The organism is Limisphaerales bacterium (genome assembly GCA_014382585.1).
Lineage (GTDB): Bacteria > Verrucomicrobiota > Verrucomicrobiia > Limisphaerales > UBA1100 > JACNJL01.
Map to the genome: position 1 here is coordinate 1 of JACNJL010000060.1, position 56577 is coordinate 56577.

Here is a 56577-nt window from a genome sequence, read left to right on the forward strand (position 1 = left end):
GTGAGCCCGTGCAATTCCACGAGCGGTTTTTTCCAGTAACAAAAATCGGGGCACGCACTCCAGTCCCCATTGCGTACACTGGCGTTGTGTAGGGCCGGTTGCGAGGCTAGCTCGAGCAACAGCGCAAAGGTCATCTGTGCGACCGACTCGGTGCCGTAGCCGGGGATATTGGTCACCGGAATATTGCGGGCGGCCGCTGCGCTGGTGTCTACGACATTATAACCGGTGGCGAGCACGCCAATATAGCGCAACTCCGGCAGAGCCTCGATGGCGGCGGCGGGCACGAGCGATTTGTTTGTGAACACAATCTCTGCGCCGGCAGCCCGTTCGGCTACCTGCGTGGCCGGCGTGCGATCGTGTACGGTCAAGTCGCCCAGTGCGCTCAGGGCGTCCCAAGAGAGGTCGCCAGGGTTGAGGGTGTGTCCGTCGAGGATGATGATTTTGGGCACGGGCTATTCTTCAATTTTCACTAATCAATTTTCAAGGTTCAAATCCTTCTTGAAAATTCCTTGACCGTTGAGACATGAGAAATGATCATTTCCGGATGACAACCCAATCTGCACGCGCGATCAAATATGCCCAGCTCGAGTGGCGCAATGAACAGGGGGAATCCTATGAGCAATGGGAGGAGGGCTGCCGCGCTTTTCAAAAGGGTGGCGCCGGGCCATTCACCGGGCGTGCGGTGGATTTGTACGACAACGGCGCAGTGTCGCTGGAGGGCGAGTTTCGGGAAGGCTTGGCACACGGGGAGGAGATTTGGTTTTTTGAAAATGGCAATCGTAATTCGCTGGTGACCTACAATGACGGCCAGCGCAACGGGCCGCATCAGGTTTGGTATGAGACAGGTGAATTGCAGATTGATGTCCACTACACGCGCGGTCATCGCGACGGGGTGCACACGGTTTTTTATGAGAGCGGCCAGAAACGGTCCGAGGCGGATTTCCAAAACGATCAACTCAACGGTGCGTACACCACGTGGTTTGAGGATGGCAGCAAGCGTAGCGAACGCATCTTCGAAGCGGGCACTGAACTCAAGCGCCGCGAGTGGAACGCCAAAGGCGATCAGAAACCGCTCAAGACTTGGAATGCGGACGGTTCACCACGATAAATGTTTGGTCACACAACAATCACTTAGTTATTTTTGCTCATGAACATACCAATTATGAAAACCCTTCTGATTTCCACCTTGTTGATTTCCCTTAATGCTGGGGCTCAAAATAAACCGGCGCCACCCGCAAAGCCCGCACCGGTGAATCCTGCCATTGCGGCAGCCAAGGCGAAGTTCGAATCCGTCAAAGCCGCAGCCGCGCAGGGAGATGCCGCCACCTTGCACGAGCTGGGTGATCTTTATTATGCCGGCAAAGGAACAAGCCGAAATTACGCTGAGGCGTACAAGGCGTATTTGGCCGCGGCGGAAAAAGGCCATATCATTTCAGAATCCACCGTGGGGTGGATGTGCCGCAACGGGCAGGGCACCGCGCGCGATTATAAAAAGTCGATGGAGTGGTACACCAAAGCCGCCGAAAAAGGTCATGTGGAGTCCCAACTTGGTTTGGCCGAGCTGTATTACAATCAAGTAGGCCTCCCCGCGCGCGATTACCCTGCTGCCTATAAATGGTATCTCATCGCCGATGGTTTGGGCAGCAAAGTTGCCAAGGCATTCCTGCCACGCATGCAGCAAACGGTACTCAAAGAGCCCAAGGTAACCGCTGCGGAAAAAGCCAGTGCCGAAAAAGCTGCAGCCGATTGGCTGGTCGCTTATTCCAAAAAATAATCAGGACCCATTCAACCGTTTTCTTTGAAGCAGGGTTGCTCTCAATTGTGAATAACCTGTGAAGAGAGGAAAATAAGTTTTACTTCGCGTTTCAATCATTTGTGGTAGTTTCAATTTGTCGGCAGAATTTTCGGGGAAACTTGGAAAGGAAGCTGGCCGAGTCAGAGGTTCGGAAGGGCTATTTTTACGAGTGGGCCTTCAGCTGGGACAAATCTTTCGGGGTGAATTCCGGTGAGACTCAGGCTTGTCGCCTCCACCCGAGGCATCCTTGGCGAGACGGCTTCGGCTCCGGCTGATGTCGATTCAACAGGGCTTGACCGTCTGGGAAGTGAATTTCGGTTCACCGCTCGGGCGGTCTTTTTTCATTCCGGTCGGTCTTTTCTTCACAGTTCATTGAACAAAGATATTCAGGATGGACTGTTTTTTATCTTGAATATCCGTGATCAAATCTGGTTTCTGTGTTGGAGGCTAGTCTGCCGTGTGTTAATTTTGTTTAGCAGGAATCGATGACCCAACATGGTCGTTTTGGCGAACAACTCAAATGCTTCCGATGATTTCGAATCTGCCGCAGTCAAGGCAGTGGATGAATTGGTGGGGCGCGCGGAGCGGGCGGGGGCAAGCGATGTGCATTTGCAAATGTGTGGCTCGGGCGAATCGGGCGCGCAAGTGTCCTTCCGGCTCGATGGCTTGATGGCGCCGGTGGATGAGTTTTCAGCCGCCGTGGCGGGGCGCGTGTTTGGCCGCATCAAATATCTGGCGCGATTGAAAACCTATCAAGATTCCCTCCCGCAGGATGGTCGCATTGCGCGCGAAGAAATCAATGCCGCCCATGATGTTCGCGTGGCGACGTATCCCACCGTCACGGGCGAGAAAATTGTGCTGCGCTTTTTCCCGGAAGCCGCGCAGTCGCTTGATGAATTGGGTTATCAATCCGAGCTCCGCGCGGTGTTGGAAACTTTTTTGAAATCGCAATCCGGTTTGCTGCTCCTCACCGGCCCGGCAGGCAGCGGCAAGACCACCACCATTTATTCCTGCCTGCGTCACTTGGCCCAAAGTGGCGGCCGCCACATCATCACCGTGGAGGATCCCGTGGAGCAGGTGCTGCCGGGCATTATGCAAACCGAAGTGAACGAGGCGCGCGGCTTGACCTTCGCCACCGCTGCACGGCACTTGATGCGGCAGGATCCGCAAGTGCTGGCGATTGGCGAAATTCGCGATGAAGAAACCGCCCGCATCGCCGTGCGCGCGGCGCTCACCGGTCATCTTGTGATTTCCACGCTGCACGCAGGCTCGTGCTCCGGTGTGCTCGAGCGGTTGCTGGCGATGTGCCCGGATCGCTACGCCGTCGCAGCCGCATTGGCGTTGGTGTTTAATCAGCGGCTTGTCCGCCGTTTGTGCGCCGCGTGCGCGGGCGAAGGTTGCGGGGATTGTTTGGAGACGGGTTATAAAAACCGCTTGCCCGTTTCCGAGTGGGCGCGGATGGATGACGCATTGCGGGCGCAGGTGCGCGAGCACGGGGCATCCGTTTTTCAACCGGCCGAGCCATTAGCCGAAGCAGGAAAAGTTTTACTCAAAGAAAACCTCACCAACGCCGCAGAACTCGAGCGTGTTTTGGGTTCATAAAACCCTTTGTAAAATGCCAATCCAATCTGACGAACTCGCCTTTGCCAACGAACAACTGGCTGGGATGCTGAAGAGCGGTCTGCCGCTGGAGGGCAGCTTGCGCGAGCTGGCCGGTTCGATGGAGCGTGGCCCCTTGCGCGCGGAGTTGGTGGCGCTGGAAAAAGACCTCGCCGCCGGCACACCGCTGGCCGACGCGCTGGAACGCCGCGACCTGCCGCGCCTTTACAAAAAAATGCTGCACGTCGGCGCCGAGGCCAACAACCTCCCCTCCGTGCTGCAGTGGCTGGCCGATCACTACGCGCGCGCTCACACCACTTGGCTGCGGCTGAAGGGACTGATGGTGTATCCGATGCTGGTATTGCTCACCGCCACGGCGTTGTCGTTCGGCGTGGCTTGGAGTATGGCGGAAGTGTTGACGGTCGTGCCGCTGGGGGATTTTTATGGGAGAGGCGAAGAACCAGTGATGTACCGCTTTTATCAATGGGCACCGCCGGTGGCTTTGATGTCCTTGACTCTCATCGCAGTAGGATTGCTGGCATCGCCTGGGATGCGGCGGAATATGGTTTGGCGACTGCCGGCTTTTCGCGAAGCGAGCCTGGCGCGCGTGGCGGGTGCGATGGCGATGTTGCTGCGCAGCGGCTGTACGCTGGGCGAATCGCTGGCGTTGGTACGCGAATTGGAAGCAGACAACGCAGCGGGCGCGGAATTGGCCGAATGGAGCGAACGCCTCGAGCGCGGCGAAGGCAAGCCTGAGGAATTTGCTCAGCCCGGTAAGGTGTTTCCGCCACTCTTCACGTGGGTGCTGCGCAGCGGCGGTGAGGACTTGGCCGCCGGCTTCGAGCGTGCGGCGGATTTGTATCACGCCCGCCAGACGCATCGTACGGATGCCTTTTTGTTTGCCGCGCTCCCAATGGCTGTTCTCGCGTTGGGACTTTTAATTATGGTGCAGGTAATTCCAGTGATGATGGCCGTCACGGGAATGATGGATCGGCTTAGCGCTTAAAATTTTCGATTATGACGGATAACGATTTTATTCAGATCATCGTGATCGTCGGATTGGTGCTCTTGATGTTCCCAATGCTGCGGTTGGGTGGATTTGTGCTGGGATTGCCGTTGCGGCGGCGGGAAAATTCGAGGTTGTTTCTCAACCTGCTCGAGATGGGCCTGCGCGAAGGGCGGCGTGCGGAGGAAATCTTTCTGTCCTGCGCGCGCGCGGGCGATCGCTCGGTGGAATTCCTGACCACCCCGCGCACGCCGTTTGTGCTGGGGATGGTGCATATTTTGATGGGCGCGGTGAGCTTGATCATCACATTGATCTGTATGGTCACGTACCCGTCCAATCAACCTGTTGATGATTACGGGTTTATGCCTTTGTTCGGCTTGGTGATCATTTGGGATGGATTCATTATTTGGGCAGGCGTGCAATTGATTCGCTTTCGGGCGTGGGGGCGTAGGCTGGCCATCTGGTTGGCGTTGGTAAATATTTTACTGGCCAGTGCCAGCTCCGCCTCGCTGTTTTTTGGCGGGCAGTTTGCTGGAGGGTGTTTGGCCTTTGCCGGTTTTATAATTCCGGCCATGTTTATTTTTTTGCTTACCAAACCTGAAGTGGTGGCGGTGTGCGGGCGCAAGGGAAAACAGGAGCCGTTGCTGGTGACGCGCCTGCGCGAAATGGAATTAGTGGTGGCCTTGCGCCAAGCGCCCGGGCTGATTGAGCCGCGGATCGTTTCGCTGCTGGCGGTGGGGCGCGAGCTGGGCGACCTGCAAAAAGTGCTGCCCGCTTGCCGCGCGGTGTTGGGTGAAGCCACAGGAAAAGCCCGCACAGCGCAGAATCATTTCGTGCTGTTGTTGCTGGTCGTGATGCCGATGAGTTTGATCATATTGCCGATCTTGGGCGTTTTTATTTTCCCAAAATTCCAAGCCATCATTTCCGAGATGAGCGCGCCCGAAACGTCGGCGGTGCTCTTTGATTGGTTGATGGTCAACCTTGGGTGGGTGGTCGGCATTCACGCGCTGGTGTTGTTGGCTATTTGGGTTTTCGCGCTGGCGTTTTTGGCCGGACCGCGGTTGGAACAGTATGTTGCCCGCGTCGTGCCGGGGCTGAGCGCGCGGATGGCGCTCGCCTTACCGTGGCGCCGCAAGCGGGTGCAGCGCGATTTTTCTGTGTCGCTGGCGCTGTTGCTCGATGCCGGCTTGCCGGAAGCGCGCGCGTTGGAGTTGGCTGCCGAAAGCACGGGCAATCGGATTTATCAAAACCGCGCGGTGCAAGTGAGCGCGGATTTGGCAAACGGAATGCCCTTGCCCGAAGCCGTGGGTCGCATTGATGGCTCGGGTGAATTTCAATGGCGCCTCACCACTGCGGCGCGCGCGGGACAGGGGTTTCTGCCGGCCCTGCGCGCGTGGCACGAGATGCTCGATGCCCGCGCGTCACAGCAGGAACAATCCGCCGCGCAAATGGCGACCACCGGCTTGGTGTTTTATAATGGCGCCGTCGTGGGCCTCGTGATGTTGAGTGTGTTCCAATTTCTCATCAGCGCAATGGAGGCCGTCTCATTGTGGTAACGCCCCATCCATCAACAATTAAGAAACGCCAGCGCGGCTCGTTGACGGCGGAGGTGATGGCGGCCTTGGCTATCCTCACGGCGGTGATGATCCCGCTGGTGGCCTCGTCTTTGCACGATCAACAACACACCCGCGAACTGTACCTGCGCGCGGTGGCGATGGAAATTGTGGACGGCGAAATGGAAGTGCTCGCTGCCGGTGCGGGTAAGAACTTCGCGCCGGGGCAACACCCGTATTCCGTCAGCGCCCAAGCCGCCGCCAATTTGCCGGCCGGAAAATTTATTTTAACCCGCACTCAAGAAACCATTCGCCTCGAGTGGCAGCCGGACGATCCGGCCACACATCGGCACATCAGCGTGGCCCGGGAGGTGCGCCTGCAATGAACACGTCGAACATCATACCCCCAGCACATCGGCGCGGCGTTCTCATTGTGGAATTGTCGATGTACTTGGCGCTGTTGCTGATGTTCAGCACATTGGCCTTTCAAATTTTTCACCGCGCCAGACAACAGTCCGCGGATATTCAGCGGCAATCGCGCGAAATCTCGCTTGCCCTGCGCGCGGGCGAACGCTGGCGGGCGGATGTGCGCCAAGCCACCGTTGCGCCCGAGTGGATCCCCAGTGCGTGGCGCAAGGCAATCGTTTTGCGCCTGACCACGCCGACGGGCCACATCGATTATTTTTTTGAAGGCAGTCGTGTCTGGCGCAAGGTCGGCGAGGCGCCCAAGGAAAAGATTTTGTTCAATGTGAAATCCTCCAAAATGATCGATGACTCCCGTGACAGCGTGCCCGCAGTGCGCTGGGAATTGGAAATCAAAACTCAAGGCGGCCGCCGGGCACAAACGCAACCACTATTCACTTTTTTAGCCGTGCCAAACTCGCAATCGTTGCAATGAAACTCCGCAGCACAAACCGCCGTTCCCGAGCTCGCCAACGCGGCGGCGCGATGATCATCGTGATGTTGATGCTTGCCTTGCTCGCCCTATTCGCCTCGGCCAACAAACAAACAAACTATGGCCTGAACGACGAACTCAACCGCCTTGAGGCCGAGCAGATCGAACGGCTCAAGGCTAGCGGGGAATGACCCAGACCCCAGACCCAATGAGGATTCTTTGGGCCTTCATCCGCCTTTGACTTTCACCTTTTGCCTGATTACTTTCCTCCCGTGAATTCCCACGACGCCATTCTTAAGGCGAAGCTGAGGTTGATTGATGAGACGCACCGGTTTGTGCCGAAGCGGTCGGCGTTGTTGATCATCGATATGCAGCACGGGTTTGTGGATGAAGGGGCTTCGCTGGAGGTGGCAGCGGCACGTGATCTCATTCCCAACATGAAAAGCCTCATCGCTGCCTTTCGCGCGGCGAAGGCGCCGGTGGTGTTCACCGAATTTGTGTATGCAGACAACGTGCCGTGTCTTCGAGGTGATCCTTTCGGCATTGAACATCTGAAGGCCGAAGGCGCACCGGGATTTGGCAGCAAGTCCAGCAACTGTCTGGTCGGGCATAATGCCGGCACCGGCGTGGAATCGGCCGACACCATTCCGGCGCTACAACCGCGACCGGAGGAGTTGATCATCCGGGGGCATACTTACGATAAATTCTACGGCACCCCGTTGGACCTCGCCTTGCGCAGTCAGGATATTTCGCATCTCTTTCTCACCGGCATCACTACTGATGTGTGCGTGAACGCCACGCTCATCGCTGCCACCCAGCGCAACTACCGCGTCACCGCCATCACCGACGCCTGCGCCTCTCCTTGGCCGGAGCTGCATGAGGCGTGCTTTAAAATTTGGCAACCCAAGTTCGCCCGCCTGAAACCCACGGCGACTGTGCTCGACGAAATTTCTGTTCAATAACACATCCATCATGAAACGCATTCTGATCCCCCTGTGCGCGCTGGCTTGGGCGACATTGGCTGTCGCCGAGGTGCCGCGTGTTTTTCCTCAAGGACAACAGCCCGATGATATCCGCCTGAAACCGCTCAAGGATTTGAACGGCCATTTCCCCTTTGCCGTGCCCAAGACGCTGGAGGCGTGGAAGGCGCGCAAGGCGGCGCTGCAATTGCGGGTGGCGGTGGCCAATGGTCTGTACCCCATGCCGCCCAAGACGCCGCTGAACGCGGTGGTCCACGGCAAGGTGCATCGCAAGGGGTTTAGTGCGGAGAAAGTGTATTTCGAAAGTTTGCCGGGATTTTATGTCACCGGCATTTTGTTTCGGCCGACGGATAAGATCGAAGGCAAACGACCCGCAGTGTTATGTCCGCACGGCCATGGCGGGCGCCTGCAGATGCACAGTGAATCGGCGATTCTTAATGAGATTAAGATTGGCGCGGAGAAGCACAAGGAATCCGGTCGCATGCCCAAGGTGGCTCGCGCCGCCACGCTCGCGCGCCTCGGGAATGTGGTGCTGCTCTTCGACATGATCGGCTATGCGGACAGCACGCAGTTGTCCTACGAGCTGGCGCACCGTTTCCGCACGCAACGACCGGCGATGGAGGGCAAAACGAATTGGGGCCTCTACAGCGCTCAGGCCGAGCTACGGTTGCAATCGATCATGGGTCTGCAAACGTGGAACGGCATTCGTGCGCTGGATTTTTTGGCCAGCCTGCCGGAGGTGGATTCCAAACGCATCGCCGTGACTGGCGGCAGTGGCGGCGGCACGCAGACCATTTTGTTGGGGGCGTTGGATGACCGCCCGATCGCGGCGTTTCCCAACGGCATGGTAAGCACCTCCATGCAGGGCGGGTGCACCTGCGAGAGCTGTTGCTTACTTCGTGTGGGGACGGGCAATGTGGAGCTGGCCGCGCTCTTTGCGCCGCGGCCGCAGGGGATGACTGCTGCCAACGACTGGACCAAGGCAATGATGAGCGATGGTTATCCCGAGTTGCAAAAGTTGTACGCGCTCTACGGCAAACAGGAGAATGTGTTTTGTGTCGATCTCACGCACTTTCGGCATAACTACAATTACGTGTCACGAAGCCATATGTATCATTGGTTCAATCGCCATCTGAATTGGGGCCTGAAAGAACCGATCGTGGAGGCGGATTTCAAGCTGTTAAGTCCGGAAGAGCACGCGGTGTGGAACGATAAACATCCCCAACCGCCCGGCGGCGAGGCCTTCGAGCGCAAGCTGACCAAGTGGGTGGCCGCACGAGATGCCGGGCTTGTGGCGAAAATGTCCGCGGGCGAACTGCGCGAGGCTTGGGGCACATTGATTAGCCGCGAAGCCCCGGCCTACAAGGCGGTGGCTCGGGAGAAGGTGAAGAAAGTGAAACGCGACGGTCATCTGGAGTTTGCCGATATCCTCCGGCTGAAAGCGCATGGCGAATCGTTGCCGGTCGTGTCGTTGTATCCCGCCAAGGAATGGAACTGCAAGGCAGTGCTTATTTTGACCGGCAGAGGCAAGGCGGGCTTGTACGGGGCGGACGGCAAACCGACAGCGGCCGTGCGGAAACATTTGGCGGCCGGCACTTCAGTGGTGGGCGTGGATCTCTTTCAGCAAGGCGAGTTTCTCAAGGACGGCAAGCCGTTGGCGCAATCGCGTGTGGTGAAGAATCCACGGGAATTTGCCGGTTATAGTTTTGCCTATAATCACACGCTCTTTGCCCGGCGGGTGCATGATGTGTTGACCGTGCTGGCGTGGGTTCGTGGGTTCGAAAGTGAAACGCCCGAACACCTCCGCGTAGAGGCCGATGCCGCGATCACGCCGGTGGCACTGGCGGCCCTGGCCGTGGCCGGGTGGGGCGTGAACGAAGCGGCGTTGACGCCCAATGGCTTTGAGTTTGCGGATTTGAAATCTTATCGCGACCCGAATTTTCTTCCCGGCGCGGTGAAGTATGGCGGTATGAAAATCCTGCGCCGTTTGGCGTCGGATCACGGGATACAATTTATCAAGGCCGGGAAATGAAGCTCTGTCGATTCGAACACGCAGGGCGGACGCAGGTGGGCTTTTATGCCGAACAACAGGTCGTTCCGTTGATCGCAGTGGCGCAGGCGGCCGGCGTGGTGTTGACGGAGGGCGAGGATCTGTTGCCATTTTTACCCGGAGGCGCGGAACGCGAGGCGGCCCTGCGCGTGGACGCGTGGCGTGTGGATCATGCCACGGCGATCGAAGGGTTGGCCTTGAAGAATGTTCCGATTCTCACGCCCGTTCCTCGGCCCAACAAGCTCCTGCTGTTGGCGGGCAATTACGCCAAACACATCGAGGAAGGCGGTGAGATCGCGGTGGAGCGCGCGCGTACGTATCCGTATGTGTTCATGAAACCGGCCTCCACGACGCTCAATCGGCACGGTGGCGAGATTCCCATTCCGGCCGTGTCACCGAATCACATCGATTGGGAATGCGAATTGGGCGTTATCATTGGGCGCCGGGCCAAAGGCGTGACTGAGGCTGAAGCGCTCGATTACGTGGCGGGGTACACGGTGGTGAACGACATCTCCGATCGAGGTTTCCGGCCCAATCCGGATCGTTCAGAACGCGATCGGGACAAGTTTTTCGATTGGCAACATGGCAAATGGCATGACGGCAGTTGTCCGGTTGGGCCGTGTGTGGCTTGTCCTGAATCGATTCCGGATCCGCAGACCTTGCCATTGCGTCTTTCGGTAAACGGCGAAGTGCATCAGGACGCCAGCACCGCGATGCAGATTTTTCCCGTGGCGGCAGTAATTGAATTCATCTCCTCCTTCGTCACGTTGGAACCCGGCGACATCATCTCCACCGGCACCGCCGCCGGCGTCGGCCACGCCAAAGGGGTGCACCTAAAAGCCGGCGATCAGGTTGAGGCGAGTATCGAAGGAATCGGGACGCTGAAGAACACGATGGTGTCCGGCGATTAAAACAAAATCACCTGCCGAGCGACTTCACCTTTGTGCAGCCGATCAAAGCCCGTGTTGATGTCTTCCAATGCGATGGTGTCGGTGAGGAGCTGATCCACCGGCAGTTGGCCGGCGTGGAACATCTCAATGAAGCGCGGGATATCGCGGGTGGGCACGCAGCTTCCCTGATAGGAGCCCTTCACCGTTTTCTCCATGGCACTGAGCGTCACAGCCGGAATGCTGAATTGATGATCGGGATGCGGTAGACCGATAGCAACGGTGGTGCCGCCGCGCATTGTAGATTCGTAGGCCTGCGCCAGCACAGTGGCGTTGCCCACACTTTCAATGGCGATTTCCACACCGCCATGGGTGAGATCCTGAATGACTTCCACCGGATTGTTTTCCGCTGCGTTGATGGTGTGGGTGGCGCCGAGGTTGCGGGCCATCTGGAGTTTGGAATCGAGCAAATCGACTGCAATGATTTGGCCGGCGTTGCAGGCCTTGGCTCCAATCAATGCCGCGAGCCCCACGCCGCCCAATCCGAATACCGCGACACTCTGGCCGGGCCGGATATTGGCCGTGTTCATCGCCGCCCCCGTGCCGGTCATGACCGCGCAGCCAAACAACGTGGCGTGCTCAAAGGGCAGGGTGGAATCGATCTTCACCAGCGAGCCGGGCAGGGCGATGGTGTATTGCGAGTAGCCGCTCACGCCGCAGTGATGGAAATAGGATTGGCCATTGCTACTGAAGCGTTGGGCGCCGTTCATCAGCACGCCGGCATTGTTGGCCTTAGCACCGGGTTCGCATAGGGAGGGTTTGCCCACCGTGCAATACCGGCAATGACCGCAGCTGGGGATGAAGGTGAAAATCACATGATCATCGGCCTGCAGCCCGCGCACGCCGGGCCCCACTTCGCGAACGATGCCGCTGGCTTCGTGGCCGAGCACCATGGGCATTTGGCGTGCCCGCGAGCCATTGATCACAGAGAGATCCGAATGACACAAACCGGCGCCTTTCACCTCGACCAGAACCTCGCCTTCGCCGGGGCCATCAAGATCGATTTCCTCAATGACCATCGGCTGGGAGTCCGCATAAGGCAGCGGACGCCCCATCTCGTGCAACACAGCAGCGGCGGTTTTCATGCGGCGCAGCATTGGCGAATCGCTGCCGGATTGCAATCATGCAACCGATGTCGCAGGATGATGACGGTGCACCGAATGAGGCCAAGACAGGCATTTACCCTGATCGAATTGCTGGTGGTGATTGCGATCATCGGCATTTTGGCCGGCTTGCTTCTGCCTTCTCTGGCCCGTGGCAAGGCTAAGGCGAACCGGATTAAGTGTGTAAACAATTTGCGCCAACAACACGCGGGGTTTCTGGCTTTTTCCCATGCGCATGATGATCGTCTGCCATGGTTGCTGACGCCCCGGCAGGGTGAGGTTTTATGGCAGGAGTTGTACGGCAAGGAACACACCGGCGCGCATCATCTTTGGGACATCCGTTTTCTCTATTTACCGGCGCCGATTCGAAAGGAACTGGGGACGGCCCGGATACTGGCCTCACCCTGCGATCCAGTGGTGGTGCCTTATAATGAACTGGAGCGTGCCGAGGGGCGCTGGGACGGGTTTGGGCATGCCTTTGATGGGGTGCACATTCATATGGATCGCCGTGCGTTAAGTTATGGATTGCACCTTGGCGCAGATATGCTGCGGCCGTCTGGGGTGCTGGCGTTCACCCGAAACGTGGAAGGGGAGGATCCCTATGAATTTAACTATCCAGTCAAGCGCACCAAGCCGGAATTCTGGCCTTACCTCGGGGGCGCGTTGCGTGTCAGCAATGCGGGATCTAGTCGCCAAGGGTTTGTCGGGAACTCAGAGAGCGACACAATGCGGTTGAAGAAATACGCGATCAGCGGCTTGGGCAAGAGTCAGGGGCAATTGGTTCGTGTGGACGGGAGTGCCCGCATTTCCAATGACGCAGATCTTGCGGATGCGGTGCGGGCGAATGCCAGCACATCAGGCGGGAATTATCTTGGGGTGAATGAAAATTTCACGCGCCCGACTCAAGAGGAAATCCCTCCGGAAATTCTCCGGATCCAATAATCATTTCACCCACTCCGTGCGCTTGAGCCAGGCTTCCACTAGTTTGGGCCATTTGGAAACGGGATCGGCGGAGGGGCGCAGACCGTAGCCGTGGCCGCCATGCGGGAACACATGCAGCGCCGAATGCACGCCGGCACGGCGCATGGCCAGCCACATTTGCACGCTGCTGTCGGCGGTCACCCGGTCATCGCCGGCATGGATGAATATGGCGGGCGGCGTGTCTTTATCCACCGGCACCTCGGGGACGAGTTGGGTTTTTGTTTCGTTATCGACGAGATAGGCCGGGTACACGAGCACGCCGAAGTCCGGGCGGCAACTGACTTGGTCCGCGGCATCCTGAGCGGGGTAAGTGCGTTTGCGATAATTGGTCATAGCCGTCGCTGTTAAATGGCCGCCGGCGGAAAATCCCAGTATGCCGATGCGCTTGGGATTGATCCCCCACGCCTTGGCGTGTTGGCGGGTCAGGCCGAGCGCGCGTTGGGCGTCCTGCAACGGCGCGGCGTGTTTCTCGCGGTCTTTGCGGCGAGGCACGCGGTACTTCAACACAATCGCCGTCACGCCAATGCCGTTCAACCATTCGGCGACTTCCGTGCCTTCGAGGTCCCAAGCCAAGATGTTGTAGCCGCCGCCCGGGCAAATCACCACGGCCGTGCCATTGGGGTTCTTGGGTTTGAATACCGACAGCGTGGGGGCGCTGACATTGCCGATTCGGATGACCTGTTTTTGGCCAGGACGCGCCGGTTGTTCGGCTTCCGGCGGGAGTTCATACGTTTCCCCAGGAGCTTTGCCGGGCCAGAGATTCATGGATTTCCACGCCTCAATTGCGTGAGCCGGTGTGAGGAGCTGGAACAGGATGACTGTAAACAGTAGCAAGCGCATGCCGCGAGTGTGCGCGAAACCGGTTTGGGAGCAAGGCGAAATGAATTGGGGATTGAGGCGGCCGGGCACCATCGGCATCGAGCGCGGGCGCTCGCGGGCGTTTTACCTCCACCAGCACCTCGCACTCGCCGGGGCCTCTAAATTCCAATTCCTCGATGACCATCATTTGCGAGTCGGCGTACGGCAGGGGAAGTTCTGTTTTGGGTAGTGTCGCCGCTTTGGTTTTTATGCGCAGGAGCAATAGGGAAAGAGTGACGGATTGCAATTGCGCATCGTTTGGGGCACGGTGCGCAAATGCAGTTAACAGCAATTAAGCGAGCGTTCACGCTGGTGGAGTTGTTGGTGGTGATTGCCATCATCAGTGTGCTGGCTGGTTTGCTGCTGCCCACGCTGGCCAAAGGCAAGGCGAAGGCGAACCGGATTAAGTGCGTAAACAATCTTCGCCAAGTGAACGCGGCGCTGCGCGGGTTTTCCATGACACACGATTCGCGTTATCCGTGGTTGCTCACGCGGCAGCAAGGCGATGCGATGTTCAAGCAAATGTACGGGCAGGCGCATTCGGGTTGGGTTCATTTGTGGGACATTCGGTTTATGTTTTTGAGCGAACCGGCCCGGCGCGAGCTGGTGACCGCGCGTGTGTTGGCTTCGCCGTGCGATCCTTCGGTGACGGTTTATAATGAAGAGGAAGCCACCAATGGCAAATGGGAAGGCTTCGGCGCGGGTTTCGATGGTATTCATATTCACATGGATCGCCGCTCGATGAGCTATGGCGTGCACCTCGGCGCGGATGAGCAACGCCCCGCGAGCATTCTCGCCTTTACACGCAACCTCATTGGCACGCAGGCGTTTGAATTTGATTATCCCGCGGGGAAAGCGCTGCCGGACATCGCGGAGTTTCTCGGCGGTTCGTTGCAATCGGCCATACACAATTCTGCGCTGCAACAATTCATCGGCAACGACCACGCCGATTCTGTGATGCTTCAACGCCACGCGATGGCTGGATTAAGCGCGAGCCAAGGCCAAATCACCCTTGCCGATGGCAGCGTGCAGCAGACGACAGACGCGGGTCTCGCCAAAGCCATCAAGGGCCACGCGAGCAGCCACGGGGGTTCATACCTGGGGGTAAACGAAAATTTCACGCGCCCCACCCAGCGACCCGATCCCGACGGGGTGATGGAAATCCGCTAACCGTTGGCTTCTATTTCATAAGAAAAGGTTGAGCCTCTTCCCCATTCACACCACACTTTGCCCGTATGATACGCATGGGGCTCATCGGGTTGTCGCACGATCACGTGTGGGATTTACTGCCGGAGATGGCGGCCAACGAACACGTGGAATTGGTCGCCGCCGCCAGCACCAAGCCGCCGTTGCTCGAGCGCATCGGTAAGGAATTCGGCGTGGCCACTTACACCGATTCTGCCGAAATGGCCGCCAGCCAACAGCTCGATGCCGTTTGCCTCTTTGGCGATAACCGCGCCGGCTCGGAGGAAGGCGTGAAAGCCCTCGAACGGGGTTGGCATGTGCTCATCGAAAAACCCCTCGCCGCCGATCTCGCCGGGGCCGATCAACTTCTCCAAACCGCCGACACGACCGGCAAGCGGTTGATGGTCAACTGGCCCATCGCGTGGTGGTCCGGCGTGCAACACGCGCTCGCCCTCGCGCATTCCGGCGAAATCGGCGAGGTGTGGCAAGTGCGTTACCGCGCCGCACATCAGGGACCCAAAGAAATGGGCGCGAGTGAATATTTTTGCGATTGGCTCTATGACCCCAACCGCAACGGTGGCGGCGCGTTGATGGATTATTGCTGCTATGGCGCGGTGCTTTCGCGCGTGCTGCTCGGCCGCCCCCACAGTGTTACGGCCGTCACCGGCAATCTGGTGAAGACCGATCTCGACGCGGAAGACAACGCCGTGTTGCTGATGCAATACCCCAAAGCCATCAGCATCGCCGAAGCCAGCTGGACGCAAATCGACAATGTCACCCACTACCACACCCAAATCTACGGAACTGAAGGTACCCTGCTCGCCGCGCCTGATGAAGGCCCGTTGCTGCTCGCCACGCCAAAATATCCTGAAGGCAAACCAGTGGATGTGCCAAAGGCGCCTGCGCATTTACAAAACCCCATCGCCCATTTCTTGCATTGCCTCGATAACGACACCGCTTTCCAACCTCTCTGCCGCCCCGGCCACTGTCGCGACGCCCAGGAAATTCTCGAGGCGGGAATGCAATCCGCCACCGCTGGAACCAAGGTGGATCTTCCTCAACTCACGGGGATGGACTAATGCAGGCAGCGTACATTGAGCAAACCGGCGGTCCGGAGGTGATTCAATTCGGCGATTTGCCTGACCCCTTGCCCAAGTCCGGCGAAGTGCTGGTGCGCGTCGGCGCGGCTTCGGTGAATCCCATCGACACATATACGCGCGGCGGGATGATTGCGACCGAGTTGCCAATGCCGTTTGTGGTGGGCAGTGATTTGGCGGGCACGGTGGAGGCGGTTGGCGAGGGCGTTACGCAATGGGAAATTGGCAACCGCGTGTGGGGCGCAAACCAAGGCGGGAATGGACGGCAAGGCACCTCAGCGGAGTACGCGTGTGTGAATGCAGACTGGCTGCACGCAACGCCCGACGGTGTGAGCGATGAGCATGCAGCAGCGGTGGCACTGGTGGGCATCACCGCACACATCGGCTTGGTACTGCGCGCAAAAGTGGCAATGGGTGAGACTGTGTTTGTGAACGGGGGTGCGGGCGGAGTGGGTTCGATGGTGGTGCAGATTTCAAAAGCACTTGGCGCGCGCGTGATCGCCACCGCCGGTAGTGATGAACGTGTAGCCACGGCAAAGGCGCTGGGTGCGGATGAGGGCATCAATTATAAAACTGAAGACGTGGCCGAGCGCGTCAAGGAATTGGCACCGGACGGCGTGAACGTGCTGTGGGAAACAAGGCGCGATACGGATTTTGAAAGGACTATCGGCCTGCTCGCCCAGCGCGGGCGAATGGTGGTGATGGCCGGCCGCGATGCGCGCCCCGTGCTGCCGGTGGGACCGTTGTACGTGAAGGATTGCTCCGTGCACGGATTTGCGATGTTCAATTACACGGCGGAAGAGCAGCGCCCGTGCGGCGAACATCTCAACCGCTGGCTGTCCGAGGGCAAACTCAAGGCAAACATCGACCGCGTGTTGCCACTTTCCGAAGCCGCTGCGGCGCACCAGTTGCAGGAGGAAAACACCTTAAACCTCGCGGGCACTTTGGCGGGGAAGATTGTGCTGAAGCCTTAATGGTCGGCTTGCTGATTTCCCTCGCCCTCGGGTGCGGTGGTTTCTTCTTCGTCTTCGGCGGCGATGGTTTCAGGCTCGTCATCAGGTTCATTTGCGTGATCGCTGTATTGGGGGTCGGGGAGTTTGCCGGCGATAAACCAGCCAAGGGCGAAGACGAAAAATCCAATCGCAGCCGTGGTGTACGCTACGCGCATAGCGAATCCTTCCGGGCCGTGGAGGGACTCAGGGAAGATGCCCTGCCAGCGTTGATCGGTAACGGTAAAAACCAGAAAGGCAAAACTGGTGCCGATGAGGCGGCCGCCGATGTTGGCAGCGAAGCTTTCGCCCGTGCCGCGTAAGTGGACCGGGAAAAAGCGCGGCAGCATGTTACCCCAAAAAGTAAACTGCCCGATGACGAGCAGTCCGGCAATGAAGACGCCGATGTACGCGGTGGAAAGGCTGTTGGCGATGAGAAAGCCAAAGATGAGGGGCATTAAAAATATTCCAGGCAATTGGACAGCCCGCAGGACGGACCGGCACGGGGCGTCTTTTAGATAATTAGTGAGTTGGGTGGTCAGCCACCAAACGGGGATGCCGATAATGCCGCCAAATAAAATTCCTTTGCCGAGGCACATCAAGTGGGCGGTGAGCACACTTGTGTCAGGGTCGGCGAATTTCAGGCCAAAGCCCATCAGCGATTCGTAGATTAAAAACACCGTCAAAATCGACCACCCCACGAAGGGTAAAATATTGGCCGTGCCACGCGCTACGACGACCACCATCACCATCGCCATTAACGCCCGTCCGAAAAGCCCTCCGACTTCCTGCACTTTGGTGACGTGCGAGACGTGCACTCCCTCTGCGGCTTTGAACGCTGTTTTGCCGGCGATAGTAGTTTTCTTTTTGTCCAAATTTTTGGCTTGGGCAGCCGCCACGGCTTTGTCTTTGGCCGCGTTGGAATCAGCGGCCACTTCAGGTGCTTTGGGCAGGATGAGGCGCATATGTTGCAACGCGCCAAACGCCCCGCCATAGGCCAGGGCGAATAGCAGTGTGATGATGATGGTCACCCGTTTGAATTGCGGCGCGAACAGTTCGCCCAGGCTCGGGCGTTTGAGTTTGCCGGCATCTTTTTTCATTTGCCATTGGGGTGATTCCGGCAGGAAGGGGCGAATGATGATCAGCGGGATGGCGGGGATCAATCCGCTCATCAACGTGTATCGCCATACGGCGGTGTCGCTATCGCCGGAAATATTACCAAGCACGCCAGCAAACCAATCCGGCATCACCGGCAACCCGCCGCCGGTGCTGGCGATTTGCGAAAGGTAGCCATAAACAATCGCCACTGTGAGGCCGCCTACCGAGGAGAAGGCTTGGGTGTAGCCCAACACTTTTTCGCGTTGCACGCGGTCCGGAAACAACTCGGACAACCAAGCCACCGCCGCGACAAATTCCACGCACACGCCGATGAAAACGAGGCACCGAAAAAAGAGCAGTTGATACATCGTGGTGGAAAACCCCGCGCAAAATGCCGCCACCGCATAAAGCAAAATACTGTATGTCAGCACCCGCCGACGGCCAAACAGATCGGTCAAGTAACCGCCCAATAATCCAAAGATGCCGCCGCAAATGGCCGGCACAAAAAAGATGATTCGAAACCAATGCGTAAACTCCGGTGTGCCCGGCTTCACGCCCGCCAAATCCCCCAGCGCATCTTTGCCGATGAGCGGCAGCATTAGCAGTTCGTAAATATCGAAGAGGAACCCCAATGTGGCGATAAAACAAATCAGCCACTGGGTTGGGGTGAGTTTTAGTTTGGGTTCGGAACCAGAACCAGAGTCGGCGCTCATAGCCGCGACTTATGGCAATTCCAGTTGCTAAAAACAAGCTCAATTGTACGTGAGCGTACAGTCGTGTGCGAAAGGGTTGCGTTGCGTCCACGGGTTTGCTTTGCTCCCGCGCATGCAGCGTTACGCTACCATCACTGTCATTGGCCGGGACAAGACCGGTGTGATTGCGCGGGTCACGAATTTTCTTTTTGAACAAAAAGCAAATATCGAGGCGCTGGAAGAGGCGGTCACACGCGGCCAATTCAGCATGGCCATCCAGGCCTCGTGGCGTGATGGGCAGTTGAAACCCGCCATACTCAAGCGCGGCCTCAACACCTTGGGCAAAGAATTGGGAATGGAAATGCGCCTGCGCCTCACCGAACCGGGAGGCAAACAGCGGATGGCGCTGATGGTCACGCGCGAGTCGGGCTGTCCGGAAGCGTTGCTGGCGGCATTCCAAAAGAAGCAATTCAATCAAGCAGAGCCAGTGGTGATGCTCGGCAATCGTCCTGATCTCAAGGCGTTGGCGCAACAGCACAAGCTCCCCTTCGTACACATCCCGTGGGCTGATCGTGCGCGTGCCGAGAAAAAAGCGCTGCGTATTTTGGAAACGCACGAAGTGGATTTTGTGGTGCTCGCTCGGTTTATGAAAATTCTCTCGCCGGACTTTGTGTGGCGTTACAAAAATAAAATCATCAATATCCACCCCTCGCTGCTGCCGAGTTTTCCCGGACCACAAGCCTATCGGCAAGCGTACGAGCATGGCGTGAAAATCGCGGGCGTCACTGCACATTTCGTGAGCATGCAGCTTGATGAAGGCCCCGTCATTGCGCAGGAAAGTTTCCCTATTAAATCCGGAATGACCCTCAAGCAAATCGTTGCCGCCGGTCAACAATGCGAAGCCAAGACGTTGGTGAAAGCCGTGAAAATTTATCTCACCAAACGCCTCGACGTGCATTGGGGTGTGGTGAAAGAAGTGTAGTGAGAATCCTCTCCTGGAACGTCAACGGCCTGCGCGCCGCGCAGAAAAAAGGTTTCGCCGATTGGCTCGGCGAAGCGCAGCCGGATATTCTCTGCATTCAAGAAAGCCGCGCGCTGCCCGAACAAGTAACCCCCGATTGGCCAAAAACTTACGAGCCGCACTGGAATCCTGCCGAGAAAAAAGGCTACTCCGGAGTAATCACCTTCACCAAAACGCCGCCAATAAAAATCACGCGCGGCATCGGTATCGCCGAACACGACCACGAAGGCCGCGTGCTGACCACCGAACACGACGGTTTCTTTTTGGTAAATGTTTATGTGCCTAACGCGCAACGTACTCTCGCGCGGCTGCCGTATCGGCAGCAATGGGATCGCGACTTTCTCGCGTATCTGAAAAAACTCGAACGCCGAAAGCCGGTGATATTTTGTGGCGATCTCAATGTGTCACACAAAGAAATCGATTTAACCAATTTCAAGGCCAACAAAAATAACGCCGGTTTCACTTCCGAAGAACGTGCGGGCTTCGATGCCTTTGTGGCTGCGGGTTTCATTGACACTTTTCGCGAATTCGAATCCGCCGGCGGCCATTACACGTGGTGGAGCAATCGCCTTAACGCTCGCGGCCGAAACATCGGCTGGCGGATTGATTATTTTTTGGTTTCAAAAAGCCTGAAACCACGGTTGAAAAAGGCATTCATTTTGCCCGAGGTAATGGGTTCGGACCACTGCCCCGTAGGGGTTGAGATTGGGTAGGGCTACGCAAGCCTTTCCCTACCGGACCACCCGTTTCCAAATCGGTACTTTCCGTTTCATTTCATCAATCAAAAACTGGCAAGCCGCAAAGGCCTCGGCTCGGTGAGGGGCGGTGATTTCCACTCGCAGCGATGGGTCATTCACCATCACCTCGCCCACGCGATGGATCAAGTGGATGGATTCGACGGGCCATTGGTTTTCGATGGCTGCAAAAATTAATTCAAACTGATGGCGCACCATAGGTTCGTTCGCTTCGTAGTCGATGGCGCGGATGAGTTCACCGTCTTCCGTTCCGCGCACCACGCCATGGAACGTCACCACCGCGCCCATGCCTTCGGTCATTGCCGGTGTTGATTCGGGGATTGAGTTCGGAGTGAGGGTGAGTTGGGTTTTCATTGTTCACCTTGGTTGGGCAGGGCGGTTTCTTCGGAACCGCCTTGGCGCGCTCGGGGAGCACGCCCTACCTTTTGGTTCGCGCTGTAATATTTCATCCGCCTTGTACCGGAGGGAACAGCGAAACTTCGTCGCCATCGCTCAATACAAATTCATCCGTTTGGTAATCCACGCCCACGGCTTTGAGTGTGCTATTTTTCATTTCGGCAAGTATTGGGAATTGCGTCATTACTTTCGTGTGCAGGTCTCCCAGTGTTTCGCCTTCTTCAACTTCAATTGAAGTTTCATCGCGCTCCGTTAAGTCTCGAAAGTACGACCAGAATTTAACGGTAATTTTCACGGGTACACTTCCGGTTTCAAAACGCCAATAAACGGCAGATTGCGATACCGTTCGGCGTAGTCGAGGCCGTAGCCGATGACAAATAAGTTGGGCACTTCGAAGCCGATGTAATCAGCGGGGATGGTTTCGGTGCGCCGGGATTTTTTTTCGAGCAACACGCAGGTTTTGAGGCTGCGCGGTTGGAGGGCGTTGAGTTTGTCGATGACGGCGCGCAGGGTTTTTCCGGTGTCGAGGATGTCATCGACGAGTAGCACATCGCGGTCGCGCGCTTCGAGCCGGAGTTCTTTGGTGAAGACCAGCTCGCCCGGCGCGGTGCTGTTGCCGTAGCTGGAGACGCCCATAAAATCCAGCCGCATGGGCAGCGCGATGTGGCGGATGAGATCGGCGAGAAAGGGCACGGTGCCGGTGAGGAGCGCGACGACAAGTAGATCTTTGCCGGCAAAGTCGCGCTCAATGTCGGCGGCAAGTTCACGCACGCGCACGGCGATTTCGGCTTCGCCGATGAGCACGCTTTCCACTTCATCGCGCAAATGCTCCGGTGGCGGTGTGGCGGCCATATGAGTTAAGATTAAATGTGCTTTGAATCGTCGTGATCTTTTTCCGTGTAGCCACTGTCTTGGCGTTGGAAATTGACCTCGTTCTTTTTCAAGTACGCTTCGTAAACATCATCGGCGCTCATCCCGAGCACTTGGGCGAGGCTGATGAGAAAGTGAAACAGATCGACCACTTCCACGCGCGCGTTTTGTTCGTCGAGCTTTTGGTATTTGGCCCACCATTTCCACGGCACGCTGTCGGTGAGCTCGGCGAGTTCCTGGCTCATCGCGCGGCAATAGTTGAGGGTCCATTCGGTTTTCTGCTCATCGGTCATGCCATTGGTTTGTACGCCGATGCGTTCGTTGAGAGATTTCTGCATGCGAAACAGTTCGCGGAGTTGGTCAGGCTGGTCCATACGCGAGAATGGCGCGGAGCGGGCGGCGGCGGCAAGGCGAAGTTATTGGCGTGACCTCGGGAGGGGGGATGATTTACAAACAGTCATGTTTGCCGTGACGTTGCTGCAGGGGGGATCGATGGTTTGGGCGTTGCTGGCCGCCAGTGCGCTGGGCGTGGTGGTATTTGTGGAGCGCCGCCTGACGTACCATCGCGTGCAGATCAACACCACCGCCCTCCTCGGCGGCCTGAAAAATGTGCTGCGCCAGAAAAATCTGGTGGAAGCCATCGACATTTGCGATGCCACCCCAAGCCCCGCCGCGCGTTTGGTGAAGACCGTGCTCACCCAGCACAACCGCCCGCGCGAGGAGGTTAAGGAGGCGCTGCAACAATCCGGCAGCATGGAAACCGCGCGGCTCGAGCAACGCCTTGGCGTGCTGGCCACGCTCGGACAGGTGGCGCCGTTGCTCGGTTTGCTCGGCTCGGTGCTTGGTTTTATGAAAACCGGCGAGGCGGTCATCACCGATCATCACGCGCACTTCGCCCAATCACTGATGCCGCTGGCGCTCGGGTTGGCGGTGGGCGTGCCGTGTTATGTGGGCTACAATCACCTTGTCACCGTGGTGAGCGATATTGTTTTGGATATGGAAAAAACTTCGCTCGATGCTCTGCGGATGGTCAGCGAAATGGAAAAGCCAGGTCGTCGCAAAAAGAAAGCCGAAGAGACTCCTTCTACTGCATCAACTGAGGGCGCCGATTTATTTGATCAGCCGTGAAATTTCGTCGCCAACATCAACTCCGTTGTGAACTGCCCGGCGCGGTGCCGATTGCGGCGATGATGTTTTTGCTTCTGTTTTATCTCATCCAAAATAAGGCGCTGCTGCTCACGCCCGGCGTGTCGGTGGAGTTGCCCAAAGTGGCGGGCGCGCTGCCGGAAGGCTACTCTGGTGCGCTGGTGGTGGCGTTGGACCGAAAGGGCAATTTGTTTTTTCGCAACGTGACCGTGACATTGGGAGATTTGCCGGGCGAGTTGCAGCGGGCGGCGGCGGGTCGCACCAATTTATTACTCGTGGTACAGGCCGACCGCCGCGCCAGCCAGGAATCCATCACCCGCGTGGCCGCCATCGCCCGCGCGGCGGGCATTCACAAAACGTGGCTGGCCACGCAGCCGAGGTTAATTGTGAAACCCGATGAAACCCGCAAGGTCAACAAGGTAAAATCAAAATGACCACTCCCACCGGCAGCACGCTTTCTACAGGGCGGTTTCGTTGGGGCTGGTGGGTGGCGGTAGTTTTCGCGCTGCAAGGCACTGGCTTGTGGTGGCTATCGCGCAAGGCTAGCGCGCCCCAACCGTCGGCCCATCCCGCGCCTCTTTTGCTGGCGAACACCAACAGTGTCGGATTGCTCGAGGCAATGGCTCTGGAGGATCCAACTGCGTTTGCGCGGCCCAATCCGAGAGGGTTTTCCGGCCCATCACTGCGGCCGGGAATGATGCCGCATCAGCCGTATCGTTGGCAGCCGCCGGAGCTTGAAATTCCGTATCCCACCAATCTGCTCACCGGCCCGATCGACAGTATTCTGAAAACAAACCTCGGCGACAGCGCGAATGCGTTTATTAAACCGAACCCGGAAATAATGGTTTTGAATGTGCCGCCACTGGATTTACCAAAGGCAAGTCGGCTGGAAGTGGCAGGCGAATTGGCAGGACGCAAATTGGTCGCGCTGCTCAAATTGAAAACGTGGAATCACACATCGCTGCTGCGTCCCACGCGGGTGCAGGTGATGGTGAATCCAAGCGGACGGGTGTTCAGTGCGGTGCGTTTAGGCGGCTCGGGGCACGCGCCGGCTGATGCGCTGGCGTTGACGTTAGCGCGGCGATCGATTCAGTTTGTGAAAACGACGAATGCGCCCGCCGCGCCACTGGATCTATCCAGCTTTGCCACGGGCGATTTGATTTTTCATTGGCACACGAATCCATTGACGGTCACCAATCTCGTGCAGGCACCGCACCGCAAATGAGTGCATCCGATTCCATTTTTCTTTTCCTGTTTGTGCTGCTAGGCGGCTGGGCGGCGGTGGCGTTTTATGCCCGCCAGCGGGGATTGGATTTCGAGCCGGATCCGAATCGGGATAATGTGTTTAGCTGTGAAGAATGCGAGTACGTTTATACCGATGACGATGATGTGGAACGCTCGCGGTGCCCGGAGTGCGGCGTGATGAACGGGCCGGCGGTTTTTTAATGCCCAAGAACCAATGACCAAATTCCAAGGAAGCTCCAAATCCCAAATCCCAATTGGGCATTGGGGGTTTGGTCATTGGTCGTTTTCCCTCAGTTCCCCGCTTTCACTTCGATCACATCGTGTGGCTTGGACTCGTGTTGGCTGGCGGCGCTGATTCTTAGGTAGCGCGCTTTGTCCTGCAGCTCGGTAAGGTTGGCCGCGCCGAGGTAGCCGAGGCCGCTTTGGATTCCGCCGGTGATTTGGGTGAGCACTTGGTCGACTGAACCGGAAACTTCCTTTAACGCCTCCACGCCTTCGGCGGCGATTTTGCGGGTGGTGTCTTTGGTGCTGTGGCCGTAGCGGGCGGCACTGCCGGCTTTCATCGCGGCGAGGCTGCCCATCCCGCGATATTGTTTGTAGCGTTTACCGCTGATCTCCACGATGTCGCCGGGCGATTCCTGACAGCCCGCGAGCAACCCGCCACAAATTACCGCGTCCGATAGCGTGAGCGCTTTGACAATGTCACCGCTCTTGGTCACGCCGCCATCGGCGATGACGGTGACGCCCTTGGCCCTCGCGCCTTTGGCCGCCACGTACAGCGCGGTGAGTTGCGGGATGCCCACGCCGGCGACGATGCGCGTGGTGCAAATGGAGCCGGGCCCTTGGCCGACCTTGATAGAATTGGCGCCGCAGTCGGCAAGGTATTCCACGCCCGCCGCGCTGGTGACGTTACCGGCGATAATGGGCAATGCCGGAAACGCATCGCGAATGAGCTTCACCGAATCGCCGACCCCTTGCGTGTGGCCGTGCGCGGTGGAGACGGCGACCGCATCCACACCGCGTTCGAGCAATCCGCCCACGTGAACGGTGATGCGGTCGCGATCCAGTTCGCCCGCTTTGGTGCGCGTGGCGGAAACGGCTGCGCCGCAGAGCAAACGAAATTCCCCATCGCGCGCCGGTTTGAATTGGGCGCTTTTTTCCAGCGCGATGCGTTCCACATCACTGAGGGTGAAGAGCCCTTTCAAATGATCGTCATTATCCACCACCAATAATTTATTGATGCCCGGATGATCGGTAAAAAACTGGTCGGCCACATTGATGGGATCGGGCTCGAGTTCTTTTTGCGTGATGGCGTGCACACTGGCGCGTGGGATGGCCGCCTCGCCCACGCGGCGGTCGGCGTAGCGGGGCTTCACCACGCTGCCAGAAAGCAAGCCGGTGAGGTTGCCCGCGTCGTCCACCACCGGAAAGGTGCTGAACGTGTAACGCTGCTCCTCGATCAGCTCCAGCACATCGCCCACCGAAAGATCGGGCGTCACGGTGATCGGTTCCTGAATCAATCCGTGTACGTGATTCTTCACGCGACTCACTTCCTTGAGCTGCTGTTTCTCGGGCATATTATAATGCACAAGCCCCAGCCCGCCCTTGAGCGCCATCGCGATGGCCATCGCGTGCTCGGTCACCGTATCCATATCGGCCGAAATAATCGGCAAATGCAGTTCCAGATTTTCCGCCAATCGCGTGTCCAGAACCGTATCGCGCGGGAGGATTTGTGAAAACTGCGTGGCCAGCGTGACGTCGTCAAACGTAAGGCCCGTATTGGCGTGGCGCGGGAAGAAGGTATCCGCGTTTAAATAAAACTGCGAATCCGTGTCATCAGAATTGGACTTGGCTGCCATAGGCGACCTTGCCCGAGAGAGGCGGCACGTGGCAAGCCGGAAATAAAAATGGGCCCGCAACGGTGTGGAAGGTTAGGGAAGGTAGGGCGGTTTCTCCAAAACCGCCTTGGTCGTTGTAGCCCGGGCCGTTGGCCCGGGCTACATTGGCCCTTGGAGAACGCGCATGACTATCGTCCCGATTAAACCACCTCAACCGGTTCGGTGTTTTGCGGAGCCAATCGTTCGCACAAAGTTTCGATTTCTTTTTCGTGGGTGATGATGAGGCGATGGGCGAAGGATTGGAGGCGTTCGAGGTTCGCATCGCTGGCGTCGTCCATCGCTTCGGTTTCCTTGTCCAACGGAATTTGGAAGCGGATGAAGTTATCTCCCAACAGATGTTTCATTTGATAATTCACCGCATCGCTCACGCCATCGAACACGCAGTTGAGGATCGGCATTGCCCAGCCCAGCTTGCCCCAGTCTTTGGCTTCCTCGTACGGGATCGGTTGGGCGCACTCGCCGGTGCCGATGGAAACGACGAACAAATCCTCATCCGTGACTGGATCCTCCGCCTCGGCATTCAGGCGTTTGAGTTCCGCGTAGGCGGAGAGGGCGGGGTTATTGATGTAAATACCGCCATCGACCAGAGCAAGCATTTTGCCGTTGGCGGGGATGAGTGCCGGTTCAAAATAAGTGGGCGCCGCCGCCGTGGCCAGTGCGGCTTCGCGCATCATCACCGTCCGCCAATCATCACGCCAACTTTTGAAAAACACCGGCGCCCGGTTTTGGATATCATAGCTCGTCACCAAAACCGGCGTCAACGCGCTGCCGAGAGGTGCGTCCCCCAATTTTTCTTCCAGCACATCCATCAAACCCTGCGAAGAATACTTTTCCTCCGCCCAACCCTTCCCCGTGAACACACCGCGCCAGACGGATTTGGGGAAAATGCGTTTGCCTTCTTTGAGATAAATCTCCGAAAACGCTTCGGCGGAATACTTGGGGGATGTCCCATCCTCACCCGGCAAGGCCAACCCCAGCGAAAGAATGCCGCCGGTGGAAGTCCCCGCCATCAAGTCAAACAACTCGCACGTCGCCTTCCCCGTCCGCCGCTCCACCTCCGCCAACACCAACGCCGGAATCAAACCCAGAATCCCGCCGCCGTCGATGGAGAGGATAGTTTTCAAAATTCAACTGGTAATCGCAAATGGTTTCACAACGTCAACCCCCGCCCCTTCACTAGCCATCAAATACAATAGTTGAGTTGGCTGTGTCTCTAAAAGCTCTTCGCAAAGCCAACCATACTTTCCCTCTCTTAATTTATCGAATACATGGGGATGATAACGTGTTATCGATCCAAAGTAAAAAATGGAGGCATAAGCTGCCAATAAATGAGGCATGTATAATTTTTCAGATGCCCTTGAAAAATAATAAATATAACCGTTCTTAGTGAGAATGGGGTTGATGCACGCTTGCTTAGCGTCAAATGAGAGTTTTAACAATGCTTTATTTAATGAAGGTCCGTTATATTCATATTTTTTTGATTCAAACCATATCTCGTTTTGTTCGCTTGAAGCAACCTGCCTGAAAATGGACTTAAATCGTTTAAGCCTCTTCACCCCACGCAGAACATTTGCATCATTGCCCACAGTTTTTTTTATTACAGACCGCATCCAGAGTTTATTTTGAAACCTGAGCACATTAATTCTCTTTATCGGATAGAAAATATCAGCCTTTTCAGTGATTTTAGAATAAGTTCTGTGAATTGAGGGGATTTGCATTATTACGTCTAAGACCTTGATCTCACTATTCTTGGGAATGTGCCCCCCGACTGCATTGAATATTTCGGGAAATAACTGGGAGCAGTCTTTTGCCTTTTTCTCAATTTTTATACTCTGTCCTTCCAGTCTGAATTTTTGCTTGTTGTTTTTCTTTGGATTTGAAATGCCGTGCTTTGCAGCTGGTGGGATTTGTGCGCTTTTTAAGAGTAATAAAACTTTGGTCAAGTTTAAAAAAGAATAATAAAGAAGCAATGGCTTCGTGCTGGACTGGTGAAGCTCAGCAGCGGAATAAAAATCAAAGGCTTGCTGAACGAAAGCCAAAGCTCTTGTTTTATCAGGTTTTCCAATTTGAGAAATTGCGATCAAATGTTCAAAAAATGAGAATGGATCGGAAGCAATTATCCTTGGTTTAGCTTTGTCAAAAAATAATGGAAATCCAGAAATGTTCTGGTTGAACAGTTCAGCCTTCGCTTCTGGAGCTGGGAATGGTTGGGGCATTGGTCAATTTGAATTTATAACAAACAATTGCTTCAAAAGTTATTGCCGAGCTCTCAGGGGGGCATGGGTTTAGTGTGAGCTTCTAATTCCCATTCAGAACCTTTAGGATTTTGTGGCGTTCGTGTTCGGAAGCTAGTGAAATGGGGGTGGCATCGAATTTACCCTTCAAATTTTTGTTTGCCTTGAATTTCAGCAATAATTGGGTTGCCTCAAAATTGTCCCTGAAAACTGAAGTGCTTAACGGGAGGGGCTGATCTTGCTTGTTATAGTTCGGGTCAGCTCCGTTTTTGAGCAGCAATTCCAACATCTCGATGTCTCCATGTTCGATGGCCAAATTGCAGGGTGTGCCGATATCGCGATGGCACACGTTAGGATTGGCTCCTTTCTCAAGCAGTGCCTTGGCCATATCAATTCGCCCAAGTCTTGCGGCGGCTAATAAGGGAGTGTAACTGTAGAATCCCGACGGATTAGCCCCTTCTTCAACGGGCGACCCAATTTCGAGCAATCGGTTGAATTCTTTTATGTCATTCCTGTGAATGGCGATCATCATGGGGGATCGGTTGGCAAAGTGGACCTTGTGCCCGGCTGGGAGGTTATCCAGAAGCAGACGGATGGCGACATCATCCCTTAACATTATTGCATAACTGAGCGCGCTCCGCGATTCTTGACGAAAGTTAGCCGAGTTTACCGCGCGAATAGAAATGCTTTTATGGTCTCCCCTAAGCACCGCGTACAACAGTGGGTTGTCCACATTGCCAAGTCTTGCGCCGGAAGATATGAGCAGTTTGATCAATTCCCGATTCTTTTGGTGAACGGCTATTCCTAATGGATAAAAATGAAACCGTTCTAACATTTGGTTAACGTCAGCTCCGGATTGAATCAATTGCTTCACGATATCAATTCGCCCCTCATTGCAGGCCACCCCAAGCAAGGTCCATCCAGAATACCGCCCGCTACTTTCTGGCACCTTGGCATTGGGCGAAACGCTACCTTTTAAATGCCGGTTGAGTAAGCGCATGTCATTATCCTTGATTGCTTCCACAATACTAGGAGAATGACAGGAGCAGGTTATCACAATCATCGTAAGCAGCCCCAATCTGGCCATTGTTTTTTTAATTTTCATCAAAAAGACTCCGAGTACGTGTGCTTACCTTCTTTCTGGGTATGGTTCTTGGAACGGGCCAAACAAATAAGTGCTTCCAATGTGTCTCAAGGGAACGGCAACTCCTCCTGGGCGGACAAAAACCTGACGAGCACTGATATCCGCCGACACTTTGCCACATTCTTGGGTCGAAGCACTATATGTTATTATCTGTTGTGGTTCTATGTCATCATTGAATCCGTTTGGAATTCTTCTAGGATTAAATTTGATTTCGGAAACACCCGCAATTTTTCCTTCTGAACAAGGGATTTTTCCTAAGTCAATTGTGCCCCTGAGGGCTACCATTGCGGGGAATTTCAAATCACGTGGAGTAAGAACGGTCATTGTCGGCAAGTCATTTCCTGGCCCTTCGGTTACATCTATACCAAACCGTGACCCTAAACCCAAAAATGCATCATGCTGCCTAGGATTGAGAGTATGCGCATCATATTTGAATTGTAAGGCTACATTTCCTTCGCACTTTTTAAGAACAATTTTACAATCAGAAGTGTCTGTTCTTAAGGTTACTGCAATGTGGCCAGAGCTGAATTGCCCGCCGAAAATTCTTATTTCGGCGGGATCATCATTGCCGCGAGAATAGAAATTTGACCAGTCAAATATACCATCATCAACTGGATTGCCAAGTAAATCCTGTATGCCCCCAGCACCAACAAAAATTTCGCCTGCGAGAGTTGGGTCGAAAATGTCGGAGGAATACGGATCTTTAAGGGGGCCCGCATTGGGGCCGGGAGGCGATGATTGCGCATATTCAACTGGGTAGCCTTCATCTGTTGGAGGGGTTGAAGGAGCATAATCAATGTAAGGATCGTTTGTCCCCACATCGGCTGAAGCTGTGTTTAAGCATGCAAGCAGAGATGCGGTTATGATGAGTTTATTTTTAGTTTTCATTGTTTACTGGATTTTCTGGTTTCTAGTAAGTGGTTTATCGAGAAAATGTATTGGTTGATTCTTCCGTTCGCCTTTTTGTTACCCGGATTGATAATCGGCTTGAGTTGCTTGAGTAAGTTGAGGCGGTTTTCCATTACTGCCAAATCGACAGTAAACCTGTCCGTGCCTTCTGGCAGCAAAACAGCCCCGTTCAATGCCAAAATAACGTCTTTTTCAGTGTATTTATCGTTGCGGTATTGGGCGTCCTTGATTGCCTGTACCATGATATTGTTCGCGTGATTGTTGTAGCCTGTATATGGCAGGCTCATCTCCCTCAGGGTCCGCTTATCCCATTGGTTTTCCAGCCTCCCACCTGTATATAGACTGTGGAGGTGTTCCATGGCATCCGGCCCTGAACTGGCGATCAATAGCTTGACTGCGAATGGATTGAGCCTGCCGGATGAGTTGATGATGTTCTTCTTGGCAAAATTCACTTGGGTTTTGTCGTTGTATTTCACTAGCAAAGAGTACAGATAAAGTTTGGAGTTATGATCTATGTTGGTGGGGTCTGGAATTACGGGGTCATCAGCGAGGACTTCCTTCACAGCTTTCAGTACAAATCCACGATGATTGTGGCCATCCATCATCGATTCCAAATACGCATCCAGCAAAGCCACTTCAACGCCTCTAACTGTTTTCCCAAGAGCTTCCAAGAGGGCGTCTTCAGCGGACTTGCCGCCAATACGGTAAAGCACTTCAAACATCCCGAAGCGCATGCTATACGGCAATGTAAATTTCGGCATGATCAACCGTTTCAAATCAGGCAATGGTCTCAGACTTTTGAAAAAGCTAACCTGGCCGGGTTTGTCTTTGTCGCTGACGTCTGATCTGTTAACTCGTTGCTGAATCCGCGAGTCATCGGACAACAACAGACTGGCATTATTCCGCTCGAGATATTTGAGCATGAATTTTTCCTTCGTGAAATCCAAGTCAACGGATTCGTTGAGAAATGCTTGAATTGCAGGGATAGCTTCTTCATCCAAGTCAACCAAGCTTTCAAAGTAATGAATGATTCGGCGCTGAATATGCTTGGGACTGTCTATTTTAACGGTCTTAAGTTTTTCAATAATTTCCTCGGCCTCGATGCCCACTTCTAAAGAATCGAGGATTTGCAGCCCAGCACCGATGGCTTTCTGGTCGCGGTCTTCGCGTGTGCGTTTATTTGCATCAGAGCGCAATTGCTCCATCCGATCCTTGGCCGTGACGGGGCCCTCCCGGTCAGGAGTAGCCGGTTGATTGTGGGTCATCACCATTACGGATCCGAAGATTCCAATGAAGATTCCGGCGACGCAAAAGATGATGTAAATGGGGCGCATTATTGGGGGGTGGTTATTTGGATGGGAAAGTGATGGATGTAATTGGTGGGGAAGTGCCATTGGAATCAGCAAGTGAACAAGTGGCGGCATCCCAAATGCAGTATGAAGTGGAATCATCACGATTGATCCGATGCAGCCTCACACGATATTTTGACAGGTCAGTCATATTTAATATCCGAGCTTGTGACTATTTTCAAAGTGGCCCCAATTCCGGAAATTGTCAAGTGGTGAGCGGAACAAAGTGCGGAGTAAAAAACGTGAAAATAGATGAATCACTAAAATAGTGATACACAATAAAAAATGACAATAATCAACAAATACAGTGTTGAGAAAATTTTTGAAAAAATGACTGACTTCACTAAAATAGTTAGCTGCGGCTTGAGAAAAACCTGTGAATGACTTTTTGTATTTGGATTGAATGGAGGAGGGCGGTGTGGTGTGTGTTTCGCCCTTTCAGGGCTCTGTTATTTTGCCTTCGGTTCCCGGGGCGTTGCCCCTTCAGGGCAATTTTGTGGGTTGGGTTTTCGGCGGTTCAGGAGGTTGGAAGATTTGCGTTATTTTGGGGAATTGTAGCGGCAGTCTGTGACCGCCGCTACAGTGGTGGGGTTTTTTGCGGGGAATTAACCCTCCAAAATGCGTTTGGCGATTTCGGTGCTGGATTTGCCGGGGAGGTGACCGATGACGAGGATGTCACCGCCTTGGGCTCGGATGATGGCGAGTTCTTCGGCGGGGAGTTGGTCGATGGTGTAATCGCCACCTTTGATATAGACATCGGGGTGGGTGATTTGCAGGAAGTTTGTGGCGCGGAGGTCGTCGAAGATATAAACGGCGTCAACGGATTCGAGTGCGGCGATGACGGCGGCGCGGTCGGCCTCGGTGTGGATGGGGCGGTCGGGGCCTTTGAGCTCGGTGATGGAGCGATCGCTGTTGAGGCCCACGATGAGGGCATCGGCTTCGTTGCGGGCGGATTGAAGGTAGTTGACGTGGCCGGCGTGCAATATATCGAAGCAGCCGTTGGTGGCGGCAAGGGTGCGGCCCTCGGCACGGAGGGCACCGCGCCAGACGGGTAGCGTGTCGGCGGTCAGTATTTTTTCCCGAAAATCCAAGAGCCGAATCCTGCCGCAGACGGCAAGGGCTTGTCAATCGGCGGCGGCGGGCGTAGGTTGGGGCCGTGAACGCGGACGTCATTTTGGTACAGATTCGTGGGATTCTTCCCGCCAATAGCGGGGCTGCGATTTTTTTGGGGAATGAGGAGAAGGTTTTTATTATCCAAGTGGAAACCAATATGGCGGCGGTGATTGGGAATTTCCTGCGCGAGGCGCCAAAGGAACGGCCATTGACGCACGATTTGCTGAGCAACGTGTTTCAGGGGTTCGGCATTGCAGTGGAGCGGGTGGTGATCACGGAGCTGAAGCACTCGACGTATTACGCGCGGGCGATTTTGAAAATGGAAAATGAGCTGGGCTCCAAGATTGTGGAGCTGGACGCGCGCCCGAGCGATTGCCTGGCGATTGCGACGGCGCAGAAAATTCCGGTGTACGTGTCGGCCAGCCTGTTTGAAGAGGTGGAGGATATGAGCGAATTTCTTGAACAAATCAACGAAGGTGCCAGCGAAGAATCAGAAGACGAATAAGGCGCCCTCGCTTCCGGAGGTGCCGTTGGTGTTGGTGCACGGCGATGATGACTTCGCGGTGAGCCAGCGCGCGCGCCAGATTTTCCAAGGCTGGTGCGCGGATGTCGGCGGCGAGGATCACGAAATCGTCGAGGCCCACGCGGCCAGTGGCGGCGAGGCCTCCAAAATTCTGGGCCGCCTGCGGATGGCGTTGGATACGCTTCCGTTTTTTGGCGGCGAAAAAGTGGTGTGGTTCAAGGACTGCAATTTTCTGGGCGACGATCGCACGTCCAAAACCAAAGACGTCACCAGCGGCATTGCCGATCTCACGGCGTGGTTGAAGGCATTCGATTGGCAAGGCGTACGCCTCCTCATCAGCGCCAGCAAATGCGACAAGCGAAAAGTATTTTACAAAGCCATCGCCAAGCAGGGCCACGATGAGGAATTCAAGGCGCTCTCCACCGACGACCGCGAATGGCAAGCCAAAGCCGAGCAACTCGTCACCGCCAAGCTCCGCAAGCTCAGCGTGAAGGCGGACTACGGCGCGGCCACGGAGCTCGTGCAAATGGTTGGCCCGAACAGCCGCGCGTTAATGAGCGAATGCGAAAAAGTGGCGCTCTATGTGGGCGCGCGCGCGGAGGTAAACCGCGACGACGTGCGCGCCATCGTCACGCCCGGCAAACACGCGAAAGCCTTCGCGCTGGGTGACGCGTTGGGCGATCGCAATCTGCCACGCCTCTTAAAACGATTAGACGAGGATTTGTGGGCGGCAAAAACCGATCGCAAAAAATCCACCATCGGCCTTTGCTCCGGACTCATTAGTAAAGTGCGCTCGCTGCTCTTCGCGCGGGAATTGCTTGACGCGGATATGATTCGCCCCGCCAACGCGTACCCGCAATTCAAGTCACAGCTCGATACGCTGCCCACCGGCGAATTTCCTGATGATCGCCGGATCAGCCCACTGGGGCTTCATCCGTATGTATTATTTAACGCCACCCAACAGGCGCGCAATTACACCAGCGCCGAACTCGTTCGCGCGCTGGATCTGTTAATGCAAGCCAACCTCAAACTAGTTTCTAGTTCGCTGGACGACTCATTTATTTTGCAATCTACCCTCACCCAAATCGCCGCACGCCCCGCAGCGGCCGCCTGATGAGCGCCCGCCTCCAAGTCGCCGTCGCCAAAGGCATCGCCTGCATCAAGGTCGAAGGCCCCGCCAATTTCGCAGCCGGCGTGGATTTCAAAACCGTGGTCAATCAATCCTGCGAACAAGGCGGCCGCGTGTTGTTGCTCGATCTCACCGAGTGCGTGAATATGGACAGCACCTTCCTCGGTATCCTGATGAGTATGACTAATCGGCTCGACCGCATCGAACTGCTCAACCCCAGCGATCGAATCATCGATCTTCTCGACAGCCTCGGCGTGATGGAATTCCTCACCGTCGGCACCGGCAAAAACCCATTCGAGACCAGCGATGCGAAACTTGAAGAGGCCCAATCCTCCCACGCCGACAAACGCGCTCTCACCGAAGCCAGCCTCGAAGCGCATAAATTGCTAATGGAAATTAATCCCGACAACGTGCCAAAATTTAAGGACGTGGCGAAGTTTTTGGAGGAAGACCTTAATAAATGACCAAGGCCCAATGACCAAATTCCAAGGAATACCCAAGCCCCAATAAGGGCAAGTTAGGTTTATTGGGATTTGGTGATTGGGATTTGCTTGGGCATTGGAACTTGGTCATTGCTCATTTCCCCCCTGTGACTAACTTCCGATTGGCTTGGGCGACTCTCTTCGCTTAACTCCCTCCGCCCATGTCTAACCTTGCCGGACTTAATCCTGAACAGCGCAAAGCTGCCGCGACCCTTCGCGGGCCGGTGTTGATCTTGGCCGGTGCGGGTACGGGGAAGACGCGGACGCTCACCCATCGCGTGGCGCATATGGTGAGCAAAGGGATTTCGCCGGAGCATATTTTGGCCGTGACGTTTACGAATAAAGCGGCACGCGAAATGCAACAGCGGGTGACGAAGCAACTCAAGCGTTTGCCCAAATCGCGCACGCGCGCACGCGATGATGGCAAGCCGTTGAAGCCGACGATTTGTACGTTTCACTCGTTGTGCGTGCGCATTCTGCGGCGGCACATCGAGAAGCTTGGCTACAAACGCAACTTTGTGATTTACAGTGACAGCGAGCAACTCGGCGTGGTGAAAAAAGTGTTGAGCGCGATCGCCGGTAAAGATGTGAAAGCCGATGCGCGTGAGTTGCAGGGATTGCTGAGTCGGCTGAAAAACGCAGGACCGAATGGAACCATTCCCGGCAATGAAGATAGCCTCGCGATGGCGGGGCATATTCGGCGGCGTTACGACAGTGCCTTGCGCGCGGCCAATGCGGTGGATTTCGATGATTTGCTGGTGCTCACGCTGCGGATTTTTAATGAGTTCCCGGAGGCGTTGGAGGAATGCCGTGCGCGGTATCTATATGTGATGGTGGACGAATATCAGGACACCAACGCGGCGCAGTTCGAGCTGATGCATTTGTTGTCCAAAGAACATCGCAACGTGTGCGTGGTGGGCGATGATGATCAAAGCATCTACGGCTGGCGCGGCGCGGAGATTTCGAACATCCTCGATATGGAAAAACATTTCCCCGAGGTGAAGGTCATCAAGCTCGAGCAAAATTATCGATCCACCCGCGTGATCCTCGATGCCGCCAATGCGGTCATCAAAAATAATCCGCGCCGCCGCCCCAAACAATTATGGAGCGCCAAGGGCGAGGGCGAGTTAGTGCAATTGCAGGCGTTCGCCAATGAAGAGGAAGAGGCCACCACGATTGTGGACGAGATTGAGTTTCATCGGATGGCCAAGCGCATTCCGTGGAAGGATCACGCGATTTTGTTCCGCACCAACGTGCAGGCGCGTCCGCTGGAAACCGCCCTGCGCAAAGCGGAGGTGCGCTATCATTTGATCGGCGGTCAAAGCTTTTTTGATCGGCGCGAGATTCGGGATTTTCTCGCGTTTATGAAAACCTTCATCAACCCCAACGACGACGCCAGCCTGCTGCGCATCGCGAACATCCCCGCGCGCGGGTTGAGCGATGTGACGATGGAACGCCTGCTCGGCGCGAGCCAAGAGCGCAGTTGTTCCGTGTGGAAAGCGATGAAAAACGATCTTGTCATCCACGAATTTCAGCCGCGCACGCGGAAATCCATCGAGGCCTTTGTGGCGTTGGTTGAAGACTTCCGCGCGCCGCTTAATGAAACTGAATTGTCGCTCGCCAGTTGGGCGGATAAATTTCTTGATGAAATCAATTACATCGCCGAGCTGCGCAAAGGCGAAAAGGATCCGGAGAATGCCGAGAATCGAATGCGTAATTTGCGCGATATAATTTTCACAATGGATGACCGCGGCGAATCGCTGTTGCCCGCCAATCGCCTCGGTAAGTTTCTGGACGACATCACGCTGGACGCCGATCGCGAGGCGGACAAAGAAGACGCCGGCGACGCGGTCACCCTCATCACTACGCACAGCTGCAAAGGCTTGGAGTTTCCGCACGTATTTCTCGTGGGCGTGGAAGAAGGATTGCTGCCGCACTCGCGCTCCGCTGTGGAAGGCACGCTCGACGAAGAGCGCCGCCTCTTCTACGTCGCCATCACCCGCGCCATGAAAACGCTAACCATTTCCCATTGCCTCAACCGCAAAAAATACGGCCAAAATTTCCTGTGTCAGCCGAGTAGTTTTCTGAAAGAACTGCCCGAAGAACTCTGCGAGGATATGGATTCGAACAAAGAACCGGTGACGGTGGAAGATGGAAAAAGTATGTTCGCCGCGATGCGAGAGGGGTTGGGGTAATGACCAAGGCCCAAGGGCCTCGTTGAGGTGTAAGGTGTGTCTTCGGGTTCGAAACTGAATAATCTTTCAACTCATTTGAGCCCTGTTTTTGCGGAGTTTTAGGCTTTGACCTGAAAATAGTTGAAAATAAATGAAAGAAATTACATTTGTTCAGCGTATATATAAGTGGAGAGCGTTGTGTTGCCCTCCCTTAACCTAAATACAGAAGGACTGAACTATGAAGAAATCGTTACTGACATTGGTGGCCTTGATTGGCTTCACGTGGAATTTGAGCGCGCAGGAGTTGCCTGTTCCCAATGACACTTCTGGTGATAATTATTATGAAGATTTATCTACTGGTGAACTTGAGGTGTTAGCGGGAATGGGTTTCTTGCTCCCAAATGATGAGGGGGAATGGTTCATTGATTTTGGGTTTGGCAATATTGCCTTACAGGCACTCCCATTTTTTTGGGAGATGGTTAACGATCCCGTTTCAGTTTTCAAATTCATTATGGATTCAACAGGTGTTGAAGGAATTGGGCTTCAATTTGTGCCTTACAATTCAGTGTTTCACAATGGGTTGGGGTTTGTTCATGTCCGGCTGGGGGCGTTGGCTACCGATATTTTCATTGAAAAGGACAACAATCATCCGGATGGATTGATGATCGACATTTCACATGCGCCTGTAGGAATTATGCACCCTTACATTTTAATAATGGAATACTACTACCATTTGGAGATTACACATCAGAATGGAGGTGCTATATTTTCGACTGAGCCACTATTAGCAGAATATGAATGGACAAACTTCGGGCGTCTGGAAAATGGGCCATTTGTTCCTGATAAATTTCTTCATCTAAACCTTCCGGAAGCAACAGGGAAAATGGAAAATTATTTTTCATTCCATAAGGACGTACTAGATGTATTAACAAATATATATTACATTGACTTAGTGCTTCTCGCTTGGGAAGTTGATCCTAGATGCATTGGTGAATGAAGCGGGTTAAACACAAGAAGTGAAGGGTTAAAAATGATTATTGCCACAGTCTGCCTCATTGCTTTGCAAATCAATTTGTATTCTGAGTTCCAAGCTAAATCTGCAGAATTGCAAAAGGAGGCTGAAGTGCTTGCGAAAGCTGTTTCTGACCCATTCGTATTTCATTTTTCTGCGACGTTGGGGGTGAAGGAAAATGGTGTGCCATTGCGATATACATCGCTTCGCGACGCGCTTCCAGACAAGTTGCGGCAACCGGAAGATGCCGTCGCTTGGTATCATTTGATAACCAAAAAATTAGGCCCCATCAAAAAAACAAACCCGATCAAATATCGATTAGCCAAAAACCTAATTGCAGAGGAATTCAATCACGCTCTCATTCGCAGAGATGCGCTTATCCCGGGTGGGTGGGGGGATCCAATGCGAATCCAAAAACTTTGCGAAAAATTTCCAGTAAACCATGATATTGTTGGCCGATTTGCTGCACGACACCGGTTTTGCACCAAAGAACTCAGGCGGCCGGAAAACAGAGGGAAGCCCATTGACGAAGTTCCAATTCTAGATCCCTACGGCGAATTAAAAGAAAATGCAAAAAGAGCTGCAAAAAGATCTGCATTAAGGGGGGCAATTTTAAGAGGGCTTAAGAATGGGGAAAAGTTGAATAAAGTCCCCTGACTGATCTTTCATTGCGATTAAATTGAGCTCCAATGCCCCCCTTTGGGAATTGGTCATTGGGATTTCCTTGGGGGTTTGGGTATTGGGCCTTGGTAATTTCCCCCTCACTCCCTAACATCAAAAACAAACAAACTATCCTGATCGCGCAGGTATAATTTCCCATCGAGCACCACCGGATGCGCCCAGGCTTTGGCTCGGGTGCGTTCCGGTTGGTTGAAGCGGCTGACTTCTTCGTAGGCTTTGGGGGTGAGCTTCACGAGCGACACGGGGCCGCGTTCGGTGCGGAGGATGATTTTATTATCGGCCACCACGATCGCGCCTTTGCCGGCGCTGCGTTCGTTCCACATGACCTTGCCATCGGCGAGCCGGATGCAGGAGAGCGCATTGCCGTTGGAGCCGTATACGTAATCGCCCACGCGAATGACCCCACCGTGGTGGTTGGCCATGCCCACGCTGCCGACATGCTTGTAGGTTTCCTTGGTGCTGAACTTGCTGTTGTTATATTCCACCGTAAACCCGTTGCACCCCACGCCGTAGGCACTGGATACGAAGAGGTTGCCCTTGTGATAAACAGGCGTGGAAACCACGGCTGTCTTGCCGGGGCGATCGACGCGCCACAGCAGCTTGCCATTGCTGGCGTCAATGCCAGCCACGCTGTTGCCGGTGAGTTGGAGGTATTGTTTGATGCCGCCTATCTCGCGGATGATAAGTGAGGAGTAACCGGCCGAGTCCTGCCAATCTTCGCAGCGCCACGCTTGTTTGCCGGTTTTGGCGTTGAGGGCAATCACGGCGCCGTTGTTTCCGCCGGGGGTGACGATCACGTTGCCGTCATCCACCAAGGGCGATTCGCTCCAACGCCAGCCGCTCATCATTTTGCCGCCGAAATCATTTTGTAAATTTACGCGCCACGCTTCTTTGCCGGCAGCACTGATGCAAACCAGATCGCCGTGTTGGCCGAGACAATACACGAAGCCGTCGGCAACCGTGGGCGTGGAGCGCGGGCCGGGGTAACCGCGGTGGCCTTTGGGATCGCCCACGCGGGCTTTCCATTTTTGTTTGCCCTTGAGATCGAGCGCGAAGAGATAGCAGGCATCGGCCAAATCGCCGAGCGTGTACACGGTGCCATCGGCGATGACTACGCTGGAAAATCCAACGCCCACGCCGGTGGCTTTGTAGAGTAGTTTGGGGCCGGCCTCGGGCCATTGATTGGCGAGTCCTTTTTCGAGGTTCACACCATCGCGATTGGGGCCGCGCCATTGCGACCAGTTTGCAGCATTTGCAGCGAAGGTTTGGAGCGCGAGGCTCAGAAGAATGAGGGATGTGTGGATACGCATAGGATTAAGGGTGTGTTTAATTTTCAACTTTCAAAAGATCAATGGTTATTTATCAAAGCGCACTTGCTGAACCGTGCCGCCGGCGAGGTTGAACCAAACGGTTCCGTATTTTTTGCCTTGGCGATCGGTGATATTCAAGCCGGAATAGGCCTTCCACGTGCCTTGAGTTTTGGCGGGTTGGCCGAACACGGTGGTGACGACGGCCTGCGCTTTGCCTTGATAAATAGCATCAATGGATTTGGTGTCCACTCCGGCGGTCCACGCGATGGCTTTTCCGGGAGGGCCAGTGGGGGTAATCGCCGCGCCACCGCCGCCGGCACTGATGGTGTGGCAGTAAATGTGTTCTTGATCGCGCAGATACAGTTTGCCGTTGGCCACCACCGGATGACTCCAGATTTTGCCGCGGCTGCTGCGGATGCGCGATTGCGGCGCGAGGCGGAAGCGGCCGCTTTCGTTCCAACTCCTTGGATTGGCCGCCGCCAGCACGATGTCGCCGCGGCTTTCGTCCACGCAATACATCATCCCATCGGCGATGGTGAGGCAGCCTTTGCCGAGCGCGCGTTTTTCGCTCCACACTTCGCGGCCGCTGGCGAAATCCTGGCACACCCAGCCCGCGCCATCGCTGTAGCCGTATAAATGTTGGCCGTACATAATCACGCCGCCGTGATGGTTTTTCATCACCTTGTTTGACCACACATCACTGGCGCGATTGCCCGCGCCGACGTTGACTAATTTGCTGCCCGCGCCGTAGCCGCTGGCGATGTACACTTTGCCGTTGCTAAAAATCGGCGTGGGGATCACTGCCGTCTTGCCGCCCCATCCGGATTTCCAAAGGACATTGCCCGTGCGTGCGTCGAGGCCCACCAAACTTTGTTGCGTGAGCTGAATGTATTGGCGGGCGCCGTTGTGTGTCACCGGCACCACGGAAGCGTACTGCGCGCCGTCGGTAAATTGTTTGCTTTGCCAAACCACTTGGCCGGAAAGTTTGTTGAACGCCACCACCGCGCCCTGTCTTCCGCCCGGCGTGGCCAAAGCGAGGTTGCCGTCCACGGTGATGCTTTCGGTGTAGCCCCATACGGGCGTTTTGCCACCCAGCCGTGTCATACTCGCTTGCCATTGGATTTTGCCGGCGAGATCGGCGCAAACCAAATCGCCTTTACCGCTCATGGCGTAGACGCGATTGCCGTCCACCGTGGGCGTGCCGCGCGGACCGCCGCCCCAGCCGTTGGATAATTCCGGGCCAAGGTTGGCCGCCCATTGTTCGCGGCCGGTGTTGGCATCGAGGCAGATCAACTGCTCCGTACCGCGGCGCGAACCCATTGTATAAAGTTTGCCTTTGGCGATCGCGAAGCTCGAATAGCCGTTGCCCATTTGGCTGTTGATCCACAGGCGTTTCGGGCCGCCTTGGGGCCATTGTTTGAGGAGGCCCTTCTCGGCGCTGATGCCAGTGCGGTTTGGCCCGCGCCATTGCGGCCAATCGAGTGCGAGAGTGGACTGCCAGCCGATGGCCAGTGCGAGGAAAGCGAGGGTCGTGCGCATGGCTATTGGATACGGTGAATGGCCGCGGGATTCAACTTATTTGATGGGGGTTCAAAACCTAATCCAATTTTTTCAAGTAAACATTCCGGAACCACACATCCTGCCCGTGATCCTGAAAACCGATGTGGCCTTTGCGGGGGAGATCCTTGAGGGCGATCTTGAATTTGTTGCGGCTGCCGTCGGGATTTTTGTTGCCGGTTTTCCAGTCATCGAGATTAGCGTTGATGACTTGTTTGCCGTTGATGCTCACCGTGATCTTCGGGCCTTTGCAGGTGATGATGAAGCGATCCCATTCGCCGGCCGGTTTGGCGGGATTAGCGCTAGGGGCGAGGGCATCGTACAACGCGCCGTGATCGTGCTTGCCGAGCTTCGTTTTTCCCGTGGTATCGAACACCTGAATTTCAAACCCACCTTGCACCGCGTTCTTCGGATCCGTGCGAAAAAAGATACCGCTATTGCACCGACGCGAAACCTTCACCTCCACATCCAAAACAAAATCGCCAAAACTCTCCTTCGTCCAAATGTAACCGCTCCTCGGCTTACGCGTGAGCACGCCATCCACCACCGCCCATCCATTCGGCTTTGCATTCCAGCCATCGAGATTCTTGCCATTGAACAAAGCCACAAACCCCTTCGGCGGCCCCGCCTGCAAAGCGGCAAAAGTGGAAAGGCTAAACAACGTGACAAGAAAAACAAAGGAGTGCTTCATGCGCAAAAGAGTACGCGATGGGGCGGCGGTGTAAATGAGTTTTTGAATTGCGATTGAAGATTTACGATTGGTTGGGTTGTAGCCCGGACCGGTGGTTCGGGCCCCGGGCCACCGGCCCGGGCTACATTGGGGTGCGTTTTCATTTGGATTTGCGAATGGAAACCCAATCGTCAATCCCCTATCGTCATTCGTAAATTCAAAACCCCAATCGCACGGCGCGGTCGGTCAGCTGTTCCTGCCATTTTTGGAGGTAGCTGTATTGGTGGTAGAGGGGTTCGAGGGTTTCGGGGGTCCAGTTTTTGTTTAGGGAAAGGAGTTGGGTATCGTGGGTTTGGAGGGCTTGGGTGAGGGTGTTTTGGAGGGTAGTGACTTGGTCGAGCCAGTCGAGGGCTTGGGGGTAGGTTTGGGCTTTGAGGAGGGGGGAGGTTTCGGCTTCGCGTTGGGCAAGGAAGGGGTCGATGGCGCGCAGAAGTTGTCCGACTTGTTGGAAGAGCTCGGCGGTGGCGGGGAGGATGTCGTGGACTTCATCGGGCTTGCGGCCGCGTTCGAGGGTGAGGAGGTGTTGGAGGCGGCGCTTGGGGTTGCGCAGGGTTTCGTGCGCGGTGTTGAATTCGGCGAAGCGGGTTTGGGCGGCAGACTTTTCGGTAGGGTCGGCGAATTTATCCGGATGCGTGGCGGCGGAGCGGGTGAGGAATTTTTCTTTGAGCGCGGCGGGATCCAGCCACGGTTGGCGCGGTTCATCGAGCAGCGCGAAGGCGTCCATTGCTGTTAGGCGCTGAAACTTTCGCCGCAGGAACAGGTGGTTGCGGCGTTGGGGTTGTTGACTTTGAAACCGGAATCTTCGAGGCCGGTATTATAATCCAGCTCGCTGCCGGTGACGTACAGGGCGCTTTTGGGATCGACCACCACGCGGATGCCGCAGCTTTCCACGAGGATATCGCGATTGGCGGGGGTGTCCTGCAAATCCATTTTATACTGCAACCCGCTGCAGCCGCCGCCGGTGACGGCCACGCGCAACACGCCCTGCGGCCGACCCTGGCGTTGGAGGAGTCCGGAGACTTTCTCTGCGGCGGCGTCGGTGAGCTTCACCAGGCGTTCGTCGCCGGTGCGATAGTTGATTTCGCTTCCGGCGGTGGCCAATTCGGATTTACGTTTGCTCGCGAGCATTGCGGGGAGTGTATAACAAGGTGGCGCGCGAATAAAGCATTTCAATGGCGCGTCTTTTTTGAGAGGCTTTTTTCAGGATGAGGCGGCTATTTTCCATTTTATTGATGTTATGCGCGGGCGTTTTTGGCGTGGGCATTGCATCGGCGCAGGATTTTGATTTCGGCGCCAAAACCAAGGTCACCCTGCTGGTAAACCCCGCCGTGGCCAAAGCGGGCAGCACGATCGAGGTGGGAATGCGACTGGAGATGCCCGACGGTTGGCACACGTACTGGCGCAACGCCGGCGAGAATGGCACCCCCACGACGATCAAGTGGACACTCCCCAAAGGCATTACCGCCGGTGAAATTCGCTGGCCCGTGCCGGAGAAGGTCGAGTGGTTGGAAATGTTCACGTACGCGTATCACGGCGAAGTGTTGCTCATCGTGCCCCTCACGTTGGCGGCCGATCTTGCGCCGGGCGAGCATCTGCTAAAAGCAAAAGTCGAATGGCTGGAGTGCGAAGAAACGTGCATTCCCGGCGAAGCGGAAGTGAGCGCAAAACTCATTGTCGGCACAGAAGCCAAACCCGGCCCGAACACGAATTTATTTCAGCAAGCCCGCGCCCAATGGCCGGCTAAAAATGAATTACCCCAACTCCCCGCCCAATGGGCTGGAGCGGCGAATGCCGATGGCGAGCGTATCTTAAAACTAACCGTGCCGGTGGGCAGCAAAGAAACCACCGTGCATTTTTTGCCCTTCAGCACCGCGGGCAAGAAATGGGAAATCGCCCACGCCACCGTGCTGGCCAAGGGCAAAGAGGAATTCACGCTCACAAAAACCATCACCAGCAAAACCGGCCAATGGCCCGACGAAGTGCGCGGTGTGGTGCGCTACGAGGAAAGCGGTAAAGTCACTAGCCACGAAACGGCATTTCAAATTGGTGCAAAGGAAGAGGGGGAACCGTTTGGTTCGGACAGCTTTGGCGGCGGTTTGTTTGGTGACGCCCAGTGCCAAGTGAGTGCGCGGCTGGATCACCTTCAAGCCGTGCCCGGCGGTGAGGTGTTGGCGGGCGTGTCGTTCAGCATTCCGAAGCATTGGCATATTTTTTGGAAAGAACCCGGCGCGCCCGGCGAACCGCCGAAGTTTGAATGGACGTTGCCCGAGGGCATCACTGCGGGCGAAATTAAATGGCCGCAACACACGCAACTGGAATTATTTGGCGAAACGGCCAACGTGTACGAACACCAAGTGATGCTGCTTGCGCCACTCACCGTGGCGAAGGGTGCGGCAGCGGGCGATTATGAAATTGGCCTGAAAGTTTTGTGGCAGGAATGCGATGATAAAACGTGCGTGCCTCAGGAAAAAGAAATCCAACTCACGCTCAAGATCGGCGCGGAACCCAAGCTGGCGAAAGCCCCGAAAGAATTCAAAGCGTGGCTCGCCAAGGTGCCGGGAGAAAGTGGCGGAAACGGTGGAGTGGGCGGCGGCAATGTTGAAGGCGATGCCCCCAAATCCATTTGGTATATTTTGAGCTTCGCGTTTTTGGGGGGATTGATTCTCAATGTGATGCCGTGTGTGTTGCCGGTGATTTCGATGAAGATTCTGGGCTTCGTGCAGCAAAGCAGGGAGGCACCGGGGCGCTTGCGGAGTCTTGGGCTTACTTATGGGATGGGCGTGTTCTTTTCGTTTATGGTGCTGGCAGGAGTGATGATTGCCGCGAAGAAAACCACCGGAATGGCGTCGTGGGGGATGCAAATGCAAAGCCCGAATTTCAATTTAGTTTTGATGTTGGTGGTCACGCTCGTGGCGTTGAATTTATTCGGCGTGTTCGAAGTCTCGCTGGGCGGCGGCAGCACGATGACGAAGGCCAATGCGTTGGCGAGTCGCGAAGGGTATCTCGGCGCATTCTTTAATGGCATCCTCGCCACGGCACTGGCCACGCCTTGCACGGCGCCGTTTTTGGCGAGTGGAATGGGCGCGGCACTTTCGCAATCCAACGGCGTGATCATTGCGGCGATGGGCGCGGTGGCGGCGGGGTTGGCGTTTCCGTATATTTTGCTGAGCTTTAATCCGGCGTGGTTAAAATTTCTGCCGAAGCCGGGAAACTGGATGGTGCAGTTCAAACAAATGATGGGCTTCCCGATGTTGGCGGCGGCAGTGTGGGTGCTATCCTTCACCGGGCCGATGTTTGGCGAAAGTGGCGTGATGTGGCTGGGCGTGTTGCTGGTGTTTGTCGGCTTAACAGTCTGGGTGTTTGGCGAATTTATGCAGCGTACGGTGGCCAAAAATTCCAAGCCGTTAGTGGCCTGTGGATTGTTGTTGGCGGCGGGTTATGCCTTGGCGCTGGAATGGGGGCTGGACTGGCGACATCCGGAAAATCGGACGACCGTAAGCGGTGGCATCGAAGTGAAAGCCGACGGCGTGCAATGGCGGAAATGGAGCCCCGAAGCCGTGGCCGAAGCCCGCGCAGCGGGGCATCCGGTGCTCGTGGATTTCACGGCGGATTGGTGCATGACCTGCAAATACACAAAGGGCCGCGCGATTGAGGTGGATTCAGTGATCAAAAAATTGGCCGAGCTGGATGGCGTGGCTTTCATCGCGGATTGGACCAACAAAGATAAAGTCATCACCAAAGTGCTGCACCAACACAAACGCGCGGGCGTGCCATTGGTGTTGGTGTATCCGCCGAAGGGCGAGGCGATTGTTTTGCCGCCGGTGATGAACGGGCCGGGAAAGGTCTTGGATGCATTGGACAAAGCTGGTAACGCTTCGCCCTGAATTTGTCAGGGACGGCAAACTTATTTTGACCAATGAAAAATCTAAAAATCTTTTTTGCGGCAGCTGCATTATGTGTCGCCGTGGGTTGCCAAACAATTGGGCCGCGCACGCTGCAATCGACGCATCCGCAATATAACCACGCCATCTCGCGCACGTTGGATGAGCAGTTCTTGCTGAACCTTGTGCGGTTGAAATATCGTGACAACCCGTTTTTCCTCGAGGTGAGCAGCGTGACCACACAGCAATCGGTGGAGAGCGAAATGAGCGCGAGCATCAAGTTCCTGCGCGGCGGCGACACGCTCACGCCTTCGGCGGGGATGACGTATAAAGAAACCCCCACTATTTCATACGCGCCATTGCGCGGGGATCAGTTTTTGAAACAAATCCTTTCGCCGGTGCCATTGGAGGCGGTGCTGATTCTTACGCAGAGTGGTTGGAGCGTGGAGCGGGTGGTCAGCATTTGTGTGGAGCGCGTGAATGGATTGGACAACGCGAGCAACGCCTCGGGGCCCACGCCGGCGCGTGAGCCGCGGTTTGAGCAATTCCAGGAAATGGTGGGCATTCTTCGCGAGCTGCAGCTGGCCGACGCGCTGGATTTGGGCGCCGCGCCGGGCGTGCCGGATGCGGATGGAACAGTGCAGGTGGGGAATGGTTTGGTGCTGCGCGTACGTTCGGTGGCCGCGCTGGCTCCGCGCATTGTGCGGCTCAAGGAATTGCTGGGCGTGCCTAATGCAGGAAATGAATTGCGGTTGACGAATAATTTTTTGAATCGGCCGGAAAACGGATTGGCCGTGCGCACGCGGTCGATGATGGGAATTTTGTTTTACCTGTCGCACAACGCCGAAGTGCCCGCGGCCCATCGCGAGGCGGGGTTGGTGACGCGCACGGAGGCGGCGGACGGCACGGCGTTTGACTGGAACAAAGTGACCGGCGGTCTTTTCTGTGTGAAATCCGCCGCCACACGGCCGGCCAATGCATTCGTAAGCGTGGCTTATCGCGGTAAATGGTTTTACCTTGCGGACAACGATCTCGAAAGCAAAAGCACGTTTATGCTGCTCACGCAGTTGTTCAATTTGCAGGCGGGGCAAATTAAAACGATGGCGCCGGCATTGACCATTGGGGTCGGTGGATAAGTTGGGGGTTGAGGCTCGCGGATGAAGCGGGTAGGGTGCGCCGCTTTATGAGCGACACAAAACCATTGGTAGGAGTCATCATGGGCAGTCATTCCGACTGGGCGGTGATGGAGAACTGTGCAAAGCAACTCAAAGACCTCGGCGTACCTTACGAGGCCAAAGTCATTTCCGCCCATCGCACGCCGGAATTATTGCACCGTTGGGTGAACGCTTCCACGGAGAACGGGATGGAAGTCATCATCGCGGCAGCCGGAGGCGCGGCGCATTTGGCGGGGGTGACCGCGGCGATCACGTCGGTCCCGGTGCTGGGCGTGCCGATGAAGGCTTGGAGCACGGAGGGGATGGATTCGTTGCTCTCGATGGTACAGATGCCCGGCGGCGTGCCGGTGGGCACTTTAGCGGTCGGTAAGCCGGGGGCCAAGAACGCGGCGCTGTTGGCCACGGCTATTCTCGGGAATAAGTATCCGGAGTACAAAAAGGCGTACGAGGACTTCCGCTCACAACAAACGGCTGATGGCGAGGCGAAGCAGGATTTGCCCGCGGTTTGAGGTTGGGCGATTTTTTTTTCTGTCATCTTGTTTTTTTTCTCGCCGCGCGGGAGTGGGGTGGGTAGATACGGGCACATTCTTTTGGCAAAGCACGGTTCCTTATACATAATACAGTGAAAATTTTTTCCGGCAGATCCAATCGTCCCCTCGCCGAGGCCATCGCGGAAAGCATCAATATGCCGATCGGCAAGGCCATCATCCGCAATTTCCCCAATGGCGAAACGTTCGTGAAGATTGAGGAAAACGTGCGGGGTGAGGACGCGTATGTGATCCAAAGCACTTGCCCGCCGGCAAACCAAAATTTGATGGAGCTATTCATCATGATTGATGCGCTTCGTCGGGCGAGCGCCAATCGGATTACCGCTGTGTTGCCGTTTTATGGCTACGCGCGGCAGGATCGGAAGGATCAACCGCGCGTGCCCATTAGCGCAAAGTTGGTGGCGAACTTGTTGGTGGCTTCGGGCGTGAACCGCGTGCTCACGTGTGATTTGCACGCCCAACAGATTCAGGGATTTTTCGATATTCCAGTGGATCATTTGTACGCGGCACCGGTGATTTTTGAATACCTCAAAACCCTGGATTTGGGCGACGAACTGGCGGTGGTGAGTCCAGACACCGGCGGCATCAAAATGGCCCACGCGTACTCGCAGATGCTGCACGCGAGCCTCGCGATTGTAGCCAAACGGCGGGTTTCGGATACGGAAACCGAGACCGTTTCGGTCATCGGCAAAGTGCGTGGGAAGACCGTTTTACTGGTGGATGACCTCACGGAAACGGCTGGTACGCTGGTTTCGGCGGCGCGTTTGCTGCGGCGGCGCGGGGCGAAAAAGATTATTGCGGCGGTTTCCCACTGTGTTTTGAATGATTTGGGCGCAAAAAGAATGCGAAAATCAAACATTGACGAACTTATCTCGACTGATACTGTTCCCCGCCCCGAAATCAAGGGCTTAAAGCTGACCACTTTGTCGGTGGCCGGCTTGCTCGGCGAGGCGATTAAACGGATTCACACGAATTCATCGGTCACCTCGCTGTTTGAATTTGATGGAGTGAGGATAGGATAATTTAGACGATGAAAGCAATTGAACTAGCCGCCAATGCGCGCACCGCAAAGAAACGCAACCAAGTCAGAGCCCTCCGGCATACCGGCAGCCTGCCCGCCGTCATTTATGGCAGCGGCAGCGGTGCCGAACAGCTCGAAGTAGATAAAAAAACTTTCCAACGGATGATGGCTTCCACCTCCGCCACGGCGGTTTTGGTGGACCTCAACCTCGACGGCAACAGCCGTTTGGCATTGATTCAGGAAGTGCAGCACCACCCGCTGAGCCGCCAGCCATTGCACGTGGATTTCCGCGAAGTGCGCAGGGACCAGCAAGTGCACGTCACCGTGCCCATCGTGCCCATGGGAGAAGCAGTGGGCGTAAAAGTCGGCGGCGGCAACTTGGAACACGTGATGCGTCAGGTTCACGTGAGTGGAACCCCTGATGCGTTGCCGGAAATGATTGAGGTCGATATCACCGGGCTAGACATCGGCGACACCCTGCACATTAGCGATATTGCTGCGCCCGAGGGCGTTCAAATTTTGGATAACACCGGCAACCCGGTCTTCTCCGTATCGCGTCCGCGCGTGGAAGTGGAAGTCACTCCCGCAGAGGGCGAAGGCGAAGAAGGCGCCGAAGGCGAAGAGGGCGTAGCGGCCGAAGGCGAAGCCAAACCCGAGGAAGGCGGGGGCGACAAAAAGTAACCCGCCGCGAGCGGTGCGCCTACGCCAATGGAGGCAGCACACCTCATCGTGGGGCTCGGCAATCCGGGCGCGAAGTACGAACGCACGCGCCACAACGCCGGCTTCCAAGCGGTGGAACATTTGGCCGCCCAATGGGGTGCCGGATGGGCCGACGAAGAGAAAAAATTTTCCGCGCGGCTGGCCCGGGCGGAAGTGGCCGGTCGCACCGTGCTACTGTGCGAGCCGTTGACGTTTATGAACCTCAGCGGCGAGGCCGTGGGAGCGATTTGCGATTTTTATAAAATCGACGAAGCCATCCGCGTGCTGGTGATTGTGGATGATGCCAACATTGAGTTTGGCGAAATCCGGCTGCGCAAAGGCGGCAGCGCCGGAGGCCACAACGGGCTGCGCTCGATGGAGCAGCACTTGGCCACGCCGGACTATCCGCGCCTGCGCATCGGCGTAGGGCGGCCCGCCGATGACCGGCAGGAACTGGCCAGCCACGTGTTGGGCAAGTTTGGCGAAAGCGAAGCGGAAGCACTGAAACCGGTGCTGGAAAAAGTGGCCGCACAAGTGGATTGCTGGCTGGCCCACGGGCCGTCGCGGGCAATGAATGAATTTAACGGGAAGGTGTTTCCTCCCAAGGCAGACGTAAAAGACGACAACAACAGCGACCAGAAAGAAGAAACAGAATTGTGAAACGCTACGACGGATTATTTATTATCGACACCACCGGCCAGTCCGACAGTGTGGACGAGCACATCACCAAGCTCAACGGCCTCATCAGTGAAGCTGGCGGCAAGGTGACTAACGAACAAAAGATCGGCCGGCGCGGCTTTGTCCGCATCGCCAACAAACGCCATAAGGGCGGCTTTTATGTAAACCTCCAGTTCGAATTGGAAGGCGGCGCTCTGGAAGGACTTCGCAAGGAACTAGACAAACGCCCGGAATTCTTCCGCGCCCAAATCACTCGCTCCACCGGTGCCACACTCGAATTGGCCGCCAGTTAACCCCCGCAACACGCTCCCGCAATGCCAAACTACAACAAGGTCATCTTAATGGGAAACCTAACCCGCGATCCCGAGGTTAAATATACTTCCGGCGGCACGGCCATCGCCAAACTCGGCATGGCTATCAACCGCACGTGGACGAATAAAGAAGGCCAAAAGCAGGAGGAAACCACATTCGTGGAAGTGGATGCCTTCGGCCGCCAAGCCGAGGTCATCGGTCAGTATCTCAAAAAAGGTCGTCCGGTGATGGTTGAAGGCCGCCTAAAGCTTGATCAATGGGACGATAAACAAACCGGCCAAAAACGCAGCAAACTTGGGATCACTCTCGAAGGATTTCAATTTCTCGATTCAGGCGGTGGCGGCGGTGGCGGTGGCGGTGGCGGTGGCGGTCACTCCAGCCAACCCAGCGCTCCGGCAGCATCCGGTGCTTCCAGTGCGCCTTCATCGTCCAATATCCCGGACTTGGACGACGTGCCGTTTTAATATTTAACCCTTTTTAAACCGAAAAGATTATGTCCAAAAAAGAAATCGAAATCATCCTCACCGAAAACGTGGTGAGTCTGCGTGCCGCCGAGGGCGATGTGGTGAAGGTGAAGCCCGGCTACGCGCGTAATTTTCTGTTGCCGCACGGAAAGGCGATCCCCGCTTCTGCCGGCAATCAGCGGTACATCGAATCGCTGCAATCCCGCCGTGCCGAGCGCGAGGCCACCGAGCGCCAGCATATGGAGGAACTCCTCGACAGCCTCAAGAGCCTGCGTCTGCACGTTAAAGTAAAGACTGGCGAAGGCGGCAAAATGTTTGGCTCCGTTACCGCCGGCACTATTTGTGATGAATTGCACAACCAGTTTGATCTCGAATTGGACCGTAAAAAAGTGGCGCTCGCCAAACCCCTGCGCGAGCTGGGCGAGTTTGATGTGAAGCTCAAGCTGCACACCGATTTGGAAGGCGAACTGAAAGTGTTCGTGGAAAGCGAAAACCCGCTGCCCACCCCGCAGTCCGTGGCTGATGAAGAAGCCGCCAAGAAAGCGGCTGCGGAAAAAATCGACGAATAATCGGATGTTTTTCATCGCCGCTCCGGATTTAACCGGGGCGGCTTTTTTATGCCCAGCCCGCTGTGAACAAGCGGGGGGGGACGCCAGCAACTTCGCGTTGCCATTGCAGGGAGCAATCGTGTTCCCTTGGCGCGTATGATTGACACGCCCGAAGGGCCCATTCCGGAACCGCCGATGGAGGATTTGGTGAACGCGCCGCGCCGCGCCCCCAATTCTCCTGAAGCCAAATCCACGCCCGCGGGCCGAACGCCACCCCATTCCATTGAAGCTGAGCAGGGGATTCTCGGTTGCCTGATGCTCGATGCCGCGTCCGGATTAGACTTCTGCCTCGAACGCATTCGCGAGCCGCGACAGCTCAGTGATCCTCCCTCCGATAAAGGCCCGCGCGGCAAGCGCCGGCCGCCGGGCGACACGTTTTTTTATGAGCTGAAGCATCAACTCCTCTTTGAGGCGATGATCGATATCGTGGAGTCGCGGCAGGCGGTGGACATTATCACGGTGAAGCAATTCCTCTCCGACCGCAAACAACTCGAAGCCGTCGGCGGTGTGGCGTACCTCAACACGCTGATGGACAGCGTGCCCTCGGCGGCCAATCTTGAATATTATTTCAACATTGTTTGGGATAAATATTTGCTGCGCAAAACCGTGCGCACCTGCACCGAGATTGTCACCCAAGCCTACGAGCACGAGGGTGAAGTGAATCGCCTGCTCGATGAGGTAGAAACCCGAATCCACGGCATCAACGACGAACGCGCCGGCGACGTCAGCACGGACATGAAAAAACTCGTGCACGCCGCCATCGATCGCATCGAAGAGTACCACGAACGAAAGGGAAAGATTTCAGGTGTGCCTTCCGGCTACAAAGTGCTCGATCGGCTGACCGATGGCATGCACGCAGGCGAGATGATCGTCATCGCCGCCCGTCCTTCGATGGGCAAAACCAGTTTGGCGATGAACATTGTGGAGAACATCACGCTGGACGAAAAAATTCCCGTGGGGGTGTTTAGTCTGGAAATGACCGCCGAGGCATTGGTCACCCGTATGATTTTCTCCAATGCCCGCCTTAATTCCAGCAAACTACGTGAAGGGAAAATGAATGATCGCGACTTTCCGCGCATCAACACCGCGGCCGGCAAACTCCACAACGCACCACTGTACATCGACGACACCCCCGGCCTCTCCATCCTGCAGCTGCGCGCCAAGGCCCGCCGCATGCACACGCAGCATGGCATAAAACTCATTGTCATTGACTATCTTCAGCTGCTTCACTCTACTTCGCGCCGGGCGATGGACAATCGGCAGCAGGAGGTTTCAGAAATCTCCAGCGGCATTAAGGCGTTGGCTAAAGAATTAAAAGTGCCGGTGATTGTGCTTTGCCAGTTGAACCGTGAAATGGAGCGGGATAAAAACCGCAAGCCGCGCTTGTCGGATCTCCGCGAATCCGGCGCGATCGAGCAGGACGCCGACTTGGTGGGACTGCTTTACAAAGTTGCGCAGGACGAGGACGCCGATGGTGCAGATGAAAGCGAAGGGTTGCCTGTAAATTTGTTAATCGCCAAGCAACGCAACGGGCCCACCGGGGACGTGCCCTTCACGTTCCTCAAGCCTTATACGCGCTTTGAGCCCGCCGCGGGAATTAATGACAACGATGTGCCGCATGAAGACTAACATTTTGAAGACCACCGTTTTGGCCCTGTTGTTGGCCGCGCCTTTGATCATCGCCCAGCCGGCTGCCGCTCCTCCCAAGGTGGGGGAAGTCAAAGTTACGCTAACCAGCTTCGGTAGCGGCGATCCGGATATCACCGAAGCATACGTGCGCAATCACATCCGAATTCGCCCCGGTGATGAATTTCGCCCCGGCATGACCAATCCGGGCGTGCATGCCCTGATGCAAACCGGTCGATTCCACAACGTGCGTGTAGACGCTTCAGAGGAAAACGGAAAAATCACACTGACCTTTGTTGTCGTGGCCTATCCTAAAGTGACCTCGGTGGATTTACTGTTGCGTCGACCCGATGGGACGACACTCACCGCTGCATCTTTACAGATTAAAGAAAAAGATTTGTTGAAGAAAATTACCCTGCGCAAAGGAAGCCGTTACAGCGACGCCCAACGACAAGCCGACGCCAAAGCTCTGCGGGAACATTATGAGGATAAGGGCTACTATCGGGTAAGCGTAACTAGCGAAGCTAAACGACAGGAAAACGGGAAGTTATCCGGTGCCGTGGAATATTACATCACCGAAGGTGAGCAATTTCAAATTGAAAACATGACCTTTGAAGGCAATGAAAATTTTGATTCCGATGACCTGATGGATTTTGTGAAAGCCCGCGAACGGCGTCGCTGGTTCAACCCCATCAGCTGGTTCACCAATGACGGACGCATTCGTCCGCTGGAATTACAGGCAGATATTGACCGGCTGGAAACCTACTACCGCAATCGCGGCTATTTGGATGCAAAAGTTCAAGTAGCCCACACCGCCGACGAAGTGCTTGCCGGTGAAACCTACCAACACCACATCAATACGCTAAATAAAGCGCGGGCAGATTTGGAATTATTGGAACTGAGCTTGGCTGATGAAGAGGGCAAAGGAGACGCCGCCGATGAAGATCGTTTGGATTTGCTGGAGGATAAAGTGGATGATCAGGAAGATGTGGTGGACGACGCGGAAGATGAACTGGAAGATTTTCTCGATGACGCCTCATATGTAGACCTCGTTTTCAAAATCACCGAAGGTCGGCGTTATCATGTCGGCACGGTCGATTTCGAATACTACTGGCAAAACGCGCGTGATGGCGAAACCACGCGACTGGACGCGGGGCCCGACGGTGCCGCCAAACCTGATTTCAAGCCGGTGATCCCCAAGCTCACACTCATATCACTCATTCGCATGCGCGAAGGCGAGGTGTACGCTCCCGAAAGTCTGCTTCGCAGCGGCCCAAAATCCGACCTGCGATCCATCAAAAACTATTACGGGCGTAAATCACACATTAACGCCCGCGTGCTGCGGGTGGTTCGGAAACCGGTGACTGGCACCGACAAAATAAATCTCGTCTTCAGAATCTTTGAAGGCAACCCGTTCAATCTCGAACTCGTGCAAATTGAAGGCAACGAGAAAACGAAAGACTTCGTCATCCGACGCGAACTTGCCGTCTCTGCCGGCGAACGCTTCGACTTGGGTCGGGTGGATCGCAGCCGACGCCGGATCGAAGGCATGCAAATTTTTGAAAGCGTGCGCACCTTCCCCCGCCGCGGCCCTGATGCTCGGCAGGATGCTAATCCGGGCGAGACACTCACCGACGATTTGGTCGTGGCCGTGCGCGAAAAGAATACCGGGACCTTTATGATTGGCGGCGGGTTCAGCACGGATTCCGGGGCATTTGCTAACATCATTACGGGGCAGGAAAATTTTGACATCAAACGCTGGCGTCGGCCCCACCTGCTGCAAGGCGCCGGGCAAAAAATTCGCCTCAAAGCCGTGGCCGGCGGCAGGTACAGCAACTACCGGCTGGACTTTGAGGAACCCTGGTTGCTCGACCGGAAACTCAAGTTTACGACTGCGCTGTATGTTGAAGAGATGTCTTATTACAGCTCCAAGTTTGATGTTGATCAAACCGGCTTCACCATGGGATTGGAACGAACTCTGTTGGGGAATGACTTTTTGCGCGGCAAACTTTATTTCACACTGGAAGAAGTCGGCCTCGTAAACTTGGAATCCACCACCTCCACCGAATTGAAAAACGAAGCCGGGCATGACTTCGTGGGATTGTTGGGCGGCCGTCTCGCCTACGATACCCGCGGTGGTGGCGACCTCCCAAGCAAAGGCCAACTCACCTCCTTCGACCTCATGGCTTCCCCCAGCATCATCGGCAGCGACAAACCATTCTACGGCTACCACCTCAAAAGCACTTGGTATTTCAAAGGCCTGCGCGAAGGCCACGTCCTCGAATTGCGCGCCCAAAACGCAGTGGTGGACAGTTTTGAAAGTGGCAAAAACGTGCCCTACCTCTATCGCCATCACCTCGGCGGCTCACGCAATCTGCGTGGCTTTGACTTTAACGAAGTGGGCCCGCGTGGCGACCAAAACGACTATCTCCGAGGCGAAACGATGGCTCACGCCTCAGTCGAGTACAGCATCCCCACGCCCTGGGAAATTCTCCGAATCGCAACGTTTTATGACATCGGTTCGGTCAACAAAGGAGCTTATGATTTTGACTTTGGAAATTACAACGATGACTGGGGCATTGGCCTCCGGCTTCAAATTCCGTTTCTCGGCCCTCTGCGTCTCGACTACGCGTTCCCCATCACCGACGACGGTTACAACGACAGCAGCGGCAACATCAATGTGAATTTTGGCTACACCACACGATTCTAATTTAAACATACTGAACATCATGAAAACCACACTCACAGCACTTTTACTCGCCACGGCAATCCTCCTCCCCATCAGCGCCTCTGCAGCCGGGGAGCAAAAAATAGCCATTGTTAATGTTGAGAAAGTTTTCAAAGGATATTGGCGTACGGATGTCGAAGATCAACGGCTGAAAAAAGAGGTGGAAAACGTAGAGAAACGCATCGCTGTCGAGGATAAAAAACAGGCGGAACGGTTGGCCGAACTGAAAAACATGAGCACGGTATTGCAGAACCCCAATTTGAACCAAGCTGCGCGCGCGCGCCACAAACAGCAATTTGATGTCAAACAACGGGCGTATCAGCAAAGTGGC

Annotated in this window: 60 protein-coding genes (1 of these 60 only partly in view); 40 read left to right on the forward strand and 20 right to left on the reverse strand. The window is 55.5% G+C overall.

Going from position 1 to position 56577, the window contains the following annotated elements; all coding sequences use genetic code 11:
• The coding region (locus tag H8E27_13880; GenBank protein ID MBC8326703.1) for a D-2-hydroxyacid dehydrogenase at positions 1-449 on the reverse strand (449 nt) is incomplete at its 3' end.
• Between the two features lie 95 nt (positions 450-544).
• Here H8E27_13880 and H8E27_13885 point away from each other — a divergent pair.
• The 11 genes from H8E27_13885 to H8E27_13935 all read left to right on the forward strand — a co-directional run bounded on the left by H8E27_13885 (position 545) and on the right by H8E27_13935 (position 10789).
• Positions 545-1108, forward strand: coding sequence for a toxin-antitoxin system YwqK family antitoxin (locus H8E27_13885; GenBank protein ID MBC8326704.1), 564 nt, complete (start codon positions 545-547; stop codon positions 1106-1108).
• A gap of 54 nt (positions 1109-1162) precedes the next feature.
• Positions 1163-1774 carry a sel1 repeat family protein gene (locus tag H8E27_13890; protein MBC8326705.1) on the forward strand — a complete coding sequence of 204 codons (612 nt, stop codon included), beginning with the start codon at positions 1163-1165 and terminating at the stop codon, positions 1772-1774.
• 516 nt (positions 1775-2290) lie between these two features.
• Positions 2291-3397 carry a Flp pilus assembly complex ATPase component TadA gene (gene tadA / locus H8E27_13895; GenBank protein MBC8326706.1) on the forward strand — a complete coding sequence of 369 codons (1107 nt, stop codon included), beginning with the start codon at positions 2291-2293 and terminating at the stop codon, positions 3395-3397.
• A 13-nt stretch (positions 3398-3410) separates the two neighbouring features.
• Positions 3411-4400: a type II secretion system F family protein gene (locus tag H8E27_13900; GenBank protein ID MBC8326707.1), complete on the forward strand. Its 990-nt coding sequence runs from the start codon at positions 3411-3413 to the stop codon at positions 4398-4400.
• A gap of 11 nt (positions 4401-4411) precedes the next feature.
• Positions 4412-5956, forward strand: a complete 1545-nt coding sequence (locus H8E27_13905; GenBank protein MBC8326708.1) for a type II secretion system F family protein — start codon at positions 4412-4414, stop codon at positions 5954-5956.
• Positions 5950-6339, forward strand: coding sequence for a hypothetical protein (locus H8E27_13910; GenBank protein MBC8326709.1), 390 nt, complete (start codon positions 5950-5952; stop codon positions 6337-6339). The genes H8E27_13905 and H8E27_13910 overlap by 7 nt, the downstream gene beginning before the upstream one ends.
• Positions 6336-6851, forward strand: coding sequence for a hypothetical protein (locus H8E27_13915; GenBank protein ID MBC8326710.1), 516 nt, complete (start codon positions 6336-6338; stop codon positions 6849-6851). The genes H8E27_13910 and H8E27_13915 overlap by 4 nt, the downstream gene beginning before the upstream one ends.
• Positions 6848-7039, forward strand: a complete 192-nt coding sequence (locus H8E27_13920) for a hypothetical protein (GenBank protein ID MBC8326711.1) — start codon at positions 6848-6850, stop codon at positions 7037-7039. Before H8E27_13915 ends, H8E27_13920 begins: the two co-directional genes overlap by 4 nt.
• A gap of 81 nt (positions 7040-7120) precedes the next feature.
• The gene (locus H8E27_13925) at positions 7121-7810 is read left to right on the forward strand and encodes a cysteine hydrolase (GenBank protein MBC8326712.1); all 690 of its coding nucleotides are present in this window, start codon (positions 7121-7123) and stop codon (positions 7808-7810) included.
• Between the two features lie 10 nt (positions 7811-7820).
• On the forward strand, positions 7821-9860 hold the full coding sequence (locus tag H8E27_13930; GenBank protein ID MBC8326713.1) for an acetylxylan esterase: 2040 nt from the start codon (positions 7821-7823) through the stop codon (positions 9858-9860).
• Positions 9857-10789, forward strand: a complete 933-nt coding sequence (locus H8E27_13935; GenBank protein ID MBC8326714.1) for a fumarylacetoacetate hydrolase family protein — start codon at positions 9857-9859, stop codon at positions 10787-10789. The genes H8E27_13930 and H8E27_13935 overlap by 4 nt, the downstream gene beginning before the upstream one ends.
• Here the strand turns inward: H8E27_13935 and H8E27_13940 are convergent.
• Positions 10786-11910: a zinc-dependent alcohol dehydrogenase family protein gene (locus H8E27_13940; protein ID MBC8326715.1), complete on the reverse strand. Its 1125-nt coding sequence runs from the start codon at positions 11908-11910 to the stop codon at positions 10786-10788. The two genes, H8E27_13935 and H8E27_13940, sit on opposite strands and share 4 nt — an antisense overlap.
• A gap of 57 nt (positions 11911-11967) precedes the next feature.
• Between H8E27_13940 and H8E27_13945 the strand changes: the two genes are divergently transcribed.
• Complete coding sequence (locus tag H8E27_13945) at positions 11968-12870, forward strand: type II secretion system protein (protein MBC8326716.1); 903 nt, start codon at positions 11968-11970, stop codon at positions 12868-12870.
• Here H8E27_13945 and H8E27_13950 read toward each other — a convergent pair whose 3' ends face one another.
• Positions 12871-13749: an alpha/beta hydrolase gene (locus H8E27_13950; GenBank protein ID MBC8326717.1), complete on the reverse strand. Its 879-nt coding sequence runs from the start codon at positions 13747-13749 to the stop codon at positions 12871-12873.
• Between H8E27_13950 and H8E27_13955 the strand changes: the two genes are divergently transcribed.
• From H8E27_13955 to H8E27_13970, 4 genes are all read left to right on the forward strand, one after another.
• Positions 13748-13957: a hypothetical protein gene (locus H8E27_13955; GenBank protein ID MBC8326718.1), complete on the forward strand. Its 210-nt coding sequence runs from the start codon at positions 13748-13750 to the stop codon at positions 13955-13957. The two genes, H8E27_13950 and H8E27_13955, sit on opposite strands and share 2 nt — an antisense overlap.
• An 86-nt stretch (positions 13958-14043) precedes the next feature.
• Positions 14044-14937, forward strand: a complete 894-nt coding sequence (locus H8E27_13960; protein MBC8326719.1) for a type II secretion system protein — start codon at positions 14044-14046, stop codon at positions 14935-14937.
• Between the two features lie 65 nt (positions 14938-15002).
• Positions 15003-16031 carry a Gfo/Idh/MocA family oxidoreductase gene (locus H8E27_13965; protein ID MBC8326720.1) on the forward strand — a complete coding sequence of 343 codons (1029 nt, stop codon included), beginning with the start codon at positions 15003-15005 and terminating at the stop codon, positions 16029-16031.
• Positions 16031-17023 (forward strand): NADPH:quinone reductase, encoded by a 993-nt coding sequence (locus H8E27_13970; protein MBC8326721.1) that lies wholly within the window; start codon positions 16031-16033, stop codon positions 17021-17023. The genes H8E27_13965 and H8E27_13970 overlap by 1 nt, the downstream gene beginning before the upstream one ends.
• Here H8E27_13970 and H8E27_13975 read toward each other — a convergent pair.
• Positions 17020-18849, reverse strand: coding sequence for an MFS transporter (locus H8E27_13975; protein MBC8326722.1), 1830 nt, complete (start codon positions 18847-18849; stop codon positions 17020-17022). The genes H8E27_13970 and H8E27_13975 overlap by 4 nt on opposite strands.
• 112 nt (positions 18850-18961) lie before the next feature.
• Between H8E27_13975 and H8E27_13980 the strand changes: the two genes are divergently transcribed.
• Complete coding sequence (locus H8E27_13980) at positions 18962-19810, forward strand: formyltetrahydrofolate deformylase (protein ID MBC8326723.1); 849 nt, start codon at positions 18962-18964, stop codon at positions 19808-19810.
• Positions 19810-20562, forward strand: a complete 753-nt coding sequence (gene xth, locus H8E27_13985) for an exodeoxyribonuclease III (protein ID MBC8326724.1) — start codon at positions 19810-19812, stop codon at positions 20560-20562. Before H8E27_13980 ends, xth begins: the two co-directional genes overlap by 1 nt.
• 18 nt (positions 20563-20580) lie before the next feature.
• Here the strand turns inward: xth and H8E27_13990 are convergent, their stop codons facing one another.
• From H8E27_13990 to H8E27_14005, 4 genes are all read right to left on the reverse strand, one after another.
• Complete coding sequence (locus tag H8E27_13990) at positions 20581-20958, reverse strand: molybdenum cofactor biosynthesis protein MoaE (GenBank protein MBC8326725.1); 378 nt, start codon at positions 20956-20958, stop codon at positions 20581-20583.
• Positions 20959-21049: 91 nt separating this feature from the next.
• Entirely contained in the window at positions 21050-21295 is a 246-nt protein-coding gene (locus H8E27_13995; GenBank protein ID MBC8326726.1) for a MoaD/ThiS family protein, read from the reverse strand.
• The gene (gene hpt / locus H8E27_14000) at positions 21292-21852 is read right to left on the reverse strand and encodes a hypoxanthine phosphoribosyltransferase (protein ID MBC8326727.1); all 561 of its coding nucleotides are present in this window, start codon (positions 21850-21852) and stop codon (positions 21292-21294) included. The genes H8E27_13995 and hpt overlap by 4 nt, the downstream gene beginning before the upstream one ends.
• Positions 21853-21863: 11 nt before the next feature.
• Positions 21864-22244 carry a dUTP diphosphatase gene (locus H8E27_14005; protein ID MBC8326728.1) on the reverse strand — a complete coding sequence of 127 codons (381 nt, stop codon included), beginning with the start codon at positions 22242-22244 and terminating at the stop codon, positions 21864-21866.
• 85 nt (positions 22245-22329) lie between these two features.
• Between H8E27_14005 and H8E27_14010 the strand changes: the two genes are divergently transcribed.
• From H8E27_14010 to H8E27_14025, 4 genes are read left to right on the forward strand one after another with little or no spacing between them, the layout of a single operon-like run.
• Positions 22330-22998 carry a MotA/TolQ/ExbB proton channel family protein gene (locus H8E27_14010; GenBank protein ID MBC8326729.1) on the forward strand — a complete coding sequence of 223 codons (669 nt, stop codon included), beginning with the start codon at positions 22330-22332 and terminating at the stop codon, positions 22996-22998.
• The gene (locus tag H8E27_14015; GenBank protein MBC8326730.1) at positions 22995-23450 is read left to right on the forward strand and encodes a biopolymer transporter ExbD; all 456 of its coding nucleotides are present in this window, start codon (positions 22995-22997) and stop codon (positions 23448-23450) included. Before H8E27_14010 ends, H8E27_14015 begins: the two co-directional genes overlap by 4 nt.
• Entirely contained in the window at positions 23447-24241 is a 795-nt protein-coding gene (locus tag H8E27_14020; protein ID MBC8326731.1) for a hypothetical protein, read from the forward strand. Before H8E27_14015 ends, H8E27_14020 begins: the two co-directional genes overlap by 4 nt.
• Positions 24238-24462, forward strand: coding sequence for a hypothetical protein (locus H8E27_14025; protein ID MBC8326732.1), 225 nt, complete (start codon positions 24238-24240; stop codon positions 24460-24462). Before H8E27_14020 ends, H8E27_14025 begins: the two co-directional genes overlap by 4 nt.
• Before the next feature lie 89 nt (positions 24463-24551).
• On the opposite strand, the gene H8E27_14030 is transcribed toward H8E27_14025, so the two are convergent.
• From H8E27_14030 to H8E27_14060, 7 genes are all read right to left on the reverse strand, one after another.
• Positions 24552-26120 carry an IMP dehydrogenase gene (locus tag H8E27_14030; GenBank protein MBC8326733.1) on the reverse strand — a complete coding sequence of 523 codons (1569 nt, stop codon included), beginning with the start codon at positions 26118-26120 and terminating at the stop codon, positions 24552-24554.
• 179 nt (positions 26121-26299) lie between these two features.
• Positions 26300-27283, reverse strand: coding sequence for a patatin-like phospholipase family protein (locus tag H8E27_14035; protein ID MBC8326734.1), 984 nt, complete (start codon positions 27281-27283; stop codon positions 26300-26302).
• 3 nt (positions 27284-27286) lie between these two features.
• Positions 27287-28375 (reverse strand): hypothetical protein, encoded by a 1089-nt coding sequence (locus H8E27_14040; GenBank protein MBC8326735.1) that lies wholly within the window; start codon positions 28373-28375, stop codon positions 27287-27289.
• Positions 28376-28457: 82 nt separating this feature from the next.
• Positions 28458-29498 (reverse strand): ankyrin repeat domain-containing protein, encoded by a 1041-nt coding sequence (locus H8E27_14045; GenBank protein ID MBC8326736.1) that lies wholly within the window; start codon positions 29496-29498, stop codon positions 28458-28460.
• 24 nt (positions 29499-29522) lie between these two features.
• Positions 29523-30425: a hypothetical protein gene (locus H8E27_14050; protein ID MBC8326737.1), complete on the reverse strand. Its 903-nt coding sequence runs from the start codon at positions 30423-30425 to the stop codon at positions 29523-29525.
• Positions 30422-31897, reverse strand: a complete 1476-nt coding sequence (locus tag H8E27_14055) for a hypothetical protein (GenBank protein ID MBC8326738.1) — start codon at positions 31895-31897, stop codon at positions 30422-30424. Before H8E27_14055 ends, H8E27_14050 begins: the two co-directional genes overlap by 4 nt.
• A gap of 503 nt (positions 31898-32400) precedes the next feature.
• Positions 32401-32886: an adenylyltransferase/cytidyltransferase family protein gene (locus H8E27_14060; protein MBC8326739.1), complete on the reverse strand. Its 486-nt coding sequence runs from the start codon at positions 32884-32886 to the stop codon at positions 32401-32403.
• Positions 32887-32951: 65 nt separating this feature from the next.
• Between H8E27_14060 and H8E27_14065 the strand changes: the two genes are divergently transcribed.
• From H8E27_14065 to H8E27_14090, 6 genes are all read left to right on the forward strand, one after another.
• Positions 32952-33413, forward strand: coding sequence for a bifunctional nuclease family protein (locus H8E27_14065; GenBank protein MBC8326740.1), 462 nt, complete (start codon positions 32952-32954; stop codon positions 33411-33413).
• Positions 33385-34545, forward strand: a complete 1161-nt coding sequence (locus H8E27_14070) for a DNA polymerase III subunit delta (protein MBC8326741.1) — start codon at positions 33385-33387, stop codon at positions 34543-34545. The genes H8E27_14065 and H8E27_14070 overlap by 29 nt, the downstream gene beginning before the upstream one ends.
• Positions 34545-35024 (forward strand): STAS domain-containing protein, encoded by a 480-nt coding sequence (locus H8E27_14075; GenBank protein MBC8326742.1) that lies wholly within the window; start codon positions 34545-34547, stop codon positions 35022-35024. The genes H8E27_14070 and H8E27_14075 overlap by 1 nt, the downstream gene beginning before the upstream one ends.
• A 179-nt stretch (positions 35025-35203) precedes the next feature.
• Entirely contained in the window at positions 35204-37237 is a 2034-nt protein-coding gene (locus H8E27_14080; protein ID MBC8326743.1) for a UvrD-helicase domain-containing protein, read from the forward strand.
• A 217-nt stretch (positions 37238-37454) separates the two neighbouring features.
• Positions 37455-38213, forward strand: coding sequence for a hypothetical protein (locus H8E27_14085; protein MBC8326744.1), 759 nt, complete (start codon positions 37455-37457; stop codon positions 38211-38213).
• A gap of 33 nt (positions 38214-38246) precedes the next feature.
• Complete coding sequence (locus tag H8E27_14090) at positions 38247-38885, forward strand: hypothetical protein (protein ID MBC8326745.1); 639 nt, start codon at positions 38247-38249, stop codon at positions 38883-38885.
• A gap of 104 nt (positions 38886-38989) precedes the next feature.
• Here H8E27_14090 and H8E27_14095 read toward each other — a convergent pair whose 3' ends face one another.
• The 5 genes from H8E27_14095 to erpA form a co-directional block, all read right to left on the reverse strand.
• A complete protein-coding gene (locus tag H8E27_14095) occupies positions 38990-40219 on the reverse strand; it encodes a PQQ-like beta-propeller repeat protein (protein MBC8326746.1) in 1230 nt (409 codons plus the stop codon).
• 45 nt (positions 40220-40264) lie between these two features.
• Positions 40265-41758 carry a PQQ-like beta-propeller repeat protein gene (locus H8E27_14100; protein ID MBC8326747.1) on the reverse strand — a complete coding sequence of 498 codons (1494 nt, stop codon included), beginning with the start codon at positions 41756-41758 and terminating at the stop codon, positions 40265-40267.
• 58 nt (positions 41759-41816) lie between these two features.
• Positions 41817-42467: a DUF1080 domain-containing protein gene (locus H8E27_14105; GenBank protein ID MBC8326748.1), complete on the reverse strand. Its 651-nt coding sequence runs from the start codon at positions 42465-42467 to the stop codon at positions 41817-41819.
• 196 nt (positions 42468-42663) lie between these two features.
• Complete coding sequence (locus tag H8E27_14110; protein MBC8326749.1) at positions 42664-43230, reverse strand: hypothetical protein; 567 nt, start codon at positions 43228-43230, stop codon at positions 42664-42666.
• A gap of 5 nt (positions 43231-43235) precedes the next feature.
• A complete protein-coding gene (erpA, locus tag H8E27_14115; GenBank protein MBC8326750.1) occupies positions 43236-43634 on the reverse strand; it encodes an iron-sulfur cluster insertion protein ErpA in 399 nt (132 codons plus the stop codon).
• A 77-nt stretch (positions 43635-43711) separates the two neighbouring features.
• Between erpA and H8E27_14120 the strand changes: the two genes are divergently transcribed.
• From H8E27_14120 to H8E27_14175, 12 genes are all read left to right on the forward strand, one after another.
• Positions 43712-46390: a thioredoxin family protein gene (locus tag H8E27_14120; protein MBC8326751.1), complete on the forward strand. Its 2679-nt coding sequence runs from the start codon at positions 43712-43714 to the stop codon at positions 46388-46390.
• A gap of 32 nt (positions 46391-46422) precedes the next feature.
• Entirely contained in the window at positions 46423-47523 is a 1101-nt protein-coding gene (locus H8E27_14125) for a hypothetical protein (protein MBC8326752.1), read from the forward strand.
• 47 nt (positions 47524-47570) lie between these two features.
• On the forward strand, positions 47571-48071 hold the full coding sequence (gene purE / locus H8E27_14130; GenBank protein ID MBC8326753.1) for a 5-(carboxyamino)imidazole ribonucleotide mutase: 501 nt from the start codon (positions 47571-47573) through the stop codon (positions 48069-48071).
• Positions 48072-48184: 113 nt separating this feature from the next.
• On the forward strand, positions 48185-49132 hold the full coding sequence (locus H8E27_14135; protein MBC8326754.1) for a ribose-phosphate pyrophosphokinase: 948 nt from the start codon (positions 48185-48187) through the stop codon (positions 49130-49132).
• Positions 49133-49140: 8 nt separating this feature from the next.
• Positions 49141-49812, forward strand: coding sequence for a 50S ribosomal protein L25 (locus H8E27_14140; protein MBC8326755.1), 672 nt, complete (start codon positions 49141-49143; stop codon positions 49810-49812).
• Positions 49813-49839: 27 nt separating this feature from the next.
• Positions 49840-50490: an aminoacyl-tRNA hydrolase gene (locus H8E27_14145; protein MBC8326756.1), complete on the forward strand. Its 651-nt coding sequence runs from the start codon at positions 49840-49842 to the stop codon at positions 50488-50490.
• Positions 50487-50801 (forward strand): 30S ribosomal protein S6, encoded by a 315-nt coding sequence (locus H8E27_14150; protein MBC8326757.1) that lies wholly within the window; start codon positions 50487-50489, stop codon positions 50799-50801. The genes H8E27_14145 and H8E27_14150 overlap by 4 nt, the downstream gene beginning before the upstream one ends.
• A gap of 21 nt (positions 50802-50822) precedes the next feature.
• Positions 50823-51284: a single-stranded DNA-binding protein gene (ssb, locus tag H8E27_14155; GenBank protein ID MBC8326758.1), complete on the forward strand. Its 462-nt coding sequence runs from the start codon at positions 50823-50825 to the stop codon at positions 51282-51284.
• A gap of 29 nt (positions 51285-51313) precedes the next feature.
• Positions 51314-51853, forward strand: coding sequence for a 50S ribosomal protein L9 (locus H8E27_14160; GenBank protein MBC8326759.1), 540 nt, complete (start codon positions 51314-51316; stop codon positions 51851-51853).
• A 135-nt stretch (positions 51854-51988) separates the two neighbouring features.
• Positions 51989-53521 (forward strand): replicative DNA helicase, encoded by a 1533-nt coding sequence (gene dnaB, locus H8E27_14165; protein ID MBC8326760.1) that lies wholly within the window; start codon positions 51989-51991, stop codon positions 53519-53521.
• Complete coding sequence (locus H8E27_14170; protein MBC8326761.1) at positions 53511-56228, forward strand: BamA/TamA family outer membrane protein; 2718 nt, start codon at positions 53511-53513, stop codon at positions 56226-56228. The genes dnaB and H8E27_14170 overlap by 11 nt, the downstream gene beginning before the upstream one ends.
• Positions 56229-56247: 19 nt before the next feature.
• On the forward strand, positions 56248-56577 hold the 5' portion of the coding sequence (locus tag H8E27_14175; GenBank protein ID MBC8326762.1) for an OmpH family outer membrane protein. Its footprint extends 246 nt past the window's final position; only the first 330 of its 576 coding nucleotides appear in the window; the start codon lies at positions 56248-56250; the stop codon falls past the right edge of the window.

Bases quoted from the DNA above. Each gene is read 5' to 3' on its own strand.
- H8E27_13885 (MBC8326704.1), top strand. From the start codon at position 545: ATGACAACCCAATCTGCACGCGCGATCAAATATGCCCAGCTCGAGTGG.
- H8E27_13890 (MBC8326705.1), top strand. From the start codon at position 1,163: ATGAAAACCCTTCTGATTTCCACCTTGTTGATTTCCCTTAATGCTGGG.
- tadA (MBC8326706.1), top strand. From the start codon at position 2,291: ATGGTCGTTTTGGCGAACAACTCAAATGCTTCCGATGATTTCGAATCT.
- H8E27_13900 (MBC8326707.1), top strand. From the start codon at position 3,411: ATGCCAATCCAATCTGACGAACTCGCCTTTGCCAACGAACAACTGGCT.
- H8E27_13905 (MBC8326708.1), top strand. From the start codon at position 4,412: ATGACGGATAACGATTTTATTCAGATCATCGTGATCGTCGGATTGGTG.
- H8E27_13915 (MBC8326710.1), top strand. From the start codon at position 6,336: ATGAACACGTCGAACATCATACCCCCAGCACATCGGCGCGGCGTTCTC.
- H8E27_13920 (MBC8326711.1), top strand. From the start codon at position 6,848: ATGAAACTCCGCAGCACAAACCGCCGTTCCCGAGCTCGCCAACGCGGC.
- H8E27_13930 (MBC8326713.1), top strand. From the start codon at position 7,821: ATGAAACGCATTCTGATCCCCCTGTGCGCGCTGGCTTGGGCGACATTG.
- H8E27_13935 (MBC8326714.1), top strand. From the start codon at position 9,857: ATGAAGCTCTGTCGATTCGAACACGCAGGGCGGACGCAGGTGGGCTTT.
- H8E27_13940 (MBC8326715.1), bottom strand. From the start codon at position 11,910: ATGAAAACCGCCGCTGCTGTGTTGCACGAGATGGGGCGTCCGCTGCCT.
- H8E27_13945 (MBC8326716.1), top strand. From the start codon at position 11,968: ATGATGACGGTGCACCGAATGAGGCCAAGACAGGCATTTACCCTGATC.
- H8E27_13955 (MBC8326718.1), top strand. From the start codon at position 13,748: ATGCCGCGAGTGTGCGCGAAACCGGTTTGGGAGCAAGGCGAAATGAAT.
- H8E27_13950 (MBC8326717.1), bottom strand. From the start codon at position 13,749: ATGCGCTTGCTACTGTTTACAGTCATCCTGTTCCAGCTCCTCACACCG.
- H8E27_13960 (MBC8326719.1), top strand. From the start codon at position 14,044: ATGCAGTTAACAGCAATTAAGCGAGCGTTCACGCTGGTGGAGTTGTTG.
- H8E27_13965 (MBC8326720.1), top strand. From the start codon at position 15,003: ATGATACGCATGGGGCTCATCGGGTTGTCGCACGATCACGTGTGGGAT.
- H8E27_13970 (MBC8326721.1), top strand. From the start codon at position 16,031: ATGCAGGCAGCGTACATTGAGCAAACCGGCGGTCCGGAGGTGATTCAA.
- H8E27_13975 (MBC8326722.1), bottom strand. From the start codon at position 18,849: ATGAGCGCCGACTCTGGTTCTGGTTCCGAACCCAAACTAAAACTCACC.
- H8E27_13980 (MBC8326723.1), top strand. From the start codon at position 18,962: ATGCAGCGTTACGCTACCATCACTGTCATTGGCCGGGACAAGACCGGT.
- H8E27_13990 (MBC8326725.1), bottom strand. From the start codon at position 20,958: ATGAAAACCCAACTCACCCTCACTCCGAACTCAATCCCCGAATCAACA.
- hpt (MBC8326727.1), bottom strand. From the start codon at position 21,852: ATGGCCGCCACACCGCCACCGGAGCATTTGCGCGATGAAGTGGAAAGC.
- H8E27_14005 (MBC8326728.1), bottom strand. From the start codon at position 22,244: ATGGACCAGCCTGACCAACTCCGCGAACTGTTTCGCATGCAGAAATCT.
- H8E27_14010 (MBC8326729.1), top strand. From the start codon at position 22,330: ATGTTTGCCGTGACGTTGCTGCAGGGGGGATCGATGGTTTGGGCGTTG.
- H8E27_14020 (MBC8326731.1), top strand. From the start codon at position 23,447: ATGACCACTCCCACCGGCAGCACGCTTTCTACAGGGCGGTTTCGTTGG.
- H8E27_14025 (MBC8326732.1), top strand. From the start codon at position 24,238: ATGAGTGCATCCGATTCCATTTTTCTTTTCCTGTTTGTGCTGCTAGGC.
- H8E27_14030 (MBC8326733.1), bottom strand. From the start codon at position 26,120: ATGGCAGCCAAGTCCAATTCTGATGACACGGATTCGCAGTTTTATTTA.
- H8E27_14040 (MBC8326735.1), bottom strand. From the start codon at position 28,375: ATGCCCCAACCATTCCCAGCTCCAGAAGCGAAGGCTGAACTGTTCAAC.
- H8E27_14045 (MBC8326736.1), bottom strand. From the start codon at position 29,498: ATGAAAATTAAAAAAACAATGGCCAGATTGGGGCTGCTTACGATGATT.
- H8E27_14050 (MBC8326737.1), bottom strand. From the start codon at position 30,425: ATGAAAACTAAAAATAAACTCATCATAACCGCATCTCTGCTTGCATGC.
- H8E27_14055 (MBC8326738.1), bottom strand. From the start codon at position 31,897: ATGATTCCACTTCATACTGCATTTGGGATGCCGCCACTTGTTCACTTG.
- H8E27_14075 (MBC8326742.1), top strand. From the start codon at position 34,545: ATGAGCGCCCGCCTCCAAGTCGCCGTCGCCAAAGGCATCGCCTGCATC.
- H8E27_14080 (MBC8326743.1), top strand. From the start codon at position 35,204: ATGTCTAACCTTGCCGGACTTAATCCTGAACAGCGCAAAGCTGCCGCG.
- H8E27_14085 (MBC8326744.1), top strand. From the start codon at position 37,455: ATGAAGAAATCGTTACTGACATTGGTGGCCTTGATTGGCTTCACGTGG.
- H8E27_14090 (MBC8326745.1), top strand. From the start codon at position 38,247: ATGATTATTGCCACAGTCTGCCTCATTGCTTTGCAAATCAATTTGTAT.
- H8E27_14095 (MBC8326746.1), bottom strand. From the start codon at position 40,219: ATGCGTATCCACACATCCCTCATTCTTCTGAGCCTCGCGCTCCAAACC.
- H8E27_14100 (MBC8326747.1), bottom strand. From the start codon at position 41,758: ATGCGCACGACCCTCGCTTTCCTCGCACTGGCCATCGGCTGGCAGTCC.
- H8E27_14105 (MBC8326748.1), bottom strand. From the start codon at position 42,467: ATGAAGCACTCCTTTGTTTTTCTTGTCACGTTGTTTAGCCTTTCCACT.
- H8E27_14110 (MBC8326749.1), bottom strand. From the start codon at position 43,230: ATGGACGCCTTCGCGCTGCTCGATGAACCGCGCCAACCGTGGCTGGAT.
- erpA (MBC8326750.1), bottom strand. From the start codon at position 43,634: ATGCTCGCGAGCAAACGTAAATCCGAATTGGCCACCGCCGGAAGCGAA.
- H8E27_14120 (MBC8326751.1), top strand. From the start codon at position 43,712: ATGAGGCGGCTATTTTCCATTTTATTGATGTTATGCGCGGGCGTTTTT.
- H8E27_14125 (MBC8326752.1), top strand. From the start codon at position 46,423: ATGAAAAATCTAAAAATCTTTTTTGCGGCAGCTGCATTATGTGTCGCC.
- purE (MBC8326753.1), top strand. From the start codon at position 47,571: ATGAGCGACACAAAACCATTGGTAGGAGTCATCATGGGCAGTCATTCC.
- H8E27_14140 (MBC8326755.1), top strand. From the start codon at position 49,141: ATGAAAGCAATTGAACTAGCCGCCAATGCGCGCACCGCAAAGAAACGC.
- H8E27_14145 (MBC8326756.1), top strand. From the start codon at position 49,840: ATGGAGGCAGCACACCTCATCGTGGGGCTCGGCAATCCGGGCGCGAAG.
- ssb (MBC8326758.1), top strand. From the start codon at position 50,823: ATGCCAAACTACAACAAGGTCATCTTAATGGGAAACCTAACCCGCGAT.
- H8E27_14160 (MBC8326759.1), top strand. From the start codon at position 51,314: ATGTCCAAAAAAGAAATCGAAATCATCCTCACCGAAAACGTGGTGAGT.
- dnaB (MBC8326760.1), top strand. From the start codon at position 51,989: ATGATTGACACGCCCGAAGGGCCCATTCCGGAACCGCCGATGGAGGAT.
- H8E27_14170 (MBC8326761.1), top strand. From the start codon at position 53,511: ATGAAGACTAACATTTTGAAGACCACCGTTTTGGCCCTGTTGTTGGCC.